At 72.5% G+C, this 57,024-nt stretch carries 51 protein-coding genes (1 of these 51 only partly in view); 16 read left to right on the top strand and 35 right to left on the bottom strand.

Features of this window, described 5'->3' with window-relative positions; all coding sequences use genetic code 11:
• The 6 genes from ACFWAR_RS21555 to galU form a co-directional block, all read right to left on the bottom strand.
• Positions 1-191: the beginning of a hypothetical protein gene (locus tag ACFWAR_RS21555; protein WP_385779441.1), read on the bottom strand. It extends 871 nt beyond the left edge of the window; the window shows 191 of its 1,062 coding nt (coding positions 1-191); its start codon is at positions 189-191; the stop codon falls past the left edge of the window.
• Positions 192-387: 196 nt separating this feature from the next.
• On the bottom strand, positions 388-999 hold the full coding sequence (locus tag ACFWAR_RS21550) for a GNAT family N-acetyltransferase (RefSeq protein ID WP_385779439.1): 612 nt from the start codon (positions 997-999) through the stop codon (positions 388-390).
• A 17-nt stretch (positions 1,000-1,016) separates the two neighbouring features.
• Complete coding sequence (locus ACFWAR_RS21545) at positions 1,017-1,505, bottom strand: molybdenum cofactor biosynthesis protein B (RefSeq protein WP_385779489.1); 489 nt, start codon at positions 1,503-1,505, stop codon at positions 1,017-1,019.
• Between the two features lie 95 nt (positions 1,506-1,600).
• A complete protein-coding gene (moaC, locus tag ACFWAR_RS21540; RefSeq protein WP_385779437.1) occupies positions 1,601-2,080 on the bottom strand; it encodes a cyclic pyranopterin monophosphate synthase MoaC in 480 nt (159 codons plus the stop codon).
• 73 nt (positions 2,081-2,153) lie between these two features.
• Positions 2,154-3,527: a gephyrin-like molybdotransferase Glp gene (glp, locus tag ACFWAR_RS21535; RefSeq protein ID WP_385779435.1), complete on the bottom strand. Its 1,374-nt coding sequence runs from the start codon at positions 3,525-3,527 to the stop codon at positions 2,154-2,156.
• A 4-nt stretch (positions 3,528-3,531) separates the two neighbouring features.
• The gene (galU, locus tag ACFWAR_RS21530) at positions 3,532-4,434 is read right to left on the bottom strand and encodes a UTP--glucose-1-phosphate uridylyltransferase GalU (RefSeq protein ID WP_354380489.1); all 903 of its coding nucleotides are present in this window, start codon (positions 4,432-4,434) and stop codon (positions 3,532-3,534) included.
• A gap of 95 nt (positions 4,435-4,529) precedes the next feature.
• Here galU and ACFWAR_RS21525 point away from each other — a divergent pair, with 95 nt between their 5' ends.
• On the top strand, positions 4,530-5,135 hold the full coding sequence (locus ACFWAR_RS21525) for a 5-formyltetrahydrofolate cyclo-ligase (protein WP_385779432.1): 606 nt from the start codon (positions 4,530-4,532) through the stop codon (positions 5,133-5,135).
• A gap of 7 nt (positions 5,136-5,142) precedes the next feature.
• Here the strand turns inward: ACFWAR_RS21525 and ACFWAR_RS21520 are convergent, their stop codons facing one another.
• Positions 5,143-8,001 carry a penicillin acylase family protein gene (locus tag ACFWAR_RS21520; RefSeq protein ID WP_385779430.1) on the bottom strand — a complete coding sequence of 953 codons (2,859 nt, stop codon included), beginning with the start codon at positions 7,999-8,001 and terminating at the stop codon, positions 5,143-5,145.
• Between the two features lie 190 nt (positions 8,002-8,191).
• Between ACFWAR_RS21520 and ACFWAR_RS21515 the strand changes: the two genes are divergently transcribed.
• The 6 genes from ACFWAR_RS21515 to mscL all read left to right on the top strand — a co-directional run bounded on the left by ACFWAR_RS21515 (position 8,192) and on the right by mscL (position 14,208).
• Positions 8,192-9,748: a potassium/proton antiporter gene (locus tag ACFWAR_RS21515; RefSeq protein ID WP_385779487.1), complete on the top strand. Its 1,557-nt coding sequence runs from the start codon at positions 8,192-8,194 to the stop codon at positions 9,746-9,748.
• A 351-nt stretch (positions 9,749-10,099) separates the two neighbouring features.
• Entirely contained in the window at positions 10,100-11,452 is a 1,353-nt protein-coding gene (locus ACFWAR_RS21510) for an MFS transporter (protein ID WP_385779428.1), read from the top strand.
• Positions 11,453-11,519: 67 nt separating this feature from the next.
• Positions 11,520-11,852 (top strand): FmdB family zinc ribbon protein, encoded by a 333-nt coding sequence (locus ACFWAR_RS21505; protein WP_385779426.1) that lies wholly within the window; start codon positions 11,520-11,522, stop codon positions 11,850-11,852.
• A 123-nt stretch (positions 11,853-11,975) separates the two neighbouring features.
• A complete protein-coding gene (locus ACFWAR_RS21500; RefSeq protein ID WP_385779424.1) occupies positions 11,976-12,809 on the top strand; it encodes an S-methyl-5'-thioadenosine phosphorylase in 834 nt (277 codons plus the stop codon).
• Positions 12,810-13,113: 304 nt separating this feature from the next.
• The gene (locus ACFWAR_RS21495) at positions 13,114-13,623 is read left to right on the top strand and encodes a hypothetical protein (protein WP_385779422.1); all 510 of its coding nucleotides are present in this window, start codon (positions 13,114-13,116) and stop codon (positions 13,621-13,623) included.
• 93 nt (positions 13,624-13,716) lie between these two features.
• Positions 13,717-14,208: a large conductance mechanosensitive channel protein MscL gene (mscL, locus tag ACFWAR_RS21490; RefSeq protein WP_385779420.1), complete on the top strand. Its 492-nt coding sequence runs from the start codon at positions 13,717-13,719 to the stop codon at positions 14,206-14,208.
• 1 nt (position 14,209) lies between these two features.
• Here the strand turns inward: mscL and ACFWAR_RS21485 are convergent, their stop codons facing one another.
• From ACFWAR_RS21485 to nirB, 12 genes are all read right to left on the bottom strand, one after another.
• Positions 14,210-14,410 carry a hypothetical protein gene (locus tag ACFWAR_RS21485; RefSeq protein ID WP_385779418.1) on the bottom strand — a complete coding sequence of 67 codons (201 nt, stop codon included), beginning with the start codon at positions 14,408-14,410 and terminating at the stop codon, positions 14,210-14,212.
• A 31-nt stretch (positions 14,411-14,441) separates the two neighbouring features.
• A complete protein-coding gene (locus ACFWAR_RS21480; RefSeq protein WP_385779416.1) occupies positions 14,442-15,869 on the bottom strand; it encodes a NarK family nitrate/nitrite MFS transporter in 1,428 nt (475 codons plus the stop codon).
• 2 nt (positions 15,870-15,871) lie between these two features.
• Entirely contained in the window at positions 15,872-16,240 is a 369-nt protein-coding gene (locus ACFWAR_RS21475) for a hypothetical protein (RefSeq protein ID WP_385779414.1), read from the bottom strand.
• Entirely contained in the window at positions 16,237-16,902 is a 666-nt protein-coding gene (locus ACFWAR_RS21470) for a Rieske (2Fe-2S) protein (protein ID WP_385779412.1), read from the bottom strand. The genes ACFWAR_RS21475 and ACFWAR_RS21470 overlap by 4 nt, the downstream gene beginning before the upstream one ends.
• Positions 16,899-17,498: a 4Fe-4S dicluster domain-containing protein gene (locus ACFWAR_RS21465; protein WP_385779410.1), complete on the bottom strand. Its 600-nt coding sequence runs from the start codon at positions 17,496-17,498 to the stop codon at positions 16,899-16,901. The genes ACFWAR_RS21470 and ACFWAR_RS21465 overlap by 4 nt, the downstream gene beginning before the upstream one ends.
• 7 nt (positions 17,499-17,505) lie before the next feature.
• Positions 17,506-19,806, bottom strand: a complete 2,301-nt coding sequence (locus ACFWAR_RS21460; RefSeq protein WP_385779408.1) for a molybdopterin oxidoreductase family protein — start codon at positions 19,804-19,806, stop codon at positions 17,506-17,508.
• On the bottom strand, positions 19,803-20,918 hold the full coding sequence (locus ACFWAR_RS21455) for an MFS transporter (RefSeq protein WP_385779406.1): 1,116 nt from the start codon (positions 20,916-20,918) through the stop codon (positions 19,803-19,805). The genes ACFWAR_RS21460 and ACFWAR_RS21455 overlap by 4 nt, the downstream gene beginning before the upstream one ends.
• Before the next feature lie 111 nt (positions 20,919-21,029).
• The gene (gene pflA, locus ACFWAR_RS21450; RefSeq protein WP_385779404.1) at positions 21,030-21,872 is read right to left on the bottom strand and encodes a pyruvate formate-lyase-activating protein; all 843 of its coding nucleotides are present in this window, start codon (positions 21,870-21,872) and stop codon (positions 21,030-21,032) included.
• A gap of 176 nt (positions 21,873-22,048) precedes the next feature.
• The gene (gene pflB, locus ACFWAR_RS21445; RefSeq protein WP_385779402.1) at positions 22,049-24,319 is read right to left on the bottom strand and encodes a formate C-acetyltransferase; all 2,271 of its coding nucleotides are present in this window, start codon (positions 24,317-24,319) and stop codon (positions 22,049-22,051) included.
• Between the two features lie 207 nt (positions 24,320-24,526).
• A complete protein-coding gene (locus ACFWAR_RS21440) occupies positions 24,527-25,831 on the bottom strand; it encodes an anaerobic C4-dicarboxylate transporter family protein (RefSeq protein ID WP_385779485.1) in 1,305 nt (434 codons plus the stop codon).
• A 245-nt stretch (positions 25,832-26,076) separates the two neighbouring features.
• Positions 26,077-27,501 carry a NarK family nitrate/nitrite MFS transporter gene (locus ACFWAR_RS21435; protein ID WP_385779400.1) on the bottom strand — a complete coding sequence of 475 codons (1,425 nt, stop codon included), beginning with the start codon at positions 27,499-27,501 and terminating at the stop codon, positions 26,077-26,079.
• Between the two features lie 215 nt (positions 27,502-27,716).
• Positions 27,717-30,542 carry a nitrite reductase large subunit NirB gene (gene nirB / locus ACFWAR_RS21430; RefSeq protein ID WP_385779398.1) on the bottom strand — a complete coding sequence of 942 codons (2,826 nt, stop codon included), beginning with the start codon at positions 30,540-30,542 and terminating at the stop codon, positions 27,717-27,719.
• Between the two features lie 269 nt (positions 30,543-30,811).
• Between nirB and ACFWAR_RS21425 the strand changes: the two genes are divergently transcribed.
• The 3 genes from ACFWAR_RS21425 (at position 30,812) to ACFWAR_RS21415 (ending at position 34,065) form a co-directional block, all read left to right on the top strand.
• Positions 30,812-31,534 carry a sirohydrochlorin chelatase gene (locus tag ACFWAR_RS21425; RefSeq protein ID WP_385779396.1) on the top strand — a complete coding sequence of 241 codons (723 nt, stop codon included), beginning with the start codon at positions 30,812-30,814 and terminating at the stop codon, positions 31,532-31,534.
• Between the two features lie 28 nt (positions 31,535-31,562).
• Positions 31,563-32,717: a low temperature requirement protein A gene (locus tag ACFWAR_RS21420; protein ID WP_385779394.1), complete on the top strand. Its 1,155-nt coding sequence runs from the start codon at positions 31,563-31,565 to the stop codon at positions 32,715-32,717.
• 85 nt (positions 32,718-32,802) lie between these two features.
• Entirely contained in the window at positions 32,803-34,065 is a 1,263-nt protein-coding gene (locus tag ACFWAR_RS21415; protein ID WP_385779392.1) for a cytochrome P450, read from the top strand.
• 85 nt (positions 34,066-34,150) lie between these two features.
• Here ACFWAR_RS21415 and ACFWAR_RS21410 read toward each other — a convergent pair whose 3' ends face one another.
• Positions 34,151-34,657: a DUF5949 family protein gene (locus ACFWAR_RS21410; protein ID WP_354380468.1), complete on the bottom strand. Its 507-nt coding sequence runs from the start codon at positions 34,655-34,657 to the stop codon at positions 34,151-34,153.
• Positions 34,658-34,714: 57 nt separating this feature from the next.
• Positions 34,715-35,329, bottom strand: a complete 615-nt coding sequence (locus ACFWAR_RS21405; RefSeq protein WP_385779390.1) for a hypothetical protein — start codon at positions 35,327-35,329, stop codon at positions 34,715-34,717.
• Positions 35,330-35,483: 154 nt separating this feature from the next.
• Between ACFWAR_RS21405 and ACFWAR_RS21400 the strand changes: the two genes are divergently transcribed.
• On the top strand, positions 35,484-35,933 hold the full coding sequence (locus ACFWAR_RS21400) for a DUF6299 family protein (RefSeq protein ID WP_385779388.1): 450 nt from the start codon (positions 35,484-35,486) through the stop codon (positions 35,931-35,933).
• 47 nt (positions 35,934-35,980) lie between these two features.
• On the opposite strand, the gene ACFWAR_RS21395 is transcribed toward ACFWAR_RS21400, so the two are convergent.
• The 5 genes from ACFWAR_RS21395 to ACFWAR_RS21375 form a co-directional block, all read right to left on the bottom strand.
• Positions 35,981-36,154 (bottom strand): hypothetical protein, encoded by a 174-nt coding sequence (locus ACFWAR_RS21395; RefSeq protein WP_354380465.1) that lies wholly within the window; start codon positions 36,152-36,154, stop codon positions 35,981-35,983.
• Between the two features lie 53 nt (positions 36,155-36,207).
• Positions 36,208-38,274, bottom strand: a complete 2,067-nt coding sequence (locus ACFWAR_RS21390) for a SpoIIE family protein phosphatase (RefSeq protein WP_385779386.1) — start codon at positions 38,272-38,274, stop codon at positions 36,208-36,210.
• Positions 38,275-38,286: 12 nt separating this feature from the next.
• Positions 38,287-38,517: a hypothetical protein gene (locus ACFWAR_RS21385; protein ID WP_385779384.1), complete on the bottom strand. Its 231-nt coding sequence runs from the start codon at positions 38,515-38,517 to the stop codon at positions 38,287-38,289.
• Between the two features lie 12 nt (positions 38,518-38,529).
• A complete protein-coding gene (locus ACFWAR_RS21380) occupies positions 38,530-39,807 on the bottom strand; it encodes an NAD(P)-binding domain-containing protein (RefSeq protein WP_385779483.1) in 1,278 nt (425 codons plus the stop codon).
• Positions 39,808-39,944: 137 nt separating this feature from the next.
• On the bottom strand, positions 39,945-41,372 hold the full coding sequence (locus ACFWAR_RS21375; protein ID WP_385779382.1) for an ATP-grasp domain-containing protein: 1,428 nt from the start codon (positions 41,370-41,372) through the stop codon (positions 39,945-39,947).
• Between the two features lie 294 nt (positions 41,373-41,666).
• On the opposite strand from ACFWAR_RS21375, the gene ACFWAR_RS21370 reads away from it, so the two are divergent.
• A complete protein-coding gene (locus tag ACFWAR_RS21370; protein WP_385779380.1) occupies positions 41,667-43,334 on the top strand; it encodes a glycosyl hydrolase in 1,668 nt (555 codons plus the stop codon).
• A gap of 32 nt (positions 43,335-43,366) precedes the next feature.
• Here ACFWAR_RS21370 and ACFWAR_RS21365 read toward each other — a convergent pair whose 3' ends face one another.
• The 9 genes from ACFWAR_RS21365 to ACFWAR_RS21325 form a co-directional block, all read right to left on the bottom strand.
• Positions 43,367-44,509, bottom strand: coding sequence for a GNAT family N-acetyltransferase (locus ACFWAR_RS21365; protein ID WP_385779378.1), 1,143 nt, complete (start codon positions 44,507-44,509; stop codon positions 43,367-43,369).
• Entirely contained in the window at positions 44,506-45,261 is a 756-nt protein-coding gene (locus ACFWAR_RS21360; RefSeq protein WP_385779376.1) for a lipopolysaccharide biosynthesis protein, read from the bottom strand. The genes ACFWAR_RS21365 and ACFWAR_RS21360 overlap by 4 nt, the downstream gene beginning before the upstream one ends.
• 8 nt (positions 45,262-45,269) lie before the next feature.
• A complete protein-coding gene (locus ACFWAR_RS21355; protein WP_385779374.1) occupies positions 45,270-46,511 on the bottom strand; it encodes a glycosyltransferase in 1,242 nt (413 codons plus the stop codon).
• Positions 46,508-47,290, bottom strand: coding sequence for a polysaccharide deacetylase family protein (locus ACFWAR_RS21350; protein WP_385779372.1), 783 nt, complete (start codon positions 47,288-47,290; stop codon positions 46,508-46,510). The genes ACFWAR_RS21355 and ACFWAR_RS21350 overlap by 4 nt, the downstream gene beginning before the upstream one ends.
• Positions 47,280-49,235, bottom strand: a complete 1,956-nt coding sequence (murJ, locus tag ACFWAR_RS21345; protein WP_385779370.1) for a murein biosynthesis integral membrane protein MurJ — start codon at positions 49,233-49,235, stop codon at positions 47,280-47,282. Before murJ ends, ACFWAR_RS21350 begins: the two co-directional genes overlap by 11 nt.
• Positions 49,236-49,348: 113 nt before the next feature.
• A complete protein-coding gene (locus ACFWAR_RS21340) occupies positions 49,349-50,707 on the bottom strand; it encodes an O-antigen ligase family protein (RefSeq protein ID WP_385779368.1) in 1,359 nt (452 codons plus the stop codon).
• 2 nt (positions 50,708-50,709) lie between these two features.
• The gene (locus ACFWAR_RS21335) at positions 50,710-52,218 is read right to left on the bottom strand and encodes an exopolysaccharide biosynthesis polyprenyl glycosylphosphotransferase (protein WP_385779366.1); all 1,509 of its coding nucleotides are present in this window, start codon (positions 52,216-52,218) and stop codon (positions 50,710-50,712) included.
• Positions 52,215-53,402 (bottom strand): glycosyltransferase family 4 protein, encoded by a 1,188-nt coding sequence (locus ACFWAR_RS21330; RefSeq protein WP_385779364.1) that lies wholly within the window; start codon positions 53,400-53,402, stop codon positions 52,215-52,217. The genes ACFWAR_RS21335 and ACFWAR_RS21330 overlap by 4 nt, the downstream gene beginning before the upstream one ends.
• Before the next feature lie 46 nt (positions 53,403-53,448).
• Positions 53,449-54,564, bottom strand: a complete 1,116-nt coding sequence (locus ACFWAR_RS21325; protein WP_385779362.1) for a DUF3344 domain-containing protein — start codon at positions 54,562-54,564, stop codon at positions 53,449-53,451.
• A 175-nt stretch (positions 54,565-54,739) separates the two neighbouring features.
• Here ACFWAR_RS21325 and ACFWAR_RS21320 point away from each other — a divergent pair, with 175 nt between their 5' ends.
• The 4 genes from ACFWAR_RS21320 to ACFWAR_RS21305 all read left to right on the top strand — a co-directional run.
• Entirely contained in the window at positions 54,740-54,994 is a 255-nt protein-coding gene (locus tag ACFWAR_RS21320) for a chaplin (protein ID WP_385779360.1), read from the top strand.
• 118 nt (positions 54,995-55,112) lie between these two features.
• Positions 55,113-55,523, top strand: coding sequence for a rodlin (locus tag ACFWAR_RS21315; protein WP_385779358.1), 411 nt, complete (start codon positions 55,113-55,115; stop codon positions 55,521-55,523).
• A gap of 250 nt (positions 55,524-55,773) precedes the next feature.
• On the top strand, positions 55,774-56,007 hold the full coding sequence (locus ACFWAR_RS21310; RefSeq protein ID WP_385779356.1) for a chaplin: 234 nt from the start codon (positions 55,774-55,776) through the stop codon (positions 56,005-56,007).
• Between the two features lie 121 nt (positions 56,008-56,128).
• Positions 56,129-57,024, top strand: an 896-nt coding sequence (locus ACFWAR_RS21305; protein WP_385779354.1) for a chaplin, incomplete at its 3' end; no start/stop codon positions are given.

The following is a 57,024-nucleotide window of genomic DNA, read 5'->3' as shown; positions in this document are numbered from 1 at the left end:
CCGCGCTCACGCAGCCCCTTGGCGTAACGGCGCTCCATTCCGGCCCGGCCGGAAAGCAGCCGGATGGCGGTGGAGAAGCGTTCCGTCGGACGGGCTTCGTTCAGCTCGTCCTGCCTCCGGAGCCACATGGGCACCAAGTAGGCGGCCCAGGCCCCCACGATGACTGCGTAGATGAGGCCGCTGCTGCTCACACCCCACACCGTAGAGGGGTACGACCGGAGGCATCCGCCAATTGGGCCGGTGTGTCGCACGATCCGGCTGATATCACGGACTTTTTTTGTGATTCTTCGGATCAGGTTATGGAAACTCCGGCAATTATTCGAACCTTTATTCGAACAATCGGGTCTTGGTTGCCAATGGCGACCATATGGCCGTCCGGCGCGGGCGCTATTTCTGCGGCGGAGCGTGCCCGTGGCGTTCGCGGTGCCAGCGGTTCAGCAATCCGTCCCGCGCCTCCTCCGCCGTCAGCGCGAAGACGAGGTGGTCCCGCCACGCGCCGTCGATGTGCAGGTAGCGCGGCCGCATGCCCTCCTCGCGGAAGCCCAGCTTCTCCACGACCCGCCGGCTCGGCCCGTTCTCGGGCCGGATGCACACCTCGATGCGGTGCAGCCCGACCTGGCGGAAGCAGTGGTCCACCGCCAGCGCCACCGCGGTCGGCATCACGCCCCGCCCGGCCACGTCGCGGTCCACCCAGTAGCCGACGTGGCCCGCGCACATGGAGCCCCAGGTGATGCCGGCGACCGTCAGCTGCCCGACGAGGCGGCCCTGGTACTCGATGACGAAGGGCAGCATCCGGCCCCCGTTCGCCTCGGCCCGCAGGTGGCGGACCATCTGGCGGTACGTCGGCCGCTGCACGGCCGGACCCCAGGGCGCGGCCGGCGGGATGGTCGCCTCCCACGGCCGCAGCCAATCGCGGTTGCGCCGGTTCACCTCGCGCCAGGCACGCTGGTCACGGACTTTTATCGGCCGGAGCGTGACATCGCCGTCCGCCAGCACCACCGGCCAGGTGGGTCCGTTCAGCTCGGGCTCCCGGGTCTGGGATGGTCGCCGCCCCGGATCTGGTCGACGGCGTGGAGCAGGATGCGGTCCAGGACGCTCAGGCCGTCCCGTACGCCGCCGGTCGAACCCGGCAGGTTGACGATCAGCGTGTGCCCGGCGACGCCCGCCAGGCCCCGGGACAGGGCCGCGGTCGGCACCTTCGCCAGGCCCTCGGCGCGGATCGACTGCGGGATGCCGGGGATCTCGTAGTCCAGGACCCGCGCGGTGGCGTCCGGGGTCCGGTCGGTGGGCGAGATCCCGGTCCCGCCGGTGGTGAGGATGACGTCGTACCCGGCGGCCACGCCCTCGCGCAGGGCCTCTTCGACGGGGTCGCCGTCGGGCACCACGCGCGGGCCGTCCACCGCGAAGCCGAGCCGGGCGAGGGCGTCCGCGAGCAGCGGGCCGCCCTTGTCGGCGTACACGCCCCGCGAAGCGCGGTTGGAGGCGGTGACGACCAGGGCGCGCAGCGGCGCCCGTTCACCCTCCGGCGCGCCGGGAACGTCCGCGTCCGGACCGGGGCCGCCGTGCGCGTGGCTGTGGACCTCGCCGCCGCGCGGGGGGTTCACGCGCGGTTCCAGTCGCCGGACTTGCCGCCGGTCTTCTCCTCCACCCGGACGTCGGTGATGACCGCGCCCTTGTCGACGGCCTTGACCATGTCGATCACGGTGAGCCCGGCGACCGCGACGGCCGTCAGCGCCTCCATCTCGACGCCCGTGCGGTCGGCGGTCTTGACGGTGGCCAGGATCTCCACGGCGTCGTCCGTCACCGACAGGTCGACCTTGACGCCCGAGACGGCGAGGGGGTGGCACAGCGGGATCAGGTCCGGGGTGCGCTTGGCACCCATGATCCCGGCGATCCGCGCGGTGGCGAGGGCGTCGCCCTTGGGCACGCCCTCGCCCCGCAGCAGTTCGATCACCCGGGGCGAGACGAGCACCCGGCCGCTCGCGCGGGCCGTCCGCGTCGTGACGTCCTTCTCCGACACGTCGACCATCCGGGCCGCGCCGGCCTCGTCGATGTGCGTCAGCCTGCTCTGCGTGCTCATAAGTGCGTGCTGCTCCCGTCCGGGCCCCGCAAGGGCCTGTGTGGTGCAACACGCTACCCGCACCGGGCGGGGTTCAGCCGAGCAGGACCACTTCCAGCTCGCTGCCGGGCTCCACCGAGGTGACGTCCTCCGGCACCACCATCAGCGAGTCCGCGTGCGCGAGCGCGGCGATCAGGTGCGAGCCCGATCCGCCGACCGGGCTCACCGTCCCGCGCTCCGGGTCGTGCTTGCCGCGCAGGAACTGGCGGCGTCCGGCCGGCGAGCGCAGCGCCTTGTCGGCTTCGAGCACCGCGCGGACCACCGGGCGGTGCAGGTCCCCCGCGGGCAGGCCCATCAGGGCCCGGATGGCCGGGCGGACGAAGAGTTCGAAGGAGACGTACGAGGACACCGGGTTGCCCGGCAGCGCGAGCAGCGGGGTCGCGTCGGGGCCGACCGTGCCGAAGCCCTGCGGCTTGCCGGGCTGCATGGCCAGCTTGCGGAAGTCAACCCGGGTGGCGTCGACGTCGCCCTCACCGGACGCTCCGTCGGCGTCCGTCGCCACGGACGTCAGGGCTTCCTTCACCACGTCGTACGCGCCGACGCTGACGCCGCCCGTCGTGACGATCAGGTCCGCCCGGATGAGCTGGTCCTCGATGGTCGAGCGCAGGGTGTCGGCGTCGTCGGCGACCGCGCCGACCCGGTAGGCGATGGCTCCGGCGTCACGGGCCGCGGCGGCCAGCGCGAAGCTGTTGGAGTCGTAGATCCGGCCCTCGGTCAGCGGTTCGCCGGGCTGGACCAGCTCGCTGCCGGTGGACATGACGACGACCCGGGCGCGCGGGCGCACCCGGACGGTGCCGCGGCCGATGGCGGCCAGCAGCGCGATCTGCGGCGGGCCGAGCACGGTCCCGGCGCGCAGCGCCAGGTCACCCGCCTGTACGTCGCTGCCGCGCGCGCGGACATGGGCGCGGGCCTCGGCGGCCCGGTACACCCGGACCTCGCCGCGTGCGCCCTCGGGGGCCTCGCTGGCCGGGGTCATCCCCGCGGCCGCGCCGCCACCCGTACCGCCGTCGGTCCACTCGACCGGTACGACGGCCTCCGCGCCCGGGGGCAGCGGGGCGCCGGTCATGATGCGGGCGGCCTCGCCGGGGCCAACGGTGGGCAGCTTCCCACTGCCCGCCGCGACGTCCCCGATGACCGTCAGCACCGCGGGGAACTCCTCGCCCGCGCCCTGGACGTCGGCCACCCGGACGGCGTACCCGTCCATGGAGCTGTTGTCGAAGGGCGGGAGGGCGACGGGCACGGTGACGTCCTCGACCAGGACACAGCCCTGGGCGTCCAGCAACTGGAGCTCGATCGGCTCCAGCGGCCGGATCGCGGCGAGTACGTCCGCGAGGTGCTCGTCGACCGACCACAGACGCTGCTGGTCGGCGTCCGTCGATCGAGGATCCTGCGGTGCTGAACTGGTCAAGGTGCTACATCTCCTCCGTGACGTAACTGTGAAGCCAGGTGCGGAACTCCGGGCCCAGGTCCTCGCGCTCGCACGCGAGGCGGACGATGGCCCGCAGGTAGTCCCCGCGGTCCCCGGTGTCGTAGCGGCGGCCCCGGAAGACCACGCCGTGCACCGGGCCGCCGATGGACTCGTCGGCGGCCAGCTTCTGCAGGGCGTCGGTGAGCTGGATCTCCCCACCGCGGCCCGGCTCGGTCTCCCGCAGTATGTCGAAGATCGCGGGGCTGAGGACGTACCGGCCGATGATCGCGTAGTTGCTGGGCGCTTCGTCCGCGTCCGGCTTCTCGACGAGACCGGTGATCTTGACGATGTCGTCGTCGCCGGTCTTCTCCACGGCGGCGCAGCCGTAGAGGTGGATGGACCGGGGGTCCACCTCCATCAGCGCGATGACGGTGCCGCCGGTGCGCTGCTGGAGGTCGACCATCTGCTGCAGGAGCGGGTCGCGCGGGTCGATCAGGTCGTCGCCGAGGAGGACGGCGAAGGGCTCGTCGCCCACGTGCGGGGCGGCGCACAGCACGGCGTGACCGAGTCCGCGCGGGTCGCCCTGCCGGACGTAGTGCATGGTGGCCAGGTCACTGGACTCCTGGACCTTCTTCAGCCGGTCGTCGTCGCCCTTGGCGATCAGGGCCGACTCCAGCTCGTAGTTGCGGTCGAAGTGGTCCTCCAGGGGCCGCTTGTTACGCCCAGTGATCATGAGGACGTCGTCGAGACCGGCCGCGACTGCCTCTTCGACCACGTACTGGATGGCCGGCTTGTCCACAACCGGGAGCATTTCCTTCGGGGTGGCCTTCGTCGCCGGGAGGAAGCGAGTGCCGAGGCCCGCGGCCGGGATGACGGCCTTCTTGATCACGGGGTGCAACTGAGTCATGGGCAGAACGATAGTCGGTGGCTCTGAACGCCTTGCGAACACCCGGGTGAATTGTTCCGCATTTGTCCTGAAATAGAAGGGTCTGAGAACCAGCTGTGGTACAGAACCGTTCCAATAAAGCGGAGTTGCGGCGCTCACTTCTCGCCGCCCGCCGCGCCCTGCCCGACGAGACCCTGCGCAGGTCGGCCCGCGCACTGGCCGAGCGGGCGCTCGACCTGCCCGAGCTGGCCGACGCCGGCTCCGTGGCCGCGTACGTCTCCATCGGCTCCGAACCCGGCACCCGGGACCTGCTCGACGCGCTGCGCGGACGCGGGGTCCGCGTCCTGCTGCCCGTCCTGCTCCCGGACAACGACCTCGACTGGGCCGCGTACGAAGGTCCCGCGAGCCTGGCCGCGGCCGCCCGCGCCGGGAAGATGACCCTACTGGAACCGGTCGGCCCGCGGCTGGGTCCCGACGCGGTCACCGGCGCGGACGCGGTGCTGCTGCCCGGGCTCGCGGTGGACGGGCGCGGGATGCGGCTGGGGCGCGGCGGAGGCTCGTACGACCGGGTGCTCGCCCGGCTGGAGCGCGCGCGGGCCCATCCGGCGCTGGTCGTGCTCCTCTACGACGAAGAGGTGGTCGCGCGGGTCCCGGAGGAACCGCACGACCACCCCGTGCACGCCGTGGTCACCCCGTCGGGGGTGCGCCGCCTGCGCCCCTAGAGGGGCGTCACGGCTTGAGCGTCAGCGTCTCGACCGTCGCCTTGGCGACCGCCTCCTTGCCGAAGGCCCAGTCCAGCAGCTCGCCCTTGGCCCACATGTCCGTCTGGTCGGTGTAGTGGTCGGCGTAGGCGTGGCCCGAGGCGCCGGTGAGGTTGATCCACTTCGACTTGTCGAGGTCGTTGAGGTTCACGACCATGCGCATCGAGGGGACCCAGGTCACGTCGTAGCCGCTGGAGGCGTTCCAGCCGGTGGCGTTGACGGTGGCCTCGCCGCCGCCCAGGTTCCAGGGACCGCGGTTGAGCAGCCACTTCATGAAGCCGGGGCCCTCGGTGCCGATCGTCTGGTTCTTCAGCGTCAGCTGGTGCAGCCGGCCCCAGCTCCAGCTGGACTGGTCCTTGCCGAGCTTGGCCGTCAGCTCCCAGCGGGCGTCCTTCATGGCCCGCGCGAAGAGCTCGTCGCGGGTGGTGGTCGCCTTGTCCGAGTACAGGGCGGGCGACTGCCACCAGGCGGACTTCTCGTCCTTGACCAGCTTGCGGACGACCTCGAACCAACGGTCGCCGCCGTCGGGCTGCGCCGAGTCCGAGTCGCGCTCGCCGCACTCGCGGACCACCGTGGCGAGGTCGTCCGCCGGGCCCGTGCCGTTGCCCTTGACGTTCATGCAGCTGCCCTTGACCCGCAGCTCCTTCGGCATCTTGTCGCCGAAGGACAGCTTGAGGATGTTGCGCCAGACCGCGTTGAAGTAGGCGGCCGCCGCCGAGTCGGGCTCCTGCGTGTAGTTCCAGCCCTCCAGCAGCTTCTGGGCGGACCGCACGTCCGGGTCCGAGACGGGGATCTTGGTCAGCAGGGGCGCGAGCAGCGTGGCGATCTCGCTGCTGTTGTCCGTCTGCATGGTGCGCATGTCGTCGGTGGAGATCTTGCCGCTGTCCTTGATCTTCGCCTCGATGAGGTCGTTGATCCGCTGGCTGCGGGCGCCGTAGCCCCAGTCCGTGGTCAGCGTGTACGGGTACTTGCCCGCGCCGGTGCCGCTCTCGACGACCGCCTGGTTGGCGGTGACGACGTAGCCGCGCTGCGGGTTGTACTCGGAGGGCAGCTCGTTCTGGGGGATGAAGCCCTTCCAGGCGTACTTCGAGTCCCAGCCCGGCGCCGGCATCCGGCCGTCGCCCGTGGTGCGCAGCGGGATCTTGCCCGGGGCCTGGTAGCCGATGTTGCCGGTCGCGCCCTTGTTGTCGGCGTAGATCAGGTTCTGCGACGGGACCTCGAAGTCGGCGGCGGCGGCCCGGAAGCTCGGCCAGTCCTTCGCGCGGTTCAGCTTGAAGACGGCGTCCATCGACTTGCCCGCGTCCAGGGCGGTCCAGCGCAGGGCGACGGCGTAGCCGTTGCCGCGGTCGGGGGCCGTGCCGCCGACCGGGGCGCGGGCGCCGACCGTGCCCAGCTCGTCGCTGCGGTCGGAGACGAGCGGACCGTTGTTCGTGGTGCGCACGGTGATCTTCTTCGAGGTGCCGCCCGCGATCTTGATGACCTCTTCGCGGGTGGTGAAGGGGAGCACCTTGCCGTCGTAGACGTAGCCCTCGGGCTTGACCTGCTCCAGGTAGAGGTCGGTCACGTCGGCGCCGAGGTTCGTCATGCCCCAGGCGATGTCGGCGTTGTGGCCGATGACCACGCCGGGCATGCCGGAGAAGGAGAACCCGGCCACGTCGTACTGGCAGGACGCCGAGGCCGTCCGGCAGTGCAGGCCCATCTGGTACCAGACCGAGGGGAGCTGCGGGGCCAGGTGCGGGTCGTTCGCGAGCAGCGGCTTGCCGGTGGTCGTGTACTTGCCCCCGATGACCCAGGAGTTCGATCCGATGCCGCTGCCGTTGGGACCGAGCAGGGCGGGGATCTGGTCCAGCGTCGAGGCCAGCGAGGTGAGCTGGGTGCGCAGGCCCGCGCTGGCGCCCTGGACGGTGGTGTTGTCCACCGCGCTGGTGTTGTTGGCGGAGGTGGAGGGGCCCGAGTTGTTCGACCCGGTGCTGTTGGAGCCCGTGCTGTTCGAGCCGGAGCTGTTGGAGCCCGTGCTGTTCGACCCGGAGCTGTTCGACCCGGTGCTGTTCGAGCCCGGGGCGCCCTGGGTGACGAACTTGCCGCCCTCGATCTTGCCGCCGTCGACGATCGACTTGTTCCGGTCGAAGGGGTACGGCGGGTACAGCTCGTCGATCTGGGCCTGCGTGAGCTTGCCGGTCATCAGCGAGCGGTCGATCTCTTCCTGCATGTTGCCGCGCAGGTCCCAGGCCATCGCCTTGAGCCAGGCCACGGAGTCGACCGGGGTCCACTGCTCGGGCTTGTAGTCGTCGCTGAGCTTGAGGGCGGCGTGCTCGACGGAGAGGTCCTTGCCGGACTTGCCCTTGAGGTACTCGTTGACCCCGTCGGCGTAGGCCTGGAGGTACTTCTTCGTCTCGGGTGAGAGCTTGGTGTCGTACTCGCTCTGCGCGACCTGCCGCCAGCCCAGCGTGCGCAGGAAGGCGTCGGTCTCGACCTGGCCGGCCCCGAACATCTCGGAGAGACGGCCGGAGGTCATGTGGCGGCGTACGTCCATCTCCCAGAACCGGTCCTGCGCGTGCACGAAGCCCTGCGCACGGAAGAGGTCCTGGTCGGTGTCGGCGTAGAGCTGCGGGATGCCCTTGGCATCGCGCTTCACCTCTACGGGCGCGGTGAGTCCGGCGAGCTTGAGGGTGCCGGTCGTCTGCGGGTAGGAAGCGCGCAGCGTGTCCGCGCTCCAGTACGCCCCGTAGCCAAGGCCCGCGACGAGCGCCAGCACCAGCGTGAGCACGATCAGACGGGCGCGTCGTCCCTTCTTCTTGACGGAAGGGGCGGATTCTTTGGCGGGCATCGCTGTCCTTCGCGGGGCAGGGTGGTCCTGGAGTGCTGGAGCAACCATAGGCGCAGGGCGCCCGGGAGTGATCCGCGAGGGGTCCCGGCGGCTGGCAGCAGGGGCGATGGCCGTTTCACAATGTGAGTAGAGCGTCAAGAAATCGTCAAATATTAGGTAAGGTAACGAAGTACTTGCCGCCGGAGCAACGATCCGGCAGGCGCTCCGAGGGAAGGATCGCCCGCTGACTGTCCACCAGCTCAATGAGCTTCTGCTGGTCTGCTCGCTCGTGCTGCTCATAGCCGTCGCAGCGGTGCGCATCTCCTCGCGCAGCGGGCTCCCCAGTCTGCTCATCTACCTCGGCATAGGCATCGCGATAGGCCAGGACGGCATCGGCAACGTCGTCTTCGACAATGCGGAGCTGACGCAGGTCATCGGCTACGCGGCCCTCGTGGTGATCCTCGCCGAGGGCGGTCTGGGCACGAAGTGGAAAGAGATCAAACCGGCCCTGCCCGCCGCGATCGTGCTCTCCCTGGTCGGCGTCGCCGTCAGCGTGGGCGTCACGGCCGCCGGAGCGCACTACCTGGTGGGGCTGGAGTGGCGCCAGGCGCTGCTGATCGGAGCCGTCGTCTCCTCGACGGACGCCGCCGCCGTCTTCTCCGTCCTGCGCAAGGTGCCCCTGCCCGCACGGATCACCGGCGTCCTGGAAGCCGAGTCCGGCTTCAACGACGCCCCCGTGGTGATCCTCGTCGTGGCCTTCGCCACGGTCGGCCCGGTGGACGACTGGTACGTACTGCTCGGGAAGATCGCCCTCGAACTCGCCATCGGCGTCGCGATCGGCCTGACCGTGGGCTTCCTCGGGGCCTACGGCCTGCGGCACGTGGCGCTCCCCGCCTCCGGCCTCTACCCGATCGCCGTGATGGCCATCGCCGTGACGGCGTACGCGGCCGGGGCGATGGCCCACGGATCCGGCTTCCTGGCGGTCTACCTGGCGGCCATGGTGCTGGGGAACGCGAAGCTCCCGCACTGGCCCGCGACCCGCGGGTTCGCCGACGGACTCGGCTGGATCGCCCAGATCGGCATGTTCGTGCTGCTGGGCCTGCTCGTCACCCCGCACGACCTGGTCAACGACTTCTGGCCGGCCGTGATCATCGGCCTGGTGTTGACGATGGTGGCGCGCCCGCTGGAGGTCTTCCTGAGCCTGCTGCCCTTCCGGCTGCCGTGGCAGGAGCAGGCCCTGATGTCCTGGGCCGGGCTGCGCGGCGCCGTCCCCATCATCTTGGCCACCATCCCCATGGTGTCCGGGATCGAGGGCAGCGACCGGGTCTTCAACATCGTCTTCGTGCTCGTCGTCGTCTACACCCTGGTGCAGGGGCCGACGCTCCCCTGGCTGGCCCGCAAGCTCAAGCTCGGCGACCAGGGGCCGGGGGCGGCCGACCTCGGGATCGAATCGGCGCCGCTGGAGCGGCTGCGCGGACACCTGCTGTCCTTCGGCATACCCGAGGGCTCGCGGATGAACGGGGTCGAGGTCAGCGAGCTGCGGCTGCCCGCCGGGGCCGCCGTCACGCTGGTGGTGCGGGACGAGAAGAGCTTCGTACCGCTGCCCGCGACCGTGCTGCGGCGCGGGGACGAGCTGCTGGTGGTCGCGACGGATCCGGTGCGCGACGCCACGGAGGCCCGACTGCGGGCGGTGGCCCGGGGCGGCAAGCTGGCGGGCTGGCTCGGGACGGGCGGGTCCACCGCGGTCACCCACCGGGGTCCGAAATAGGACAGGTTCGATGCCGAGTGGCTGGTTCTGCCCTGTTTTCGGGGGGAGCGGAAGGCGAAGTTCCCGTTAATCGCAGGTGAAGAGATGCGATGTCGCCGCAATCACAGGGCGCGGTGGGCGGTGTGCCTGTACCATGAAGGCACACCATATCGAACCAACTCTGTCTGACGCAGAGCTGGCGCGACCGCTCGGCGGCCGTGGCACCCTCCCGCAGTGGGGCGCCCAGGTATCACTCGGTTCGGCGCAAGAGGACAGCTCTCGGGGCTCCCACATGTACGGGTGCGACTCGCTCACAAGGCGCCGCACCGTCCGCAGTCGGGGAGTTCTACCAGGCAGCGGAAAGGCAAGGCCGTGACATCCGCGGTCACGACCGAGAAGTCCCGCCCCGGCTACGGCCAGCTCCTGCGCACGCCCGGTGCCCTCAGCTTCCTGATCCCCGGCTTCGCCGCGCGACAGCCCTTCGCGATGCTCACCATCGGCATCGTCCTGCTCGTCCAGCACACCACCGGCTCCTTCGGTGACGCGGGCGTCGTCGCCACCGTCACCGGCATCTCGATGGCGCTGTTCGCCCCGCAGATCGGCAAGCTCGCCGACCGCCGCGGCCAGAGCGCCGTCCTGATCCCCACCGTCTTCGTGCACGCCGCGTCCGTCGTCGGTCTGACCTCGCTGGCCCTGCTGGACGCGCCGCTGTGGGCCCTCGCGCTCGCGGCGGTCCCGGCCGGCGCCTCGGTCCCGCAGGTCGGCCCGATGGTCCGGGCCCGCTGGGCCGCCAAGCTCGAAGGCTCGCCGCTGCTGTCGACGGCCGCCGCCTGGGAGTCCGTCACCGACGAGCTGACCTTCGTCGTCGGCCCGGTGCTCGCGACCTTCCTGTGCACCACCGTCCACCCGTCGGCCGGTCTGCTCACCGAGGCGGGCCTGACCCTCATCGGCGGTCTGCTCTTCGCCGCGCAGCGCGGCACCCAGCCCAAGCCGGTGCCCCGCCTCGCGGGTGGCGAGAAGCACGCCTCGGCGCTGTCCTTCCCGGGGCTCCGCGTCCTGATCGTCGCCTTCGTCGGCATCGGCGCCGTCTTCGGCGGCATGCTGATCTCGCTCGCCGCCTTCTCCGAGGAGATCGGCAACCCGGGCGCGAACGGCCTGCTCTACGGCATCTTCGCGGGCGGCAACATGATCGCGGGCATCGCCTGCGGCACGATCGCCTGGAAGATCGGCCCGCGCCGGCGCCTGATCCTCGGCTACGTCGGCCTCACCGCCGCCGCGTCGGTGCTGTGGACCGTGAACTCGGTCTTCCTGCTCGGCGCGCTCGGCCTGGTCGTCGGCCTGTGCATCGCCCCGGCCCTGATCACCGGCTACACCATGATCGAGCAGCTGGTCCCGGCCGCCTCGCGGACCGAGGCCTTCACGGCGCTGACCGGTGCGGTCGCCTTCGGGCAGGCCGCCGCGGTGACCGTCGCGGGCCGTCTGACCGACGCCCACGGGTCCTCGTACGGCTTCCTGGTCCCGGCGGCGGCCACCGCGCTGGCGCTGCTGACCCTGCTGGCGCTGCGCTCCAAGCTGGCGCCGAAGGCTCCGAGCCGGGTCATCAGCTCGTCGCAGCAGCCGTCACAGAAGCCTTCGCAGCAGCCGTCCGGCACGTCGAAGCCGGGGGCTACCGTGCGGGTGAACGAGCGTGTCGTGGGTCACCGCGTACCGGTGACGGTGGACTGATCGGCCGGAATACGTCACCATGGAACGTCGTTAGCACTCATTGAGTGAGAGTGCCAGGAGGAAATTCGTGCCGACCTACCAGTACCAGTGCACCGAGTGCGGTGAGGGCCTTGAGGCCGTGCAGAAGTTCACCGATGACGCACTGACCGTGTGCCCGAGCTGTGACGGACGCCTGAAGAAGGTGTTCTCCGCGGTCGGCATCGTCTTCAAGGGCTCCGGTTTCTACCGGAACGACAGCCGCGGCTCCTCGTCGAGCAGCACGCCGGCCTCCAAGCCCGCGTCCTCGACGACCGCGTCCGCTCCGGCGGCTTCGGCTTCGTCCTCCTCCTCGACGTCGTCGTCCTCGACCTCGTCGTCGTCGAGTGGCTCCTCCAGCAGCGGCAGCACCTCCGCCGCCTGACGTTCCGCTTCACGAAGGGCCCCGCCACCGGTCACCACCGGCGGCGGGGCCCTTCGCGCGTTCGCACGCCCGTTCCCCGGATCCCCCGTGAGGGTTCTCGTGGCAGCCTTTAGGGTGGGGATCATGGCGAACGCAGAGATCGGTGTCATCGGCGGCTCGGGCTTCTACTCCTTCCTGGAGGACGTGACCGAGATCGAGGTGGACACCCCGTACGGCAAGCCCAGCGACTCCCTCTTCCTCGGCGAGCTGGCCGGCCGCCAGGTGGCGTTCCTGCCCCGCCACGGCCGCGGCCACAAGGTCCCGCCACACAAGATCAACTACCGCGCCAACCTCTGGGCCCTGCGCTCGGTGGGCGTCCGCCAGGTGCTCGGCCCCTGCGCGGTGGGCGGCCTGCGCCCGGAGTACGGCCCGGGCACCCTGCTCGTCCCCGACCAGCTGGTCGACCGCACGAAGTCCCGCGCCCAGACCTTCTTCGACGGCGAGCCGCTGCCCGACGGGTCCGTCCCGAACGTCGTGCACACCACCTTCGCCGACCCCTACTGCCCCGTGGGCCGCGCGGCCGCCCTGGCCGCGGCGCGGGGACGGGACTGGGAGCCGGTGGACGGCGGCACCATGGTCGTCATCGAGGGCCCGCGCTTCTCGACCCGCGCCGAATCCCGCTGGCACGCGGCGGCGGGCTGGTCGGTGGTCGGCATGACGGGCCACCCCGAGGCCGTCCTCGCCCGCGAGCTGGGCCTCTGCTACGCCTCGATGGCCCTGGTCACCGACCTGGACGCGGGCGCGGAGACCGGCGAAGGGGTGTCCCACACCGAGGTCCTGCGGGTCTTCGGCGAGAACGTCGGCCGACTGCGCGAGGTCCTCTTCGACGCGGTGGCCGCCCTCCCGGCGACGGAGTCGCGCGACTGCCTGTGCACACACGCGCACGACGGCTGGGACCTGGGCATCGAACTGCCGTAGCGGGTGCGCTCGCGGCGGGTGGGCTCGCGGCCGGTGGGCTTCCGCGGTGGGCGGGATCGCTCGTGTGGGTGACCGGGTTGTCCACAACCTGGGGGCCGTCCACAGGGCGGAGCGGGATCCGGCGGACGGGCGGATCGTGAGGGGGTCCGGGCAGATCGCCCGGGCTCACCTGACGAAGGGCGTGACGGCCATGTCCGCTTCTCCTTACCCGCGTTCCACCCCCTCCCCCTCCTCCTCTCCGCCTTCCCCCGGTGCCGGTGTCGGCACCGGAGGCCGTGGCGGTTCCGCCACCGCCTGCGGCCCCGTGCACGCCGTGCCGGCCTTCGCCCCGCTCCGGGTGGGCCGGAGCGGGGACCGGCTGCGCAGGGCGGTGCGGCGCAGGCGGCGGGTGGTGGGCGCGGGCCTCGCGGTGGCGGCGGCCGCGCTGGCCGCCGGGGCCGGGGCCGGGGCCAGTGCCTCGCGGGCCGCGCCTCCACCACAGCCCCCGGTGGCCTCCGCCGCCGGGCGGGCCGTTCCCGTGCCCCTGGTGTCGGCGCCGGTGCGGATCGCGGACGCGGCGACGGTCGGGCTCCTGCGGGTCGGGGACCGGGTGGACGTGGTGGCCGCGGAGCGGGACGGGCCGCCGCGGGTGCTGGCGGAGTCGGCCAGGGTTGCCGAAGTGCCGCCCGGGGAGAAGGGTGTTGGGGACGCCGGGGCGCTGGTGGTCCTGTCCGTGCCCCGGGACACCGCGCGGGCCCTCGTGGGCGCGGGCACGGTGGCGCGATTGGCCGTGACCCGATGCCGACTCGTACACACACCCGATCAAGTCGCCTGATGGTGTGCGCCGATTGGACACGCCGGGCCCGGACTGCCGTAGTTTTCGGAACCGTTGGCTCCGAGTGCAGTACGAGCGAAATGAGATGCAGTGGTGAGCGAGAAGAACACCGGCCTCCTGGCAGGCTTCAAAGCCTTCCTGATGCGCGGCAACGTGGTCGACCTCGCGGTGGCCGTGGTCATCGGTGCGGCGTTCACGAACATCGTGAACTCGGTGGTCAAGGGCATCATCAGCCCGCTGGTCGGCGCGATCGGCACGAAGGACCTGGACAAGTACTCGTCCTGCCTGAAGAGCCCCTGCGAGACGAACGCGACGGGCGAGGTCGTCTCCGGCATCCCGATCATGTGGGGCTCGGTGCTGAATGCGACGCTCAGCTTCCTGATCACCGCGGCCGTCGTCTACTTCCTGATGGTGCTGCCGATGGCGAAGTACCTCGCCAAGCAGGAGCAGCGGCGCAAGGCCAAGGAAGGCGTCCAGGAGACCATGGAGATCAGCGAGCTGGAGGTCCTCAAGGAGATCCGCGACGCGCTCGTCTCCCAGCGGGGCGGGGGCGCGACCGGCCAGGGCCGGGACGGCTCGGCCTGACTCAGACGTGGTGCGGCGGCTTCTCGTCGAGGAAGCGGGCCAGGTCGGCCGCGCTGTCCGCGGCGGGGGGCCGGTCCCCCCAGCCCCGGTCCGTGTCGTCCGAGGACTGCCGGTCCAGCGGGTCGTCGAAGTCCAGCTTCGGCTTCGGCCGGGACCCGGCGGGCTGGGGCGACTGCGGGCCGGAGGCGGGGGCGGTACTCATGCCTCAAGGGTACGGCCGCCCCCGCGGCGGCTCAGCTGGGCGCCTCGGCACCCTTGCGGGCGTAGAACCACCAGCAGACGACCAGGCAGGTCGCATAGAACCCGATGAAGATCCACAGGGCGGTCGTCACCTGGAGGTTCGCGAACATCGCCGGGATGAAGAAGAAGCCGTAGGCGGCGATCGCGGAGGAGAAACCGGTGACCGCGCCCGCCTCCATCTCGGACTGCTTGAGGGCCGCGGCCTGCGCCTCGGGACCCTTCCCCTCGGCCTCCTTCGCGTGCTGGTCCCGGAAGATGACCGGGATCTGCCGGAAGGTCGATCCGTTGCCCAGGCCGGAGAAGAAGAAGGCCACCAGGAAGCCGATGAAGAAGGTCCAGAAGCTTCCCTGGTCGCCACCGGAGGGCAGCGCGAAGATCACCACGACCAGCGCGGCCGCCATGCCGACGAAGGAGAGCATGGTGACCCTGGCCCCGCCCATCTTGTCCGAGAGCCAACCGCCGGCCCAGCGCATGATCGCGCCGACGAAGGGTCCGATCCAGGCATAGGTGGTGGCCTGGTAGCCCTGGGTCTCGAAGTTGTTCTTGATGAGCAGCGGCAGGCCCGCGGCGAAGCCGATGAAGGACCCGAAGGTGCCGACGTAGAGCCAGGTCATCAGCCAGTTGTGCTTGCGCTTGAAGATGATCTTCTGCTGGCTGAAGGGGGCCGCGGCCACCTTCAGGTCGTTCATCAGGAACCACGCGAGCAGCGCCATGATGACCAGCAGCGGCACCCAGAGGAACGCGCCGTTCTGGAGCCAGATGTCGGTGTTCTTCTTGGCGTCGTGCTGCGGACCACCGGCGGGTGCGCCGAGCACGGCCGCGGTGACCACCAGCGGTGCGACCAGCTGGACCACGCTGACGCCGAGGTTGCCGAGGCCGCCGTTCAGCCCGTTGGCACTGCCCTTCTCCCGTTTGGGGAAGAAGAAGCCGATGTTGGCCATCGAGGACGCGAAGTTGGCGCCGCCGATGCCGCAGACCGCGGCGATCAGGGCCAGCTCCCAGTACGGGGTGCCCGTGTCCTGGAGCGCGAAGCCCAGCCAGAGCATCGGGGCGACCAGCACCAGGGTGCTGATCGCGGTGAACTTCCGCTCGCCGAAGATCGGCCCGATGAAGGTGTACAGGATCCGGAAGGTGCCGCCGGTGATGCCGGGGATGGCGGTCAGCCAGAAGAGCTGGGACTTGGAGAAGCCGAAGCCGACGTCGTTGAGTTTCACGACGGTGACCGACCAGACCTGCCAGACCACGAAGCCGAGCATCAGCGCGGGGACGGAGACCCACAGGTTGCGCTGGGCCACCTTGCGGCCGGTGGACTGCCAGAAGCCGTCGTCCTCGGGACGCCAGTCGGCGATGGTCGAGCCGGGCTTGTAGCTCTCGGCCCGGTGCGAACGGGACGCCGGTGTGACGGGGGTGGGTATGGACATGGTCATCGGTCCTTCGGGTCGAGGATCCACAGACCCAGCACGACCAGGAAGGAGAGGAACAGGAATCCCGCCCCCCACCAGGCCGTGTGGGTGTTTCCCTTCATCCACTCGTTGACGGTGACTGTCAGCGCCCAGAGCTGGCCGATCACCACGGTGAGGGCCAGGACGAGACGGGCGTTGAGCTTGGAGGAGCGCTCCGGTTCCTGCTCGGTCCCGGCTCCCGGGCCGGGGCCCGTGTGCCGGATGCGGGGGTCGCCGTAGCCGCTGGTGGCGCGGATCTGGGGGTAGCGGTCCCGGACCGGACGGTTGAGTCGGGGCTGGGCGCTGCCCGGCCGGTAGTCGGGCGGGGGTGGCAGCTGGGGGTCGCTCATGTCCGCCTGCTCTCGGTGGCGCGGTCGCCGCCCGGGCAGCCCAGCCGGGCGGCCATCTCGGGGCGGGCGTCGGCGAACTGCCGGCACAGGGCGTCCTTGGCCGGCTCTCCGGACCGGGCGGTGGCCACGGCCCAGACGCTCCCGTCGACCTCCTCGCTCAGGAAGACCTTGGGGAGCGGGCGGGGCGGCGGGCCCGCGGTGACCTCACCGGTGCGGGCGTCGAAGACGCCTTCGTGGCAGGGGCAGTAGAGCTCGCCGTCGGCGCCGCGGTCCTCGCGCCACAGCACGGCGCAGGCCAGGTGGGTGCAGACGGCGGAGTAGCCGACGAGGCTGCCGTCCTTGAGGCGTACGGCCACGGCCCGGTCGTCGTCGCCGGGGAACCGGAAGGCCACGGCCTCCCCCGGTGGGAGCAGGTCGGCGACCTTCTTGGGCTTGGGCAGCGTCTCGTTGTCGCCGTGCCGGTGCAGGATGCCCGCGGCGACGCCCACCCCGCCGATGGCCAGGCCGCCGGAGACGGTGGCGACGATGCGCAGGTAGTCGCGCCGGGTGGTCAGCGAGTCGGCGCTGATCCGGTCGCGCAACTGCTCGGCGGCGGCGTCCACCCCCGCGTCGGGGCCGCGGTCGCCGCCCGGAGCGGGAGCGGGCTGTTCGGTGACGCTCATCGGACATCCACTCCGTTGATCTCGACGACGGGGAGCCCGCCCGGGACGGGCCACTGCACCTTGTCGGCGGGCACGACCATCGCCACGCCGGTCTGGACGACCACGTCGCCGAAGGCGAAGGAATCGGCGACCTGGACGCCGGGGCGCTCGGCCTGGAGTTCCTCCAGGGTTCCGTAGAACAGGGCGCCGGTGGGGCAGACCGTGGCGCACATGGGGGCCAGGCCGTAGGCGGTGCGGTCGTAGCAGAGGTTGCACTTCATCTGGAGCTTCGCCTGGAGGTCGATCTTCGGGACCCCGAAGGGACAGGCGTTGACGCAGTTGCTGCAGCCGATGCAGCGGGTGGTGTCGGCCTGTTGCACCACACCGTCGGCGGTCACCAGGATCGCGTCGGCGGGACAGACCTCGGCGCAGGGCGCGACCGGGTCCTCGCAGTGCATGCACACCGTGGGAAGGGAGGCGACGGACATGCCGGGGTCGGTGTAGTCCAGGTGGATCATCGATTTGCCGCGGTGCGAATCGCATTCGCGGCAGGCGGAGACGCAGGCCTGGCAACCGATGCAGCGTCCGGGGTCGATGAAGATCGTTCTGCCCATCATGGCGCGATCAGCTCCTCTCCGCCGTGCCGCGGCCCTGGGGGGACGTGGGGGGCAGGGGGTCGGTGCGGGACACCTGGGTCTCCGGGTAGGCCTCGCGACCGGGGGCCGTGGGCGGTGCGGGGACCTCGTCGACCCGCTCGGCCGACTCGATCCGGGCGGCGCAGACCTTGTACTCGGGGATCTTGGAGCGGGGGTCCAGGGCGTCGATGGTCAGCGCGTTCGCCGCCGTCGGGACGGGCCAGTGGTAGGGGATGAAGACGGTGTCCGGCCGGATCGCCTCGGTGACCAGGGCCGGGAAGACCTCGCTGCCCCGGCGGGTGACCACCCGTACCGGATCGCCGTTGCGGAAGCCGTGCGAGGGGTGGACCTCCACCCACGGGCGCGGGGTCTGCTCGACCAGGGCGCCCAGCCGGCGGGTCTGGTTGCCGGAGAGGAAGTGCGCGACGGTGCGGCCGGTGGTGAGGGAGAGCGGGTACTCCTCGGTGTAGGCGTCCATCGGCGGATGCCATTCGACGACCTGCATGTGCACCTTCCCGTCCGCGTGGAAGGTCTTACCGCCCTCGAACAGCCGGGGGGTGCCCGGGTGGTCGGTGGTGGGGCAGGGCCAGGCGATGCCGCCGGTCTCCTCCAGCCGCTCGTAGGTGATGCCGTAGTAGTCGTTGACCGTGCCGGCGGAGGCGATCCGCAGCTCTTCGAACACCTCGCGGGAGCCGGGGAAGTCGAACTTGTCGCCGACGCCGAGGCGGCGGGCCAGTTCGCACATCACCCAGGTGTCCGTGCGGACCCCGGCGGGCGGCTCCTGGGCCTTGTTGTGCTTGACGACCCGGGCCTCGGTGTTGGCCATGACGCCCTCGTCCTCGGCCCAGACGGTGACCGGGAAGACGACGTGCGCGTTGTCCGCGGTCTCGGAGAGGAAGAAGTCGAACTGCGCGTGGAATTCGAGGGTGTCGTAGCCCTCCTTGACCGTCGCGTAGTTCGGGAGCGAGACGAAGGGGTTGTTGCAGATGCCGATCAGACCGCGGATCTCGCGCCGCTGCATCTGCCAGACCATCTCCATCATGGAGGTGCCGGCGCGCGGGAGTTCCGACTCCTCGATGCCCCAGATCGCGCAGATCTGGCGGCGGTGCTCCTCGTTCATGATGGAGCGGCCGCCGGGCAGCAGGTCGGACTTCTGGCCGTGTTCGCGGCCGCCCTGGCCGTTGCCCTGGCCGGTGATCGTGCCGTAGCCGGCGCCCGGCTTGCCGAGGTTCCCGGTGGCCGTGCAGAGGTTGATGATCGACAGGCAGTTCTCGACGCCCTGGGAGTGGTGCTCGACGCCGCGCGCGTGCATGGCCATCGCACTGCCGGCCCCGGCGAACATCCGGGCGACCTGGCCGACCTGGGAGGCGGGGATCCCGCAGATCTCGGCGGCGCGCTCGGGCGGGTACTGCGCGGCGGTGGCCTTGACCTCCGCCCAGCCGGTGGTGTGCTCGGCCAGGAAGGCCTCGTCGGTCAGGCCCTCCGCGACCACCACGCCCAGGACCGCGTTGAAGAAGGCCGAGTCGGTGCCGGGCTTGAGCGCGACGTGGACGTCGGCGGTGCGCGCGATCGCCGTCTCGCGCGGGTCGACCACGATGAGCGAGGCCCCGCGGTCCCGGGCGCCCCACACGTACTGGGTCATCACGGGGAAGCACTCCCCCACGTTCGACCCGGCGATCAGCAGGCAGTCGGTGAGCAGGATGTCGGAGAAGGGGTTGCCCGCCCGGTCGATGCCGAAGGCGAGCTTGTTGGCTCCGGCGGCGCTGACCATGCACAGCCGCCCGTTGTAGTCGACGTGCCGGGTCTTGAGCGCGACCCGGCCGAACTTGCCGACCAGGTAGGTCTTCTCCGAGTACAGGCTGGCGCCGCCGAGCAGCCCGAAGGCGTCGTTGCCGTGGGCGCCCTGGATGCGCCGGATCTCGGCGACGGTGTGGTCCAGCGCCTCGTCCCAGGACACCTCCTTGAAGGGTTCGTCCCTGGAGCGGCGCATGAGCGGCGCGGTCAGCCGGTCGGGGTGGTTGACCTGCTGGTAGGCGTTGATGCCCTTGGGGCACAGGCGCATCCGGTTGATGTCGTGGTTGCGCGGTTCGACGCCGAAGACCTTGCCGCCCTTGTCGACGCGCAGGTACATCCCGCACTGCACGCCGCAGAAGCAGCAGTGGGTGGGGACGAGGGTTTCGCCGTTCTGGTCCGCGTGCCACTGGTCCGCCGGGATGCCGCCCGCGTCGCGGAAGTTGCGGGTGCCGGGCGGGGCGAGGGAAGGGTCGAGCGGGATGCGCCGCGTGCTCACTTGAAGCCCTTCTTCACGTGGTTGAGGTACGCGCCGCCGCGCAGCACCCGCTTGCAGCGGGGGCAGTATTCGGCCCAGGCGTCGAAGTTCAGGTTCAGGTCCTTCATCGTGCCGCGCAGGTTCTCGACGTACGGGGCGGTGTCCACGGGCTCCCCGCAGCGCTTGCAGGCGAAGATCTGCTCGTCCTGGCGGGCGGTGTACTTGAAGAGCTGCATCCCGACGGCGGCGGGCCGCTGCACGATGTGGAAGAACTTCCCGAAGGGGATGTAGATGAGCGTGAAGACCACCGAGACCATGTGCAGGATCGCCAGGAACTCGTAGCCGCCGCCGTGCAGGAAGATCGAGGAGAAGGTGAGCAGCAGCCCGGTCACGGAGATGACGATCAGCATGATCAGCGGGAGCAGGTCGTAGGCGAAGCGCTGCCCGGTGATGGCTCCGCGGTCCTTCATCCGGCGCCACAGGAAGTAGGAGGCCCCGGGGATGACGAGGACGGCGGCGATGTCCAGGCCGTGGAACATCAGCCAGCCCACCACGCTCAGCGCGTCGTAGCCGAGGATCTTGAAGCCCCAGATCCGCATCTCGTAGCCGGGGCCCGTGGCGTTGCCGGAGGTGAAGGTGAACCAGCCCCAGGTCAGCGGGAAGGTGATCGCCGCGGCGAGGATGCAGCCCCAGAAGATCATCTGGTGGGCGGCCCAGCGGGCGTGCGAGCGGGCGCCGAGGAACTTCTGGAAGCCCAGGTAGGTGGCGATCATCTTCGGCAGGGCGGTGGGGGCCTTGCGGAAGTTGGCGGCCGAGAAGAGGCTGCCGAAGCCCTTCTTGAAGAGGCGGCGCGCGCCGGGGGCGGAGACCCACACGGTGTAGCGGTAGGCGACGCCGAAGGCCAGGAAGACGGTGGCGACGGCGTACGGCAGCAGTGCGGAGTCGAAGTCCCGCAGCAGCCGGCTGCCGAGCACGATCGCCACGATCAGCAGCAGGGAGACCGCCGCGCCCGCCAGCGTGGCCCGGGCGGTGACGGACCGCCCGACCGCGGGCCGCGGCCCCGGCCGCGCCTGCGGCGGGGGCGCCTCGTCGGGGGGTGGCGCTTCGGCGAGTACTTCTGAAGGCTCGGGCACAGGACCACGTTAGGTCGTATGTCCTGATTCAGCCCGCTATGAGCCCTCTCACGTTGAGCCATTCGAGGGACGGGGGTTCACGAGGGAGGGGCGTCCACGGGGGACGTGCCGTCAGACGGCCAGCAGCCCCCGCGCCGCGAAGACCGCCTTGGCCCGCGCGACCTGCTCGGCGCTGGGCGAGGGCGTGTCGTGCAGGGAGAACTCCATGTCCAGCGCCTCCCACTTGCTCTCTCCCAGCTTGTGGAAGGGCAGGACGTCGACCCGCGAGACGTTGCCGAGGCCCGCGGCGAAGTCCGCGACGCCCTCGATGTTCTCCTGGGCGTCGGTCAGCCCCGGCACCAGCACGAACCGCAGGTGCACCTCGTTGCCGAGGTCGGCCAGGCGCCGGGCGAAGTCGAGGGTGGGCTCCAGCGGGCGGCCGGTCACCTTCTTGTAGGTCTCCCGGTCCCAGGACTTGATGTCCAGCAGGACCAGGTCCACGTCGCGCAGCAGCGCGTCGGTGGCGCGCGCCCCCAGGAACCCGGAGGTGTCCAGGGCGGTGTGCAGCCCGAGGTCGTGCTTCATCCGGTGCAGCAGCTCGCCCGCGAAGACGGGCTGGAGCAGCGGCTCGCCGCCGGAGATGGTGGCGCCGCCGCCGGAGGCGGTGATGAAGCGGGTGTACTTGCGCGCCTCGGCGATCACGTCGTCGGCCGAGGTCCGCTTGCCGCTGCGCATCCGCATGGTGTCGGGGTTGTGGCAGTAGAGGCAGGCCAGCGGGCACCCCGCGAGGAAGGTGACGAAGCGGGTACCGGGACCGTCCACGCCCGTCGACAGGTCCCAGGAGTGCACGGAACCCTCGCTCGGCCGCTGGGTCGCGGCGGCGGCGGGGGTCTGCCCCGCGCTGACGGGGGCGGCGCCGAAGGGGACGGCGTTGGCGGCGCCGACGGGGATGTTCGTACCGAGCAGGACGGTCATGGCAGGTGCTCCAGATTCGAGGGGCTGATCTGGTGTGGGGCGGTCGACCCCCGTGCGGGGCGGTCGACGGTTGGATTCGCGCGGTCCGGGGCCGGTGCGGGGGAGCCCGGCCCCGGGCCGCGCGGTCTGTGGGCGCCCGGCCGGATCCCGTGGGGACCCGGCCGGGCGGGGCGGCCCTAGAGCGAGCCGTGGAAGGTGCGGTTCAGCACGTCCATCTGCTGGGCGCGGGTCAGCCGGACGAAGTTCACCGCGTACCCGCTGACCCGGATGGTCAGCTGCGGGTAGTTCTCCGGGTGCTCCATGGCGTCCATGAGCGTGTCGCGGTTGAGGACGTTCACGTTCATGTGGAAGCCGTCGCTGGCCATGTAGCCGTCGAGCACGCCCGCCAGGTTCTTGATCCGCTCCTCGGGGGTGCGGCCCAGGCCGTCGGGGGTGACCGTGTTGGTCAGCGAGATGCCGTCCTCGGCGTCCTCGTAGGGCAGCTTCGCGACCGACAGCGCGGAGGTGACGTAGCCGTGGGTGTCGCGGCCGTTCATCGGGTTGGCGCCCGGGGAGAACGGCTCGCCCGCCCGGCGTCCGTCCGGCGTGTTGCCGGTCTTCTTGCCGTAGACGACGTTCGAGGTGATGGTCAGCACGGACTGGGTGTGCTCGGCGTCCCGGTAGGTCGGGTGCTTGCGCACCTTCTTCATGAACTCCTCGACCAGCCACACCGCGATGGCGTCGACCCGGTCGTCGTTGTTGCCGAAGGCCGGGTAGTCGCCCTCGATGGTGTAGTCGGTGGCCAGGCCCGTCTCGTCGCGCACCGGGGTGACCTTGGCGTACTTGATCGCGGCCAGCGAGTCGGCGGCGACCGAGAGGCCGGCGATGCCGCAGGCCATCGTGCGGCGCACGTCACGGTCGTGCAGCGCCATCTCGATGCGCTCGTAGGCGTACCGGTCGTGCATGTAGTGGATGACGTTCAGCGCGTGGACGTAGGTCGCGGCCAGCCATTCCATCTGCTCGTCGAACTTGACCATGACCTGGTCGTAGTCGAGCACCTCGGCGTCGAGCGCGCCGGTCGAGGGGCCGACCTGGGCGCCGGACTTCTCGTCCCGGCCGCCGTTGATCGCGTAGAGCAGGGTCTTGGCGAGGTTCACGCGGGCGCCGAAGAACTGCATCTGCTTGCCGACCGGCATGGCCGAGACGCAGCACGCGATGGCGGTGTCGTCGCCGAAGCGCGGGCGCATCAGCTCGTCCGACTCGTACTGGACCGACGAGGTGTCGATCGAGACGCGGGCGCAGTACTCCTTGAAGCCCTGCGGCAGCTGCGGCGACCAGAAGACCGTCATGTTCGGCTCGGGGGCCGGACCGAGGTTGTAGAGGGTCTGGAGGTAGCGGAAGGAGCTCCGGGTGACCAGCGGACGGCCGTCCTCGCCCATGCCCGCGATCGACTCGGTGACCCAGGTGGGGTCGCCGCTGAACAGCTCGTCGTACTCGGGGGTCCGCAGGAAGCGCACGATGCGGAGCTTGATGATGAAGTCGTCGACCAGCTCCTGGGCCTGCTCCTCCGTCAGGAGGCCGGCCTCGATGTCGCGCTGGAGGTAGACGTCGATGAAGGTGGAGGTGCGGCCGAGCGACATGGCCGCGCCGTTCTGCTCCTTCACGGCGGCGAGGTAGGCGAAGTACAGCCACTGGATGGCCTCGCGGCCGCTGGTCGCCGGGCCGGAGATGTCGTGGCCGTAGGAGGCCGCCATCGCCTTCAGTTCGGCGAGCGAGCGGATCTGCTCGGAGAGTTCCTCGCGGAGCCGGATCGTCTCCTCCAGCGAGCGGTTGCCCGCGGGGAGGGCGTTCAGCTCCTCCTTCTCCTCCTTCTTCACCGCGATGAGACGGTCGACGCCGTAGAGGGCCACGCGGCGGTAGTCGCCGATGATGCGGCCGCGACCGTAGGCGTCGGGCAGACCGGTGACGATGCCGGCCTTGCGGGCGGCCCGGATGTCGGGGGTGTAGGCGTCGAAGACACCGGCGTTGTGGGTCTTGCGGTACTCCGTGAAGACCTTCTCCAGCTCCGCGGAGACCGGGTAGCCGTAGGTCTCCAGGGCGCCGGCGACCATGCGCCAGCCGCCGTTCGGCATGATCGCGCGCTTGAGCGGGGCGTCCGTCTGGAGGCCGACGATCAGGTCCTTGTCGCGGTCGATGTAGCCGGGCGCGTGGGCGGTGATCGTCGAGGGGATGTCGTGGGCGACGTCGTAGACGCCCTTCTCGCGCTCCTCGGGGAACTTGTCCGTGATCGCCTTCCACACGGCGGTGGTGCGCTCGGTCGGGCCGGCGAGGAAGGAATCGTCACCCTCGTACGGCGTGTAGTTCTGCTGGATGAAGTCGCGGACGTCGATGGCGTCGCGCCACAGGCCGCCCTTGAAGCCGTTCCAGGCTTCGCCGTTCTTCGTGGTTTCCGCAGGGGTGGCAGTCATCGCCCGCACCTTCCGAGTCGCCTCATTGCTTGTCTCCATTCCACGCCTTTTGATCGATCATTTGGCGCAGCGTTGGTCCTGAGCTGGGGCCCGAAAGTCCCTTCATCCCCGGCCTCAAGGGTCCCCCACCCCCGCTGAACTGGCATTTTGAGCAGGTCAAAGGTCCTTCGTGCGCTTGTGAAAGCTTTCACAAGAATCTCGGAGCAGTCAGACAATCTGAACCAGAGCGAAGCCTGTGGATACCGCGACGCACGTCGTGATCAGCCCCGGCAGCATGAAGGAGTGGTTCACCACGAAGCGGCCGACCCGGGTGGTGCCGGTCCGGTCGAAATTGATCGCCGCGATGAAGGTGCCGTAGGTGGGGAGGAGGAAATAGCCGTTCACGGCCGGCCACATCGCTATGAGGAGGGGGGCCGGGATACCGAGGGCGATGCCCAGCGGCATCAGCGCCTTGGTGGTCGTGGCCTGACTGAAGAGCAGAGCGGAGAGGAGCAGCAGCATGATGGCGAAGAACCAGGGGTGGTCCTGCGCGACCCCGCCGAGCGCACCGGTGATCCGGGCCTCGTTGGCACCGATGAAGGACAGCCCCAGCCAGGACAGGCCGAAGACGCCGATGACGGCGACGAGCCCGGACCGGGCCACCTCCGTGCCGGGTATCCGCAGCGCGTCGACCCGGCACAGCAGCAGGATCAGTGCGGCCACGGCCATCATCAGGATCTCGATGGTGGCGGGCATCGACAGCGGCCCCTTGGCCGTGTCCGGGCGCAGCCCCGGGAAGAGACCGCTGATGACGACCGCGACGGCCCCACCCATGAAGAGGTACGCCGACCAGCGCGCCCGGGGCCGCAGGACCGGCGCGGCGGCGGCCGCGGCGGGAGGCTCGATCTCCCCGGCGGCCAGTCGGCGCAGGTACTCGGGGTCCTCCCCCAGCTCCTTGCCGATCCGCGACTGCACGGTGGCCGCGACGATGACGCCGATCAGGGTGGCCGGGACGGCGACGGCCATGATCCGCGGCAGGTTCCAGCCGTCGCCGTCGAACATCACGATCATGGCGGCCATGGCGGCGGACACGGGGGACGCGGTGATACCGAAGGTGGCGGCGATGGAGGAGACGGCGATGGGCCGCTCCGGGCGGACCCCGCCCTCGCGGGCGACGTCGTGGATCACGGGGAGGAGGGGGTAGAAGACGTGGGCCGTTCCGGCGCCCAGCGTGAAGGCCCATGAGACGAGGGGGGCCACGAAGACCACCCGGCTGGGCTTGCGCCGGATCGCCTTCTCCGCGAGCCCGACGAGGTAGTCGATGCCACCGGCCGCCTCCATCGCCGCGGCCGCCATGATCACCGCGAGGATGATCAGCATGACGTCGACGATGCCCGAGGTGTCGGCGGGCGTGACCCCGAAGAAGGTCGCGAGCACGAAGACCCCGACGGCGCCCCAGAGCCCCATGGCCACCCCGCCCTTGCGGGACCCGAGGGCGATGGCCGCCACCATGACGGCGAGCTGCGCGAACATGCCGAGCACGGAGGTGACCTTCCGATCGAGGGGCCCCGGGAGGGGGTCTTTCGGGGACGGACGATGATCCGAAGGAGACGGGCGGACGGGCGGACGGACGGACCGAACCGAACCGACCGGCCAGCCGACCGGCCGACCAACCGACCGGGCCAGCGGAGCGGGCCCCCTCCTGCGGATCGCGCGGGTCGGGCGCGATACGGAGGAGACGGCCCGGTCCGGGGCTTGGCCGAGGGGCTGGCGGGGGCCTAGCTGGGGGCCTCGGCGCCCTTGCGGGCGTAGAAGTACCAGGCCACGACCACGCAGCTCGCGTAGAAGGCCACGAAGCCCCACATCGCGCTGGTCACCGCGAAGTTCGCGAACATCGCCGGGATGAAGAAGAAGCCGTAGGCGGCGATCGCGGCGGTGAAGCCGGTGACCGCGCCGGACTCGATCTCCGCCTGCTTGAGCGCGGCCGCGTACTGCGGGGTGCCCTCGGTCAGACCCTTCAGGTGCTGGCCGCGGAAGATGACCGGGATCTGGCGGAAGGTCGAGCCGTTGCCGATGCCCGAGAAGAAGAACGCCGACAGGAAGCAGAAGAAGAAGCCGTAGAAGGAGCCGGTGTCCGAGCCCGCGGGGAGGAAGGTGATCACACCGATGATCGAGGCACCCATGCCCACGAAGGACAGGATCGTGACCCGCGCGCCGCCCAGCTTGTCGGCGATCCAGCCGCCGGCCCAGCGGGCGAGGGCGCCCAGGGCGGGGCCCATCCAGGCGTAGGTGGCGACCGAGTACTCCGGGAAGGTGGTCTTGATCAGCAGCGGCAGGGCCGCCGCGAAGCCGATGAAGGAGCCGAAGGTGCCGACGTACAGCCAGGTCATCACCCAGTTGTGCTTGCGCTTGAAGATGACCTTCTGCTTGCTGAAGGGGGTGGAGGCGACCTTCAGGTCGTTCTGGCCGAACCAGGCCACGGCCGCGAGGACCACCAGCACCGGCACCCAGACGAAGGCCGCGTTCTGGAGGTAGATCTCCGAGCCGTTCGCCTTCTTCTGGCCCGCGCCGATCGCCAGCACCGAGGTGGTGATCAGGATCGGGGTGAGCAGCTGCACCACGGACACGCCCAGGTTGCCCAGGCCGCCGTTGATGCCGGTCGCGTTGCCCTTCTCCTGCTTCGGGTAGAAGAAGCCGATGTTGGCCAGCGAGGAGGAGAAGTTGGCGCCGCCGATACCGCAGAGCGCGGCGATCGCGACCATCGTGGTGTACGAGGTCGACGTGTCCTGGACCGCGAAGCCCAGCCAGATCAGCGGCACGATCAGGACGATCGTGGAGAGCGTGGTGAAGCGGCGCTGGCCGATCATCGGGCCGAGGAAGGTGTAGAAGATGCGGGCGGTGCCGCCCGTGATGCCGGGGACGGCCGTCAGCCAGAAGAGCTGCGACTGGCTGAAGCCGAAGCCGACGTCCTTGAGGTTGGTGGCCGTGATGCTCCAGACCTGCCAGACGACGAAGGCGACCAGGAGCGCCGGGACCGCGATCCACAGGTTGCGCGTGGCGACCTTCTTGCCCGTGGACTGCCAGAAGGACGGATCCTCCGGAGTCCATTCGGTGATGGTGCGGCCGGGCCGGTACTGCGCCGGGTCGGGCGCGAGGGCGCGACAGGTCGTTGCCGGGGGCGCATCCTGGGTGGCGGAACTCATGGCAGTGTCCTGAACGTTGTGAACTGGTGCTGAGGGTCCTGACGTATCCAGGATCCGCTCGCCGACCCGCCGCGCGTCAGGGGAGAACGTCGCGTGGGCGACAGGACAAGGTCCCGCCGCCCACAGTGCGTTGGTCGCGCCCGCGACGTGCCGTACGGCCACCGGCGCGGCCCTATACCTGCCCTACGCCCGCGCCCGCTCGCAGCCGTGCCGCGTCACGGCTGCGGTCGCAGGACCGGCAGGACCGGCAGGGCGACGTCCGGGTCGTCCAGGCAGATCCCGGTCCGCAGGTCGAAGACCTGCTTGTGCATCGGCGAGGTCACCACCGGGACGCCGTCCCGGGTGCCCATGATGCCGTTGGCGATCACGTCGGCCCCGGAGAAGGGGTCCCGGTCGCCGACCGCGTACACCGTGCCCGCGCGGTCCTTGAAGACGGCCGCCCGGCTGCCGTCGGGCAGCACCACCGCGCGCCCGCGCCCCGGCTCCAGGGCCCCGGCCCCGCCGAAGTCCACGCCGTCGGACACCGCGTCCACACCGTCGGTGGTGACGGCGCCGCGCGCCGGGGCGCCGAAGCGCTCCAGCGCCGCCGGGTCCTCCAGGACCGCCTGCCACTCGTCCTGGTAGGCGGACACGTGCCGCTCCATCTGCGCCTCCAGCTCCGCGCAGATCCCGAGCTCGTCCTCGATCAGCACCGACCTGAGGTGGTCCAGGCCCGCGCCGCTGCCGCCGAGCCGCTCGACCCACGCGGCGGTGCGCTCCAGGCGTTCGCCGGTGCGGACGTAGTACATGAGGAAGCGGTCGATCAGGGCGAAGAGTTCGCCGGTCGCCAGGTCCGCGGCCAGCAGGTCGGCGTGGCGCGGGACGGCGCCGCCGTTGCCGCCGACGTACAGGTTCCAGCCCTTGCTGGTGGCGATGATCCCGACGTCCTTGCCGCGGGCCTCGGCGCACTCGCGCACGCAGCCCGAGACCCCGCCCTTGAACTTGTGCGGTGTGCGCAGTCCCCGGTAGCGCAGCTCCAGGTCGATGGCGAGCTGGATGGAGTCGCCCTGCCCGAAGCGGCAGAAGCGGGCGCCGACGCAGGACTTGACCGCGCGCAGGGACTTTCCGTAGGCCTGGCCCGATTCGAAGCCGGCTCCGCCGAGGCGGCGCCAGATGTCGGGCAGCTGCTCGGCGCGGGCGCCGAAGAGGCCGATCCGCTGGGCCCCGGTGATCTTCGTGTAGAGACCGTAGTCCCGGGCGACCTCGCCGATGGCGATCACCTGGTCGGCGGTGATCTCGCCGCCGGCGACCCGCGGCACGACCGAATAGGTGCCGTCCTTCTGCAGGTTGGCGAGGAAGAGGTCGTTGGAGTCCTGGAGCGCGGCCTGCTCGCCCTCCAGGATGTGCCCGAGACCGAGGTCGGGGGCGAGGGTGCCGAGCACGTTGGCGACGACCGGCTTGCAGACCGCGCAGCCCTCGCCACCGGTGCCGTGGGTCTCCAGCAGCTCGCTGAAGCTGCGGATGTGCTCGGTGGCGACCTTCTCGTAGATCTCGGCGCGGGTGAGCGTGAAGTGCTCGCACAGTCCGCGGGCCTTCTCGATCCCGGCCGCGGCCATCTCGGCGTCGAGCACGGCCTGCAGGGTGCCGAGGCAGCCGCCGCAACCGGTGCCCGCCTTGGTGCACTTCTTGATGCCGCCGAGGTCGGTCAGCGACTCCTCGGCCACGGCGGTGCGGACCTGGCCCTTGGTGACGTTGTGGCAGCTGCACACCACCGCGTCGTCGGGCAGGGCGTCGGCGCCGGGCAGCTCGATGCCGTCCGTGGAGGGCAGGATGAAGGCCTCGGCGGGGCCGGGCAGCATCCGCCCGGCGTGCGGCTTGAGCGAGCCGTAGGCGCCCGCGTCGCCGACCAGGATCCCGCCGAGCAGCGCGCCGTCGGGGCCGAGCAGGAGCTTCTTGTAGACGCCTTCGCGGGCGTCGGAGAAGACCACGGAGACGGCGCCGTCGCGGCCCTCGGGGGCGAAGGGATCGCCGAAGGAGGCCACGTCGGCGCCCATCAGCTTGAGCTTGGTGGAGGTGTCGGCTCCGGTGAAGGTGAGTTCACCGGCCCCGGCGAGCGCCTCGGCGACGGTCTCGGCCATCTGGTAGCCGGGGGCGACGAGCCCGTAGACCTTGCCGTCGACGCTCTGCGCGCACTCGCCGACGGCGTAGACGTAGGGGTCGCTGGTGCGGCAGTGGGCGTCGACGACGACGCCGCCGCGGTCGCCGACGGCGAGTCCGCACTCGCGGGCCAGGCGGTCGCGGGGGCGCACTCCGGCGGAGAAGACGACGACGTCCGCGCCGATCTCCTCGCCGTTGGTCAGCCGCAGGGCCTGGGCGCGGCCGTCGGGGTGCATCTGTACGCCGCCTGCGCCGACGCCGGTGTGCACGGCGACGCCCATCGACTCGATGGTGGCGCGCAGCGCCGCGGCGCCGCCGTCGTCGACCTGGAGGGGCATCAGGCGGGGCGCGAACTCGACGACGTGCGTGGTCAGGCCGAGGGTGCGCAGGGCGCCGGCCGCTTCGAGGCCGAGGAGTCCGCCGCCGATGACGACGCCCGTGGTGACGGCGGGGTCGGCCGCGTAGGCGGTGAGGGCCTCGACGTCGTCGAGGGTGCGGTAGGTGAAGCAGCCGTCGGCGTCGGCGCCGTCGATGGGCGGCACGAAGGGGTAGGACCCGGTGGCGAGCACGAGGGCGTCGTAGCCGATGACGTCGCCCGAGGCGCTGGTGACCGTGCGGGCGGCGGTGTCGACGTGTACGGCGGGGTCGCCGAGGCGCAGGTCGATGCCGTGCTGTTCGAGGAAGCCGGGTGCGGCGAGGGCCAGCTCTTCGCCGGTGGATCCGGTGAAGGCGGCCGAGAGGTGCACGCGGTCGTAGGCCGGTCGGGCTTCTTCGGCGAGGACGACGACGTGCCAGCCGCCGGCGCCGGTGCGGCCGGGTCCGGCCAGTGCGTCGCGCTCGGCGAGGGCCTCCAGCAGGCGGTGTCCCACCATGCCGTGGCCGATGACGACCAGCGTCTGCGCCATGGTCCCACTCCGTCCGTTCCCGGGGCCGCGCGCGTGTCGCGCGTCGGCCGCCACCACTTTCGACTCTTTTGACGGTAGGTCCGCGCGGTGGTCCCGGACGGCCGTAAAGGGCCCGGGCAGGGGGGTAGCCGGTCCTGTTCCGCACAGGACCTGTGACCTGCGGCGAAGGCCTTTGGGGGGCCTGTGGCGGGGGCACCCGGGGCCTAGCGTGGGGGCAGGGGGGCAGGCGCCGGCTCAGGGATCGGCGCGCAGTCGTGGAGGTGGCCGTCATGCTCGTTCTCGCCGTGCACGGCAGTGCCGTCCCGGCCGCGGCCGCGACGATCTCGCGGTTGACCGCGACGGTGGAGGCGCTGAGCGGGGTCCGCGCGGTCGTGGGCCATCTCGACGTGCAGCGCCCCTCGCTCGCGGAGGTGGTGCGCGCGCATCCGGGGGCCGTGGTGGTCCCGCTGCTGCTGGGCGACGGCTACCACCGCCGGATCGACGTCCCGGCGGTCCTGGACGGTACCGGGTGCGTGCTCACGCCCGGGCTGAGCGCGGAGCGCGGCGTCGCGCTGGCGTTGTACGGGCGCCTGCGCGAGGCGGAGCGGCGCCGCGGCCCGTACGCGCGGGCCGACGCGGTCGTCGTGGCGGGGGCGGGTTCCTCGCGGCCGGGCGGGAACGACGGCACCCGGCTCTGCGCGGCGCGGCTGGCCGCGCTGCTGGAGGCGGACGGCGGGCCCGATCCCGTCCCGGTGGTACCGGCGTACCTGACGTCGGCGGGGCCGACGGTGGCCGAGGCGCTGGCCTCGCTGCGCGGTGCGGGCTTCACGCGGGTGGCGGTCGGGGCGCACCTGTTGGCTCCGGGCCGCTTCACGCACGCGTTGGCGGGGGTCGGGGCGTGGACGGTGTCGGAGCCGCTGGCCGATCATCCGCTGCTGGCCCGGTCGGTGGTCGACCGCTACGAGTCCGCCCGGGGTACCCGGGTGCTGCGGGCCGCGCGCCTCGCTTGTTAGGGGGCGCGGCACTGGTGTGCTGGGCGGTATGACATACGTACCGATGATCGCGAGGAGCCCCGACGAGGGCCACCGGGCCGCGACCCCGCTGGAACTGTTCTTCGACCTGTGCTTCGTCGTCGCCGTGGCGCAGGCGGGGGCGCGGTTGGTGCACGCGCTGGCGGAGGGGCACGTGGGGGCCGGGATCAGCGGCTACCTGTTCGTGTTCTTCGGGGTGTTCTGGGCGTGGGTCAACTTCTCGTGGTTCGCCTCCGCCTACGACACGGACGACGTGCCGTACCGGATCGCGGTGCTGGTGCAGATCGCGGGCGTGCTGATCTACGCGGCGGGGGTGCCGCGGGCGTTCGACGCGAACGACTGGACGATCGCGGTCGTCGGCTACCTGGTGATGCGGGTGGCGCTGACCGCGCAGTGGTTGCGGGCGGCGGCCGGAGAGCGGGGGGCGGCCCGGCGCACGGCGGTGAAGTACGCGGTGGGCCTGCTCGTCTGCCAGGTGGGCTGGGTGGTGCTGCTGCTGGCCCCGGACGGGATGCGGCGCTGGCTGTTCCTGGTGATGGTGGTGGCGGAGCTGTCGGTGCCCCTGATCGCGGAGCGGCAGCACCAGACGCCGTGGCACGCGCACCACATCGTGGAGCGGTACGGGCTGTTCACGTTGATCGTGCTCGGCGAGACGATCTCGGCGAGCACGATCGCGGTGCAGTCGGCGCTGGACGAGCACGAGGCGCTGGGCGAGCTGCTGCCGATCGCGGCGGGCGGGCTGCTGCTGGTGTTCGCGGCCTGGTGGATCTACTTCGCGGTACCGGCCCACGAGCGGGTGACGGGCAACCGGTCGGCGCTGCCCTGGGGGTACGGGCACTTCGTGATCCTCGGGTCGGCGGCGGCGATCGGCGCGGGCATCGAGGTGGCGGTCGAGCAGGCGGTGGGCAAGGCGCACGTATCGACGTCGGCGGCGAACCTGGCGGTCTGCGTGCCCGCGGCGATCTTCCTCGCGGCGGTCTGGCTCCTGCACTCGCGGCACTTCAAGCGGGGCGCTGCGCAACAGCTCCTGCTGCCGGTCACGGCCCTGTTGGTGCTGGGCTGCGCGTGGACGGGTGGGCACGCGGTGCTGTGGGCGGGGCTGGTGGCCGCGCTGGCGGTCGCGGCGGGCGTGACCTTGCAGCACCGGGCGCGTTCAGCAGCGTGAGTGCGGGAGCCGTGGGGAGCGGCGGGGGGCCGCAAGGGTCCAGGGCGCCCTGGACACCCTGACCATTGGGAAGAAGGTGCGGGCCATGACGGTTCCGGCACAGCGGCACGCGGCCGACATCGATCTCGCCGATCCGGCGTTCTGGCAGCTTCCCCCCGAGGCGCGGCTCGCGGCCTTCGCCCGGCTGCGGGCGCTCGACGGCCCGCGCCGGTTCGTCGAGCGCCCGGCGTCCTGGCGGGGGCCGGAGCGCGCGCACTGGGCGCTGGTGCGGCACGCCGACGTGCAGGAGGCGAGCCGGCTGCCGAAGGTGTTCGCGAGCGCTCCGGGGGTGACGACGCCGGAGCCGGCCGGCTGGGTGCGGGCGCTGTTCGGGGACTCGATGGTCAATCTGGACGGGGCGGACCACGCGCAGCTGCGCAAGATCGTGCAGCGCGCCTTCACCCCACGGCTGCTGGCGGCCGCGGAGGCGGACGTCCACGCGGTGGCGGCGCGGATCGTGGACGACGTACTGGCCGAGCGGCCCGAGGAGTTCGTCTCGGCGGTGTCCTCGCGGCTGCCGCTGGACGTCATCTGCAACATGATGGGGATCCCCGCCGAGTACCGGGCGGAGATCGCGGACCGGGTCAACCACGCGTCGGAGAACATCGGAGTGGAGCGCGGGCTGGCGGCGCGGCTGCGGATGCCGGGGCGGGGGCTGCGGGCGCTGGCGCGGATGCAGCGGATGGTGGCGGGGATCGCCGAGGAACGCCGCAAGAACCCGACCGAGGACCTGATCTCGGCGCTGGTCTGCGCGAACGTGGACGGCCAGGCGCTGGGCGTGCGGCAGTTGGGCGCGTTCTTCTCGCTGCTGATGGTGGCCGGGGTGGAGACCACGCGCAACGCGATCACGCACGGGCTGGCGCTGCTCACGGAACATCCGGAGCAGCGGGAGCTGTTGCTCGGGGACTTCGAGGCGCACGCCGACGGCGCGGTGGACGAGATGGTCCGGCATTCGACGCCGATCATCCAGTTCCGTCGGACGGTGGTCGCGGAACACCGCCTGGGCGGGCACCTGTTCGTGCCGGGCGACAAGGTGGTGCTGTACTACGCGTCGGCCAACCGGGACGAGGCGGTCTTCCCGGATCCGGACGCCTTCGACATCACCCGCTCGCCCAATCCGCACCTGGGGTTCGGGGGCGGCGGCCCGCACTTCTGCCTGGGGGCGCACCTGGCGCGGGTGGAGATGAAGGCCCTGTTCCGGGAGCTGCTGACCCGGCCGGTCGGGCTGCGGGCGGTCGGGCTGCCGGAGCTGGTGGGGTCGAACTTCGACAACCGGGTCCGGGCCCTGCGGTTCGCGTTCGACGTCTGACCCGCAGCCGCGCGGACCGGCGCGGACCGGCCACCGGGCAGGCTGGGAGCCCGGCGGCCGGCGGTCGGCGCCCCGCGAGCGGTGGTTACTTCTTGAGCCGCTGCACGCGCAGCACGGCGTGCGCGCTGCTGGTCAGGACCTCTTCGTCGCCGACGAACTCCTTCAGGGTGTCGGCGTCGACGGGCACCCCGGGCTTGGCCTGGGGCCAGGGGCGGGTGGCGAACAGGAAGTAGACCTGCTCGCTGTCGGCGGCGGCGGCCACCCACTCCGGCGGCGCGGTGCAGCGGGCGTTGAGGCCGATGTCCTCGCCCTCCACGGTGAGCGCGACCTGGTCGCCCTCGACCAGGATCTTCACCGGGAACTTGTGGGGGTGGACGGTGCCGTCCAGCACCTCGTCGCCGATCCGCAGCCCCAGGTGGTCCAGCAGCCCGCGGGCGGACGCCTCGCCGGCCTCGTGGCCGTGCGGGCAGTCGCCCAAGGTGTAGGCGATGAGGTACGGGATGTCGTGCCCGTCCTCGGGATCGCCGATCCACGCGAGCACCGAAAGGGTGCCGAGGTGGGACCGGTCGATTTCGGTGTGAGTCGAAGTCATGGGCGGCACCTTAGTGCTCTTTCACCCCGCCCTTTCCCGGCCCTTCACCCGGGTGGGTCAGACCGTCCAGAATCCCTCTCCGGAATTCGCCTGCGTGTTCGTGTCCTGGTACTGGAGGCGCACGATCCGCGCGTTTTCCGGAATTTCGAACACCACCCACCCCTCGGCCCGTCCCCCGACGGAGAGGGATTCGAAGACGAGGGGTTTACCGGTGGTCAGCTCGCCCGTCTTGACGGCGGGATAGCGCTGCCCCGCGCTGTCGTACGCCCACATGCGCCCGAGCGCCCCGTACGTCGCACCGCCCACGTTGACGAAGGACATCCCGGCGCCCACCCAGCGCTTGCCCGCCGCGGGGGCGAAGGTCGCGTCCACGCTGACCGCGGGATCGACGTAGGCGGTGAGGACGGCCTGCAGGTGGCGGCCCACCTGCTGGCCGCGCACCCGTACGGGGTCACCCACCCGGGCGTCCTTGACGGCGGCCCCGGCCGGCGCCCCCGGCGCCGGCGCGGCGGCGTCCTCGTCGGCGCCGCCCGGGGCGCCGTCGTCGACCGGGACGGCAGGGGCGGCGGCGGGCGCGAGGGCGGCCCCCTCGTGGGCGCTCTGGCAGGCGGTGGAACCGAACAGCAGGAGCGGGAGGAGGGCGAGGGCGAGAACAGGGGCGGACTGGCGCATGCGGGATCCCTTCGGGGACGTATTGCGGCCAGTCTCACGCGCCCGAGCGGGCAATTGCACACACCGACACGATTCGGCGGAGCGAGATACCGCCGGGTGACCTGCACAATTCGTTCCGGCGGAATCCCCCGCCCGCATCCACCTGGAGGAAACGATGGGCCTGCCCGTATCCCGAATCGCCGTGGCGGCGCTGTCCGCACTGGCCGCCACCGCCGCCTGCGCCGTGCCCGCGAACGCCGATTCGCGCGCCAATGCGATTTTCGTGAAGGACCACGCACGGGTCTCCCACGACGGCCGCGTCACCCTTTCCGGGGCCTACCGTTGTGAACCCGGGTCACCCGAGGGAGTGCAGATCCAGACCGCCGTGCGCCAGGACGGCAACCGGCTCGGCATGAACGCGGGCGACGCGGTCTGCGACGGCGCGGTCCACGAGTGGGCCGTCAGCGGCGCGATCGGCGTCGACCCCGGATTCCACACCGGCGACGCCGAGGCCGAGGCCACGCTGACCGTCGCCCGCCTGCACGGCGCCTACCTGGTGCCGCGCGCGATCTCCCAGAACACCCTGGCCGAGCACCGCGGACACGTCACCCTCGACCGCAACTGACCACCCGCCGACCTCGCCCCGCGGGCCGATCCGCCCGGTAGCCGCCGCTACCGGCAGTCCGGCGCCGCGCCGGTCATCGACATGAAGGCCACCGACCGGCACGCGGGCGCCGCGTGCGCGCGGCCCGCCGTCCAGTCCAGGAGCCTCGGCACGCCCGCCGCGATCACCGCGAGCACCAGCGTCGCCAGCAGTACGAGCCCCCACGGCCGCATCCTTTCCATGACCGGATCATCACCCCGGTCGCGGTCCGCCACAACTCGACGTGACCGGATGTTCACCCCGGGTCACCAGGGGCGTCGAACTCGCACCACACGGCCTTGCCGTCGCCCCGGGACTCCACGCCCCAGTGCGTGGCCAGCGCGTCGACGAGCAGCAGCCCGCGCCCCGTGGTCGCCGCCTCCCCCGGCGTCCGCCTGCGCGGCCAGACGCTGGAGCGGTCCTTGACCCACAGCCGGATCCGCCGGACCGGCTCCGGCAGCACCTCCATCGTCAGCACCGCGCCCCCGTCGGTGTGCAGCAGGGCGTTGACCAGCAGCTCCCCCGCCGCGAGCTCCACGTCGTCGGCGAGTGCGGGCACCCCCCAGTCGCGCAGCGCCTGCCGCAGCGCGTAACGGGCCTCGGAGAGCCCCTCCGGGTCCGCCTGGTGGACGTACTGGTGGATCCGCGGCGCCCGGTGCGTCCCCGGGTCCGGAGCCCGGCGCAGCACCAGCAGGGCCACGTCGTCGCCCGAGCCCCAGCGCTCCCACAGCCGGTCCAGGAGGTGGTCGGCGAGCGCCCCCGATTCCTGGGGGCCGGTGCGCACCGCGTGCGCCAGCGCGTCCATCCCGGTGGTGATCGTCGCGCCGGGTTCCTCCACCAGGCCGTCGGTGCACAGCACGAGGGTCTCGCCGGGGACCAGGTCGAGGCGGGTCTCGGGGAAGTCCTCCTGCTCGAAGACGGAGGCCAGGCCCAGCGGCAGGCCGCCGCGCAGGTTCGGCCAACCGGTCCGCCCGTCGGTGTGCCGGATCAGCGGACCCAGATGCCCGGCGCGCACCGCCCGTACCCCGCCGGTCTCCAGGTCGACCTGGGCGTAGGTGCAGGTCGCGAAGCGTTCGGTGTCCAGCTCGGCCAGGAAGCGCGAGGCCCGCGCGAGGACCGTGGAGGGCGGGTGCCCCTCCCCCGCGTACGCCCGCAGGGCGATCCGCAGCTGGCCCATGATGGCCGCGGCGTGCGTGTCGTGGCCCTGGACGTCGCCGACGACGATGCCGACCCGGTCCCGGGGCAGCGCGATCACGTCGTACCAGTCCCCGCCGACCTCGCGGCCGCTCCAGGCGGAGTGGTAGCGGACCGCGATCTCGCCGCCGCTGATCTCGGGGATCCGCCGGGGCAGCATGGCGGCCTGGAGGCCGGTGGCGAACTCGCGCTCCTGGTCGAAGAGCAGCGCGCGCTGGAGCGACTGGGCGACGATGCCCGCCAGGCCCAGGGACAGGTTCTGCTCCTCGGGGCTGAACTCGGCGCGCCGCCGGTAGAAGAGCACGAGTCCGCCGATCGCCTTGGCCTGTGCGATCAGCGGGAGGTAGGCGGCGGCCTTGAACTGGATCCGGCCGAGGTAGGGCGCGAAGAGCGGGAACTCGGCCCCCAGCTCGTCCAGGTCCGTCACGAAGCGCGCCTTGCGGGTGAGGACCGTCTGCGAGAGCGGCAGCGATCCGTCCAACCGGGTGAACTTGCGCTCGCTGAGGATCTCCAGCGACTCCCCGCTCAGCGCGATGATCTTCATGGCGCCGTTCTCGACCAGCCCGAGCGCCAGGCCGTCCGCGCCGAGCCGCTCCAGCGCGCCCGCGCCGGTCAGGGTGGCGGTGACGTCGTCGACCGTCACGGCCCGCGACAGCGCCTCCGTGGTGCGCTGGACGATCGTGGCCTGTTTGGCCCGCGCCGACTCCAGCCGCCGCAGCAGCGTGGCGTGGGCCAGCTCGGCGGTCGCGTCCCGGACGATCCCGACGATCCGCCGGGGGCGTCCGTCGGGGTCGCGCAGCACCCGGCCCTGCGTGTGGGTCCACTGGTCGCGGCCGTCGCGCCGCTGCACCGTGAAGTACGAGCCGTACGTCTCCCCGCCGCCGTCCAGGGCCGCCAGGACCGCGTCCGCCAGGCGGGCGCTGTCATCGGCCGGGATCCGCACGCCCAGGCCCTCCGGAGTGTTGTCGAACTCCTCCGGCTCCAGGTCGAAGACGCCCATCCCGGCCGGGTCCAGCGCGAGGGTCCCGGCTCCCAGGTCCCACTCGAAGCTGCCCATGCCGTTCAGCGCGAGCCGGTCCGAGGCGCTGATCGCGCCCGGTTCCGGTGCGTCGTGCTCCGCCGCTGCCACGCGTCACACCACCTATCGGCCGGGCCAGCACGGCTGGGAGATCAGCCTCTCCCACTCTTCGTCAGGATGCCCCGGAAGGGTGCGCCCGGCCTCCCGCCAGCGCTTGACGAGGGAGAGGTAGATCGTCGGCTGGTCGGGGTGCGGGGCCTGCGGGGGCCCGCCGCGACGGGGCCCCGCGGACTGCTCCGCGCGGCTCGCGGGAATGCGCACCCAGCCCCGGCCCTGTGCTCTCTCCGGGCTCATCGCGGACCCCTCTCACACCGGATAGGTCTTCTGGCGCCCGGCGCCCTGGCCCCGCAGGGCTCCTCCGCCGCCACCGGATCGCGGCGGCCGGCCCTGGGCGCGCAGGCGCTTGTGGACTCCTGCCACCAGTCTCCCCGCCGTGAAGCCCGCGCCGTGCACGAATCGCATGGAAGGGCCGAACGAGGGAGCCGTGAGCAGCCCCGCGAAGAAGAGGCCCGGCCACGAGGACTCGAAGTGGGGGCCGAGCGCGGGCGTGCCCGCCTCCCCGACAGTGTCCACCGCCGTGCGCAGCCCCGCGTCCAGCAGCCCCAGCCGCCCCAGGCCCGGGCGGAAGCCGGTCGCGGCGATCACGTGGGCGACGTCCAGCACCACCGACTCGCCGGCGGCGGTGGTCAGCCCGAGCCGGGTGCGGGACCCGACCGGCACCGCCCGGTGCAGGGCGTGCCCCATCAGGGCGGGCACCCGACGCTCGAAGCGGTCCCGCAGCCACCAGGCCCCGGCCGGGCCCAGCTCGGTGGCCGCGATCCGCTCCCGGACGCCCGCGGGCAGCCGGCGCACCGCCCAGGGCAGCTCCGACCAGGCCCAGCTGCGCCAGCCCGTGCCCAGGCCGCTGTGCGGGTCGCGCAGGGCCCGCGGCAGCGGGCGCTCCAGCGGCTGCGGGAGGGTGTTCCAGCTCAGCCGGGCGCGGCGGGCGACCAGGCAGGGCCGGGCGCCGGCCTCGGCGAGCAGGGCCGCGGTCTCCAGCGCCGCCTGGCCCGCGCCGAGCACCGCGACCTCCTGACCGGCGAACCGGGTCAGGTCGCGGTGGTCGCTGCTGTGCGAGTAGTGGGTCGGGGGCAGCTCGCGCAGCGCGACCGGGTGGTTCACGAAGGGCATGACGCCCACCGCGAGGGCGACGGTCCGGGCCAGCAGCGGCTCGCCCTGCGCCGTGGTGATCCGGAACCCGCTGCCCTGCGGGGTGACGTCGGTGACCGTCACCTCCTCGACGGGCGGCGCCGCCTGCCGGGCGAACCAGAGCCCGTACTCGCTGAACGTCCGGATCGGCAGCGGAGTGCCGTGCTCCGCCGTCGTGCCGCGGGTGGCGCAGTAGTCGGCCAGGGTGTAGCGCCCGTCCGGGGCGGACAGGTTCGAGGACCAGGGCTCCGACTTGAGGTACATGCCGTCCGGCATGTGGTCCCGCCAGGAGGCCATCGGGCGGCCGAGCACCCGTACGTCGAGCCCGGCCGCGGCCGCGTGGGCGGCGACCGACAGCCCGTACGGTCCCGCGCCGACCACCACGAGATCCTCCATGCGCGTCACGGCTGTCCCTCCAGTCTCTTACCGGTGTCATGCGTCGTGTGGGCGGCCGGCCCCGGGGTCCGGGGCCGGGTGCGAGGGGGCGGGGCGACGACGGGGCGCGGGCCCCGGGTCGTCACCGGATCACCTGGTCACCGCGTCACCAACCCGTCGGGCTCGGCCGTTTCGGCCGTCTCCGCCGTTCCGGTCTGCTCCGCGGCGCCCGGGGGCGCGCCCGGGCCCTGCGCGTCGGGCGGGGCGGCGAGTTCGGGCCCGCCGCGCTGGCGGGGTGCGCGGGCCACGGCGCGCGCCGTGCGGCGCCCGCGCGCGGGGACACCGCTCAGCGTGTTCCACGCCCCGCGCGCCCCCTTCCCGGCGCCGCGCCCCAGGAAGGCCGCGACCATCGCGAGGAAGGGCAGCACGTCGTCGGCCGCGAACCAGGCCAGCTCGACGCGCCCGCGCTCGGCGACCGGCACGGCCCGCACCGGCCCGGGCCGGGCGACCCCACCGGCAACACCGGCAGCACCGGCAACACCAGACCCACCGGACCGGCCCGCCCCCGGCGCGGCCTCCTGCGCCGGGATCGTCGCGGCGGCGGCCGCGGCGGCCGGAGCCGGCGGCACGGTCGGCGTCGGCGCGGCCGACCCCCGCTGCGGCAGCGGCCCCCGCAGCCCCGCCAGCAGCGCGTAGTTCTCCGCGACGAAGACCCGCCCCGGACCGCCCACCGGCTCCGGTACCCGTTGCCCCGTCAGATCCAGGTAGAGCGCCTGTACGACGTCCAGCCCGGCCCCGTCGGTGAAGAGCCGGAACTGCGCGCCGGGCCGGGGGTTGAAGTCGACCAGCCGGAAGCACCCCCGCTCGTCCCGCCGGAAGTCCAGGTCGAGGATCCCCTGGTAGCCGAGCCGCCGCGCGAGCCGCAGCCCCGCCTCCTCCACCGCCGGGTCGGGCAACCAACGGCCCATCGCCGTCAGCCCCGTACGCACCGGCCACGACAGCTCCTTGCGCCCGGAGCCGACGAGCAGCGGGTGCCCGTCCCGGGTGAAGCAGCCGTGGAAGAACCAGTCCGTGTCGGGCCCGGCGGGCAGGAACCGCTGGAGCAGCAGCGGGCTGCCGGCCTCCGCGGAGCGCTCGTACAGCCCGCGCGCCTCGGCGGCGGTGTGCACCAGCGTGGTGCTGCGCAGGCCGTCGCCCGCGGGCAGCAGCCAGGGGCGGCTCCACTTGGCGACCACCGGCAGTCCGAGCCGCCAGGCGGCCTCGGCCGCCTCGGCCCCGCTCGCCGGGATCACCGTCTCCGGGTGCGGGATCTCCCAGCGCGCGCAGAGCCGCGAGAGCTCCGCCTTGTCGGCCACCCGGGCGGGCAGGCCGTCGGGCTGATGGGGGATCCGGAAACGCCCTTCGAGCATCGGTGCGATCCGGGACACCGCGATGGCGCTCAGGTCGTCCATGGCGATGAGCACCGCGGGACGGCCGATCCGCTCCGCGACACCGGTCAGACACTCCAGCAGTTCCTCGGGGCGTTCGGGGTCGAGCCCGCCGGACGGACCGGGGTGCGCCGCGCGCAAGTAGCGCGAGCGACCCATGGGACCTCCCCCGGTCTCGACGACGGCATGGACCTCCACGCCCCTGCGCCCAAGGGATCTGACGGCGCCGAGGGTTCCGTGGTGGAACGGATTCCGATCGAGTCTGAGCAGAACAGCGGGCACATGGCTGGCGAACGCGTGCATGGAAACGGTGTCTTTCACCTAGTCGGACCAAGCGGAGAGAGTGCGCAGCTGCGAATGGCCTACGCTGCGGCCACCGGACAGGCCATTCGTCAGATGTGATGCCTAACGTCTTTGGTAAGCACACCGATTCGGGGAAGCTCGGGAGACGCCATGTCCAGACCACACCGCAGATTGGTGAGCACCTGCGTCGGTACGGTCACGGCCGGACTGCTCGCCACCGGCGCCGCGCTCGCGGCACCTGAGAAGGACGACGGCAGGACCGGCACCGACATCGCGATGGGCGCCTATCTCGACTACGGCCCGTCGGGCGTGGCGCGGATCCCGTTCCTGTCGCACTGGCTGGGCGGCAAGGAGATCCGGGTCGGGCACACCTACCTGCCCGGCGACCGCTGGTCCAACATCGAGGGCACCGACTTCCTGGAGGACTGGGCCACCTGGCGCCGGGCCGACAAGGACCGGATGTTCGTCCTCAACGTGCCCATGCAGGAGCGCAACGAGGGCCGGATCCCCGACTACCAGGTGGCGCGGCTGATCCGCGCGGGCGCGGACGGCGACTTCGACGGGCACTTCAAGAAGCTCGCCGAGCGGCTCGTGTCCCTCGGCGTGCCGGACACGGTGGTCGTGCTCGGCTGGGAGATGAACGGCACCACCTACACCCACCGCTGCGGGCCCGACCCGGAGCGCTGGAAGGCGTACTGGAAGCGCATCGTGACCGCGATGCGCTCGGTGCCCGGCCAGGAGTTCCGGTTCGACTTCGCGCCGAACCGCGGCACGGACGCCATCGGCTGGACCAAGTGCTACCCCGGTGACGACGTCGTCGACATCATCGGGATGGACTCCTACGACCAGGGGCCCGGCACCACCTTCGACGACCAGGTGAGCCAGCCGTACGGGCTCCAGCAGCACGTCGACTTCGCGAAGGCACACGGCAAGCGGATCTCCTACCCGGAGTGGGGGCTCTTCCGGCGCGGGGACAATCCGGAGTACGTGCGGCGCATGCTGGCGTGGATCGAGCAGCAGAAGCCGATCTACCACACCATCACGGACTACTGCCCGCACGGCGTGTGGCAGTGCAAGCAGAACCCGCGCTCCTCGCGGGTGTTCCGCGACGCGCTGACCACCAGGCCGAACCCGCTGCCGACGCCCGTGATCCCGACGCCGGTCATCCCGACGCCCGTGATCCCGACGCCGGTGATCCCGACCCCGGTCGTGCCCACGCCGGCCGTCCCGACCCCGCAGCTGCCCACGCCCCAGGTTCCGAGCCCGGCCGTGCCCTCGCCCGAGGTCCCGAGCCCGGTCGCGCCCAGCCCCGAAGCGCCGGTCGTTCCCTCGCCCGTCGTCCCGTCGCCCGTCGTTCCCTCGCCCGAGGCGCCCAGCCCCTTCCCGGAGCCGTCGCCCCTGGTCCCCTCGCCGGTCGCACCCAGCCCCGAAGCCCCGAGCCCGATCGCGCCCAGCCCGGTCGCACCCAGCCCGGAAGCCCCGAGCCCGGTCGCGCCCAGCCCGGTCGCACCCAGCCCCGAGGCTCCGAGCCCGGTCGCGCCCAGCCCCGTCGCACCCAGCCCCGAGGCCCCGGTCGTGGTCCCGCTGCCGCAGTCGCCGTCCCCGTCCCCGTCCCCGGTCGTGCCGCTGCCCGAGGTGCCCTCGCCCGCTCCGGTGCCCACGCCGGTCACACCCCCGGTGGCCCCCAAGCCGCCGGTCGCCCCGAAGGAATGGTGCGTCCCGCTCAACTTCGGCGAGTGGCTGTCCAAGCTCGTCGGCAAGCAGTCGGTCTGCGTCAAGATCGACCTGGGCGAGGACAGCAACTGGTGGCCGTTCTAGCCGCGGCCGCGGCCACGGCAACGGGACCGGCGTCACCGGACGCGTAGTTCGTTCAGCCGCGCCCGCCAGTCCCGGGCCGCCGGCAGGGACTCGCGCAGCGCCTCCACCGCCCGCTCGCGCCCCGTCAGCTGCGACTCGTGCAGTCGCAGCAGGGGCGCGAGCGCGGCCGTGGCCAGCAGGAACCGCTGGTTGACCACGACTTCGGGACGCCAGTGGTTCTTGTACGGTTCGGACCCGCGCAGGAAGCTGACCACCGGCCGGCCCTCCGCGAGCGCCCGCCCCGCCTCGTGGCGCAGCAGCAGGGTCGCCACGTCCACCTTCTTGTCCCGCAGACCCGGGTCGGCCCCGTACAGGTAGCCCCCGCTCAGCCCCGCCGACAGCAGCGTGACGTTCGCGGCCACCACCTTGCCCTCCAGCCGGAACTCGGTCAGCCTGCCCTCTCCGCCGCGCACCATCCGCCGGGTGGCCCGGGTCAGGTGCTCGGCGAAGCGGGGCCTGAGGTGTTCGGGGGTGACCCCGCGGCCGCGCCACTGCTTCTCGTGCAGCCGCAGCAAGGTGCGCACCGCGCGCGGCACCTCCTCCTCGGTGACCTCGCGCTCCTCGATGCCCGCCGCGTCGGTCTTGCGGAGCTTGGCGCGCACCCGCTGGGCGCCCGCCTTCGGCATCCGCTTGACCAGCTCGTCGAAGGGCAGGACGGGCAGCTCCATGCAGGTGGAGTCGGCCAGCCGGGTACGGGCGCCGGGCCAGTGCCCGTAGAGCCGCTCGGCCGCGGCGCCGGGCCGCACCTCGCGCAGGTCGACCACCGCGCCGCGGGCGGCCCGGTGCAGGCCGCGCGCGAGCGCGGGGACGACCTCGTCGGCGCACCGGGCGTCGGCCAGCACGTCGAAGTAGTCGGTGATGCCCCCGCCGAGCGGCACGAGCAGCGGCAGCGGCCGGTGGACGAGCATCAGCGCGGCCGCGCCGACGAGTTCGTCCCCGCTGCGGACCAGGAGGACGCGCAACCGCCCCTCCCGGCCGTAGGACAGCCACCAGGAGTGCAGCCAGGCATGGCTCTGGAAGGGGGTGGCGGTGGGGCAGCTGCGCACGAGCCGGTTCCACGGCTCCTCCAGCGCGGCGAACTGCCGGGGGTCGCGGCACAGCGTCACCGACAGGGCCCCGGTGGAGCCCGCGCTCAACGCACCGGCTCCTTCTCCTTCGCGGAGGCGGTGGCGTCGGCGGCCTCGCCCTGGGCGGGCAGCGAGGTCACGTAGCCGGACTCGGCGGGTCCGGCGACGGCCGCCGCGGCCTCGTCGGTACGACGCCTGCGGCCGGGCCTGGCCAGCAGCCACAGCCCGCCGATCAGCCCGCCCGCGCACAGCCCGACGGCTCCGCTGAGCGGGGCGGACGGCGAGGCGGGGTCGCTGGGGGCGACGGCCTGGTTGAAGAGGAGCAGCTGCACGCCGGTGTTCTTCGCGGCCTGGTTGCTGCTCAGGGACAGCGCGTCGGCCACCGCGTTGGCGATGTCGGCGGCTCCGGAGGCGGTCCGCGAGGTGCCGGTGATCGCGATCATCGGGGACTCGGGGGAGGTCTCGGCGCGGACCTGCGCGCGCAGCTGCGCGACGCCGAGGCCCGCGCGCGGCTGGGCGTAGGCGAGGGTGGAGCTGCTGGTGGCGATGCGGGCGTAGGCCTGGGCGAAGCCGAGGGCGGTCGCCGGTTCGGTGGTGTCGTTCGGGACGGCGACGACGTAGCTGGTGGCGGCGTACTCGGGGGCCTTCAGCACCCCGTACGCCCCGCCCGCGGCCAGGCCCAGCACGGCGCATGCGGGCAGCGGCCACCAGACGGGCAGCGGCCGCAGCCGTCCTGCCACGCGGTGCCCCCGCCGCCCGCGGGGCGCCGGGTCCTTCTCCGGCGTGCGGTCGGACTTCTTGTGGTCGGGGGTCTCGGCCATGTGCGTGCTCACTTCCTCGTGGAGGGGAGTTCGGTTCCCGGTGCCCGCGGTGTGCGGTTCCGGTGGTTCGTGTCGACCGGGTCGCCGGCCCGCGCGACCGGCCCGGCGGGGGCCGGCAGCCGGGCGGGGCCGAGGGCCCGCGCGTAGACGTGCAGGAGCTGTTCGGCGCTGCGCGCGATGTCGTAGCGGCGGACCACCGGCGGCGGCGGCAGCCGCCGGGCACCGGCCTCCATGTGGCCGCGCAGGGCCGCGAGCAGTTCCTCCTGCCCGGGGCCGATCCGGCGCGCGCCGGGGGCCTGCGTCGCGGGCAGGTCGTCGATCGCCGGGCAGGTGACGTGCAGCACGGGCAGCCCGGCGGCCAGCGCCTCGACCACCGCCAGCCCGAAGGCCTCCTCCCGCGAGGGCGAGACGAAGACGTCCATGGCCGCGAGCAGCGCCGGGATCCCGGGGGTGCGCCCGTCGCCGCTGTCGCCGAGCGGGTCGCGCTCGCCGAGCAGGTGGATCCGGTGCTGGGCGCCGAGTTCGGCGGCGAGCAGCCGCAGCGCGGGCCGTTCGGGCCCGTCCCCGGCGAGCAGCAGGTGCGCGCCGGGGAGCGCCGCCACCGCGCGCACCAGGACGTCGAAGCGCTTGCCCGGTACGAGCCGACCGACCCCGCCGACCACGAACGCCCGCTCCGGCAGGCCGGTCCGGCCGCGGGTGGCGCGGCGCACCGATTCGTCGAAGCGGAAGCGGACCGCCTCGATCCCGTTCGGTACGACGTGCACGCGGGCCGCGGGGACCCCCCAGCCCTCCAGCCGCGCCGCCACCGTGTCCGAGACGGCGACCGTCGCCGCGCCGAGCTTCTCGCTCGCCAGGTACAGGGCCCGTACCCCGCCCGAGAGCGGGCGGCCCTCGATCTCACCGGCGCCCAGGGAGTGTTCGGTGGCCACCGTCGCGGCGACCCCGGCGATCTTGGCGGCGAGCCGCCCGTACACGCAGGCCCGGTAGAGGTGGGTGTGCACCAGGTCGTACTCGCCGCGCCGGATGAACTTCACCAGGCGCGGCAGGGCCCCCAGGTCGCGGTTGCCGCGCATGCCGAGGTTGACCACGCGGACCCCGTCCGCCCGCAGCCCCTCCGCGACGGGCCCGGGGTTGGTGAGGGTCAGTACGTCGCACCGCATCGGCAGGTGCCGCAGCAGCAGCCGCAGTTGCTGTTCGGCGCCGCCGACGCCGAGCCCGGTGATGATGTGGAGCGCCTTGAGCGTCTTCACCGTCGCACCGCCCGGCGCACTTCGGCGACCTGGTGGCGCAGCCGCTTGATCCGCAGTCGGGCCGCGCCGTCCGCCTGGCTGACGTGGGTGCGGGGCAGGGCGTGCGGGCCGGCGAGCGCCCCGGGGTCGATGGCGCACGCGTAGCCGTAGCCGGCCGCCCGGGTCGCCTCGACGACCCGGGCGTCGAGGGATCCGTACGGGTAGCAGAATCCTTCGGGCAGGGTGCCGGTCAGCTCCCGCAGCAGTTCGCGGCTGCCGCGCAGCTCCTGCTGGAGGACGTCGTCGGGTACGTCGGTCAGGTGCTGGTGGAGCAGCCCGTGCGAGCCGATCTCCTGGCCCGCCTCGGCGACCGCGCGGATCCCCTCGGCGCTCAGCAGCGGCTTGCGCGGGCCCAGCGGGTCCCACACGTTGTCCACGCCGAGCCGCCCGGGCAGCACGAACAGGGTGGCGGTGCAGCCGTGCCGCTGGAGCAGCGGCAGGGCCCGCGTGAGGAAGTCGGTGTAGCCGTCGTCGAAGCTCAGGCCGACCAGTCCGGCGGCCCGGCCGTGCGCGCGGGCCCGCAGCAGCTCGCCGACGGAGACCCCGCGCAGGCCGCGCGAGCGCAGCCAGGCGAGCTGGGCCGCCAGCGCGCCGGGGGTGACGGTGATGCCGTAGGGGTCCTCGGCGGGGTCGGTGAACTCCGCCACCGAGTGGTACATGAGGACCCACGGCGAGCCGTGGGCTGCCTTGCGGGCGGGGGCCGCCGCGGCGGTGGGCGCCGTGTCGGTGTCAGCGGACATGACGGAACCTCTGGGTGATCAGGGCGGGCAGGGCGGTGATTTCGAGCGCCCGTATGGCCATGCCGGAGGCTCCGAACATGGCCGGGACCAGCAGCGCGCCGAGCGCGGCGCTGAGCAGGGGGTCCGGGATGAGCGGACCCGCGATCCAGCCGGTGCCGCAGGCCGCGGCGGCCGCGACGGCGAGCCGGCCGATGCTGGTGGCGACCCGGCGGACCTGGATCGCGACGATCCGCGAGCCGAGGCCGGTGAGGAGCAGGGCCGCGGTGGTGGAGATGCCCGCGGCGTTGGCGGCGGCGATCCCGTAGGTCCCCCACCAGCCGACCGCGAAGGCCCCGGCGACGATGTTGACGAGGAGTCCGGCGCCCATCGCGAGCGCCGGGAACCAGGTGGGCCGGGCGGTCGAGAAGAAGGGCCGGCTCAGCGCCCCGACGAGGCAGTGGCCGAGGAGTCCGAGGCCGTAGACCCGCATGACGGAGGCGGTGGCGAGGGTGTCCTGGTGGGTGAAGGCGCCGCGTTCGAAGAGGACCTGGATGATCTGGGGCGCGTAGCCGATGACGAGCGCGGTGCCCATCAGGACGGCGAGGGAGGCGAGCGCGAGGTCCTGCTCGACGCGGCGGCGGGCCTTCTCGCGCTCGCCTCCGGCCATGGCCTGGGCGACCACCGGGAAGGTGACCGTGCAGATCATCAGCGAGAGCACCATCGGCATCTGCGCGACCTTCTGCGCGTAGTTCAGGTGCGAGATGGCGCCGGGCGGCAGGGAGGCGGCCAGGAACCGCTCGACGAGGACCTGGGACTGGCGGAACACCGCGAAGAAGATGACCGGGGCGATCACGCCGAAGGCGATCAGGGTGGGCCGGTCGCGGCCCTGTTGGCGGCGGCTGGCGCCCTTGGCGCGGGGCGGTCCGAAGCCGACGTGGCGGATGAAGGCGGGCAGTTGGACGAGGACCATGAGGCACCCGCCGACGGCGACGCCCGCGGCGGCCGCCCGCACCCCCCACACCGCGTGCAGGGCCAGCATCCCGCCGATGATCCCGACGTTGTAGGCGACGTAGATCGCGGCCGGGGGCACGAAGGAGCGGTGGGCGCGCAGCGCGGCGCTGAAGTAGCCCGCGATGCCGAAGGAGAGCACGGTGAGCGCGGTCAGCCGGGTGCACTGGATGGCGAGTTCGGGATCCGGCAGCCCGGGGGCGAGCACGGCGACGACGAGCGGCGCGGCGACGACGAGCACGCAGGCCACGGCGGCCAGCAGGACGGCGAGCCGCGGCAGGGTCGCCCCGACCAGCAGCCTCACGGGGTCCTGGGCGCGGGCCTGCTTGCGGGTCAGCCCGGACCGGCTGGCCGCGCGCCGGGCCAGGGCGTGGCTGAAGGCGGGCACCATGAGCAGGGCCATGGCGTCCTCGATCAGCAGGGTCGAGGCCATCTCCGGGACGGTCCAGGAGATCAGGAAGGCGTCGCTGTCGTGCCCGGCGCCGAAGAGGTGCGCGATGGTCTGGTCCCGGAACAGCCCGAAGGCGGCCCCGGCGGCGGTGAGTCCGGCGGTGACGGCCGCGGCCTTGGCGAGGAAGCGCCCGAGCGGGGCGTCCGCGCCGGGATCGCCGTCGTCCGGCCCGCCCGGTCGCGCGGCGGGTCCGGCGGGCCGGCCCGCCGGGCGGTGCGCGTCCGGTGCGACGGGGCCGTCCGCCGGCGGCTCGGCCTCGCGTACGGCCGTACGGCGCGCCGCGGGCCGGGCCGGGGCGCCCGCGCGGACGAGACCGGCGGGGGCCAGGGCGGCGGGGGCCAGAGCGGTGGGGGCCAGAGCGGCGGGGACGTGGGCGACCGGTGCGAGACCGGGCTGCGGGGGCCGCAGGCCCGTGTTGGGGCCGGTGCCGAGGATGTGCCCGCGGCCCGGACCGGGGCCCGGCTCGGGGGCGCGGACCGGGGCGGGGGCCCCGGGAGGGAGCGCCACCGGCGCCTGCTCCTCCCCCGGGGCGCGGGTTCCGGCGGGAACGTGGGCGGGGCCCGCCCCGGCCACAGGGGCGGGAGCGGGCCTCCGGGCGCCCGTCGCGGGCGTCGTATCGGTCACGCGGCGGCCGCGCGGTCCACGGCGCCGTCAGCGGTCGGGGACGGGAGCGCCCACCACGCGGCCAGGCCGATGATCACTCCGGTGAGGACGGTGGAGGGGCCGCCGATGTCGGCGTACAGGAAGTCGGTCAGCTGCCAGACGAAGAGTCCGACCGCGACCAGCCCGCAGTCCCTGATCCGGCGGGCGGCCGGGTCCGGGGCCAGCACCCGCCGCACCCCGGCGACCAGCAGCGCCGCCCAGCCGCCCGCGAGCGCGGTCAGCCCGATCAGCCCCTGCTCGCTGAGGACCAGCAGGTACATGTTGTGCGGGGAGAGCAGCGGCTGGCGGATGAAGGCCTGACCGGCGCCGGCCGTGTCGCTCCCCGAGGACAGCCCCAGCGAGGAGTGGCTGTCGCGGTTGGCGGGGAAGCCCTTGAGGCCGACCCCGGCGGCCGGGCGCTCGCGCCACATGGACTCGGCGGCGGCCCACATCGTGTAGCGGTCGGTCACCGACTGGTCGGGGGCGCTGGAGACCTGGGTGATGGAGCTGAGCCGCTCGGAGATCATCTCGGAGCCGAAGCCGAGACCGCCGACCAGCACCACCGCGGCCGCGCCGAGCGCCACGATCACCTTCAACGCCCGCCGCACCCCGGCCATCAGCATCACGACGAGCCCGGCGCCGACAGTCGCGATCCACGCGCCGCGGCTGAAGGAGAGCCCGAGCGGGACGAGCAGGGCCAGCGCCGAGACGGTGGCCGCGCGCCGGACCCGGTGCGCGAGCGTGGGGGTCAGCGCGGCGGCGGTGGCGATGATCAGCCCGTACGCCACCACGGTGGCCATGCCCATGACGTCGCCGGGGCCGAAGGTGCCCACCGCCCGGATATCGGCGCCCTGGTAGGAGGCCCCGGTGTGGGTGGCGAACTGGACGACGCCCACCGCGCCCTGGACCAGCGCCAGCGCGACGAAGCAGCCCCCGGCGAGCCGGAACTCCCGCGCGTCGCGCAACAACAGCACCACGGCGGCCGGGACCAGCACGAACACCTGGAGGTAGCGCACGAAGCCGGGCAGCGCCGCGTAGGGATCGGCGGCGGTCACGGTGGCGACGGCCAGCCCGGCGGCGGGCATCCCGAGCAGGAAGGCGCCGAGCGCGCTCAGCCGACGCGTCTGCCCGCGCAGGGCCTGCACCGCGCAGCAGAACACCAGCAGCAGGGAGGCCGCGTCGGCCGGGGTGACCTTGCCGGAGGCGGTCGCGTCCCCCGCGGGCAGCGGGGCGCACAGCAGCAGGACGGTCGCGGCGAGCGGCAGCAGCGGCCAGTGCCGGCGCAGGGCGCCGGGGAGATCGAGGCGGATCGGGGGTGAGGCGTGGGCGGTGCTCATGCTCAGCTGCCTCCCAGCCGGAAGCGGAAGAAGGAGGCCGCGGTGCGGGCCAGGATCCACAGGTCCTGCCAGAGCGACCAGGTGTCGATGTAGTGGTTGTCGAAGCGGGCCCGGTCCTCGATGGAGGTGTCCCCGCGCAGTCCGTTGATCTGGGCCAGGCCGGTGATGCCGACGGGCATCCGGTGGCGGGCCTCGTAACCGGGGTGGACGCTGGCGAACTTGGCGACGAAGAAGGGCCGTTCCGGGCGCGGCCCGACCAGGCTCATGTCACCGCGCAGCACGTTCCACAGCTGGGGCAGCTCGTCGAGCGAGGACTTGCGCAGGAAGGAGCCGACGGGCCCCATCCGGTTGTCGTTGGCGACGGTCCAGCGGGTGGCGGACTCGTGTTCGTCCGCCGGGCGCAGGGTGCGGAACTTCAGCAGCGTGAAGGGGCGCCCGTACAGGCCCACGCGCTCCTGACGGAAGATCACCCCCGGTCCGTCGCTGAGCCGTACGGCCAGCGCGCACGCGCCCATGACGGGCGCCGCGGCGCAGAGCGCGAGCGCGGCGAGGGTGGAGTCGATGATCCGCTTGCCGAAGCGCTCCAGGGTGCGGGCCGGACGCGGCAGCATCGGCTGCACGGCGTAGCCCCACAGGTGGTCCGCGGGCTGCGCCACCCGCATGCCGGTGACCTTGGCGGTACCGGCCGGGTCGGCGAGCCACAGGCGGCAGCCGTGGTCGTGGAAGAGCCGCACCAGCGAGGCGGTGCGCTCGTCGGCCTCCGGCGGCCGGGTGAAGACCGCGTGGCGCACGGAGTTCTGGATGACCGCGCGCCGGATGTCCTCGTGCGTGGCCAGCAGCGGCAGACCGGATCCGGTGAGGTCGTCGGCGCCACCGGCGGTGTCGGCGAGCCCCACCGGGCGCAGCCCGTACTCGGGGCGCCCCTGGAGGGCCGCGGCCACCGCGCCCGCCCCGGCGCCGGGGCCGACGACCAGGGCCGAGCGGGGGGCGCGTACGGCCGTGCGCCGGCGGATCTGGTTGACCAGCCCGCGCCCCGCGCAGGCGAGGAGGAAGTGCAGGCAGACGCAGGCGAGCAGGAGGTTCCAGCCGAGGGCCCGGTGCGGCGCCACGGCGGCCGCGACGGCGGCCACCCCGCACCACAGCACCGCCGCCCGGCTGGCCAGCGTGGGCAGTTCGAGCAGCGCCGAGGGGGCCAGCCGGGGCCGGTAGAGCCCGGCCTGGGCGTGCAGCGCGGCCGTGAGGAGGGCGATCGGGGCGGCCGCCTGCCCCGGCAGGCCCAGCCCGGGCAGGGCGGTCGTGGTGAGCACGGCGGCCAGCGCGTCGACCGTCAGCAGCGGGCCGATCCCGTCGCGGCGGCGGACCCGCTGCGGCCGCAGGACAGGCCGGGCCTGTTCGGCCTTGGGGCCGCGGGGCGGGTGGATGGCGGCCGTGGAGCGCCGGACCGCGGTGGTGCCCGCGGGCCCCGTACCGCTCTGCCCGGTGGGCCGGGCGTGTGCGCTGTCCATCGTCATCGGCTGATGCGCTCCTGGTTCAAGGGCCGGGGCCTGCCCAGCAGTTCGTGGTACAGGCCGGTGACCGCGTCCGTGGTCCGCCGCACGTCGAACTCGGTCCGCGCGTGCTGCTGCGCCCGCTCGCCCAACTCGGCGAGCAGCCGCGGTTCTGCCAGCAACCGGGCGAGCGCCTTCGCCAGCGCCGTCGGGTCCTCCGGCGGCACCAGGCACGAGCCGCCCTGGCCTGGCGGCAGGCTCTCCCGGGCGCCGCTCACGTCGGAGACCAGGACCGGGCGACCACAGGCCATGGCTTCGAGCGGGGCGAGCGCCATCCCTTCCCACCGCGACGGAAGTACAACGAGATCGGCGGCCCGAAGCCACGGTCGGATGTCGGCGGCGGCTCCGGCGAAGTGCACACCGGGGGGTGCGGTGCGGCGCAGCCGTTCGGCGTCGGGGCCGTCGCCGACCAGGACCAGGCGCGCCCCGGCGACCGTGCCGAGCAGCTCGGGCCAGGCGCGCAGCAGCACGTCCTGGCCCTTCTGTTGGCAGATCCTGCCGACGCAGACGGCGAGCGGCCCCCCGTCCGCGAAGCCGGCGGGCAGCGGGAGCAGCGCACGGGCCTCCTTCTTGTCCCGGTCCTGGGAGGCGCGGTCGGCGCCGCCCCGGCCGCCGGGGCGGAAGTGGTCGAGGTCCACGCCGTTGCGGATCACGGACCAGCGCGCGGTGATGCCCGCCGACTCGCCCGCGCGCCGTTCGGCCTCGCTGACGCAGAGCACGCGGTCGGTCCACCGGGCACCGAAGCGCTCCCAGCGCAGGGCGAGCGCTCCGGTGGCTCCGCCGGCCGCGTCGAAGGACCAGGCGTGCGGCTGGAAGACGGTGGGCAGCGCGCCGCGCACGGCGAGCCGCCCGGCCAGTCCCGCCTTGGCGCTGTGGGCGTGCAGCAGGTCGGGGCGGACCCGGCGGACCAGCCGGGCCGCACCGGCGACCTCGGCGGCGAGCCCGGGGCCGGGGGATCGCCCGGCCCGCCAGGCGAGCACCTCGGCCCCGGCTTCCCGGGCGCCGTCGGCGAGCTGTCCGCCGCCGGGGCAGCCGACGACGACGCGCAGGCCCGCGGCGGTCTGGGCGCGGACGAGGTCGATGACCACCCGCGCGACACCGCCCTCCACGGGCTGGACGAGATGGAAGACGGTCACATGTTCTGACACATGCTCCGGCAGTTTTTCTGACGGCACGTGGAGCGGTCTCCTGCGATCAGCGGCGCGCGTCTGTCTGAACGAAGAGCACACCGAGGAAATGACCCTGGTTTTCGCCCGTGAACCTGAAGGTCAGATTGCGGGCACCACCGGACAGGGCGGGACTCAGGTCGAACACGTCCGCGTCATATCCGAGATTATTCATATTTTCCGGCTGTCGTACTGACGCGGAATGCCCGAAATCGGTGATGGTCGAATTCATCACGTCGTTGAACGGGTTTTCTCCGTCGCTCAGGTTCAACCGCCGACCGCTGTCCGCGGTCACTGTGAGCGAGTCCCCGAGGACCCCGCGGTCCCCGTCGTAGCCCACCACCCCGACCCGGCCCGACGCCCCGACGGGCGCGTCCAGACCGGACACCTCCACCGTCTCGGCGGCCTGCGCACCGGCCCCGGCCCGCAGCTCCTCGAAGCCGTCCCACACCGCGACCCGACGCAGCGGCTCCTGCGGCTGCTCGTAGGCCGCGACCAGCGTCCAGCCGCCCCACGCGCCCACCGGGGAGTTCCCCATGGCGATGTTCAGCTGGGCCACCGTCCACATGCCGGCGCCGCCCTTGCGGATCATCGGGGTGACGTCGGCGGAGGCCTGGTAGGCGTCGCTGCCCGCGTCGGAACGGTGTCCGATCACGGTGTCCGCCAGCACTTCCTTGTACGCGCCGCCCGGTTCGGCGACGAGCACCCGACCGCTGTCCTCCGGCGGCTTCTGCTCCCCCACGCGCAGGTTCCCGCCCCAGTACAGGCGGGCGTACGCGATCTTCGCCCCCTTGGGGATCTTCAGCTCGGCGCGGGTGGAGTTGTAGGTGTCGGGGTCCTTGTCGACCTCGCTGTAGAACATCTCGAAGTCGCTGTTCACCCCGGCGGCGCCGCGCTTGACCTCCTCGCACGACTCGGCCTGCGGGGACTCCTCCTGGCGGCAGCTGATGCCGGCGTTGGAGGCCCGCGCGAGGCCGCCGTGCAGCTCGGCCTGATAACGCTGGGTGAAGGGGATACGGGCCTTTTCCCGTTGCGCCGGAGCCTTCGGGGGCGAGCCCGCGGCACCTGCCGCAGAAACGTTCACCGAAAGTGCGAGGCAGGACAGCAGGGCGAGCGAACCGAGGATTCTGCGGGAGGAACCCATGACCCTGTCTCCATTTTCGATCAAGGGGACAAAACAGGACTGAACTTTGTCAGAAATCAAGCTGGAAATCACGCCGGACTCGCGCGTACGGCCTTTTGGGCGATACCACGCACCCTCGCGGATGGCACGTCGTTATGGGGGTGCACCATTGTTCGAACCGAAAGGGATAACGGGGATGAAGAAGAGGCTGATGCGCGGCACCACGCTGGCGGTCGCGGGCGCTGCGATGCTGATGGGCGGCGCGGGCCTCGCCTCCGCGCACGGTGGCGACGGCGCTTCCGCCCACGGCGTGACCGAGGGCTCCCCGGGCGTGCTCAGCGGCAACCTGCTCCAGGTGCCGGTCGACGTTCCGGTGAACGTCTGCGGCAACACCGCGAACCTGGTCGCCCTGCTGAACCCGGCTTTCGGCACCACCTGTGTGAACGCCTGACCGTCAACCGTGCCGCCCGAAACGTCGGCATCCGAGTGAAGCCACGCAACCCCTACCGGGGCGGGGCCGTTGTTCCGGGTGCTCCTGTACCGGGCAATCTTGCAGAAAAGGGACGATTGTGATCAAGAAGATGATGGCCACCGCGGCTGTTGCCGCCTCCGTGGTGGGCATGGGTGCGGCCATGGCCCCGCAGGCGATGGCTATCGGGAACGACAACGGCGTCAACACCACCAACGGCAACAACTCGGCGCAGATCTACGGCAACCAGGCCACCTACGGCAACATGAGCCCGCAGATGGCCCTGGTCCAGGGCTCGCTCAACAAGCCCTGCATCGCCCTGCCGGCCAAGGCCAACGTGCAGTCGGTGCTGGCCCTGGTGAACGTCGGCGTCCAGGACATCCCGGTCCTGTCCAACCCGATGAACCAGCAGTGCACCGAGAACTCCACCCAGGCCAAGGGCGACGAGCCGCTCTCGCACATCCTGGACAACATCCCGGTCCTCTCGGGCAACGCCTCCAGCGGCAGCTGATCGCAGGACGCACGGTCGGGGCCGCCGCACCTTCGGGTCGCGGCGGCCCCGCCTTGTATCCGGCCGGCGGGAATGGCGTGACATATCCCGCGCATTTCCGCCGATCCGGAACACCATCGGCATCGGGGTGAATTCGATCCGACCCGGTGGACTGCACCGAGTTTCCCGGATCTCGCGGTTTCTTTTCCCTGGACCACTCGTTGTTATTCATGCAGTGGATACGCCTCTGCGGGAAAGGATCGAAATTCTCATGACGTACAAGAAGGCAATCGTGCTGGCCGCCGGCGTTCTGATGGCCGTTGGTGCCGCCGCCCCCGCCATGGCGGACGCGAACGCCGACGGCAAGGCCGTCGGTTCCCCCGGCGTCCTGTCCGGCAACGTGCTCCAGGTGCCGGTCCACGTCCCGGTCAACGTCTGCGGCAACACCGTCAACGTGATCGCGCTGCTCAACCCGGCCTTCGGCTCCACCTGCGTCAACGCCTGACGAAGCGCTTGAGCCCGCAAGGGCAGACCTCCTCGGGGTGGCCTCGGAGTGCACGGCGGTGCACTCCGAGGCCACCTTCGATTCAGCACCGGCGGCCCCGCCGGTAGACAGGGAAGGACCCATGCGACAGGTACTGAGCCGAAAGGTACTGGGCAAGGGAGTGCTCACGGCCGCGGCCGCGTCGAGCCTGCTGTCGATCGCGACGGGTGCGGCCTACGCACACACCGGCGCCGGCGCCGAGGCCGCGCACTCGCCGGGCGTGCTCGCCGGGAACAGCGTCTCGGTACCGATCACGTTCTCGCCGAACGTCTGCGGCAACAGCGTGGATGCCGGAGCCGGGCTGAACCCGGCCATGGGCGGCACCTGCGTGACCACCGACGGCGGCGGCCACGCCGACCACTCCGACCGTGCCGAGTACGAGCGCTACCTCAGCCCGGAGCACGCGGCGGCCTTCGAGCGCTACCTCGACGAGCGCGAGCACGGCGCCGTGCACGAGCCCCGGCGCGAGCCCGAGCGGCACGACGAGCGCGCGGGCAGCGGCCGGCACCGGATGCCGGACCAGCGCGGCCAGGAGCACGGGCAGGACCGCCACGAGGGCGCCCACCAGGGCGGCTACGGCGACGGACCCGACGAGGACTGCGACGAGCACCCCCGGGCCACCCCGCCCCCGGCGGCCCACCACGCACCCCCCGCGCCCCGCCCCGCGCACGCCAAGCCGAAGCCGGTCCCCGCCCCCCACGCGGCTCCCCCGGCCCACCACGCGGCGCCCGCGCCGAAGCCGAAGCCCGCTCCGGTCCACCACGCGGCCCCGGCGCCGAAGCCGAAGCCCGCCCCGGTGCACCACGAGGCCCCCGAGCCCCGGCCGCAGCAGCACGGCAGCCAGTTCGGCGAGCACCCGGCGGCCCCCGCCCCGGCTCCGGCTCCGGCCGCGGCCCCCGCCCCCCCCGCCCCCCCCCCGCCATCACCCCCAGCCCCGGCATGCCCCCCGAACTCGGCGACCTCCCCGGGGGCTGCGCC

Origin of the sequence: Streptomyces sp. NPDC059917 (assembly GCF_042730635.1) — a bacterium.
In the GTDB taxonomy this organism is placed as follows: Bacteria; Actinomycetota; Actinomycetes; order Streptomycetales; family Streptomycetaceae; genus Streptomyces.
The sequence above is the reverse complement of the archived record's forward strand: the minus strand, read 5'-3'. Positions and strand labels throughout refer to the sequence as shown.

Bases quoted from the DNA above. Each gene is read 5' to 3' on its own strand.
- nirB (WP_385779398.1), bottom strand. From the start codon at position 30,542: ATGGCGCAGACGCTGGTCGTCATCGGCCACGGCATGGTGGGACACCGC.
- ACFWAR_RS21335 (WP_385779366.1), bottom strand. From the start codon at position 52,218: ATGACGATGGACAGCGCACACGCCCGGCCCACCGGGCAGAGCGGTACG.
- ACFWAR_RS21375 (WP_385779382.1), bottom strand. From the start codon at position 41,372: ATGGGTCGCTCGCGCTACTTGCGCGCGGCGCACCCCGGTCCGTCCGGC.
- ACFWAR_RS21470 (WP_385779412.1), bottom strand. From the start codon at position 16,902: ATGAGCGTCACCGAACAGCCCGCTCCCGCTCCGGGCGGCGACCGCGGC.
- ACFWAR_RS21385 (WP_385779384.1), bottom strand. From the start codon at position 38,517: ATGAGCCCGGAGAGAGCACAGGGCCGGGGCTGGGTGCGCATTCCCGCG.
- ACFWAR_RS21485 (WP_385779418.1), bottom strand. From the start codon at position 14,410: ATGAGTACCGCCCCCGCCTCCGGCCCGCAGTCGCCCCAGCCCGCCGGG.
- ACFWAR_RS21480 (WP_385779416.1), bottom strand. From the start codon at position 15,869: ATGTCCATACCCACCCCCGTCACACCGGCGTCCCGTTCGCACCGGGCC.
- galU (WP_354380489.1), bottom strand. From the start codon at position 4,434: ATGACTCAGTTGCACCCCGTGATCAAGAAGGCCGTCATCCCGGCCGCG.
- ACFWAR_RS21350 (WP_385779372.1), bottom strand. From the start codon at position 47,290: ATGTCCGCTGACACCGACACGGCGCCCACCGCCGCGGCGGCCCCCGCC.
- ACFWAR_RS21320 (WP_385779360.1), top strand. From the start codon at position 54,740: ATGAAGAAGAGGCTGATGCGCGGCACCACGCTGGCGGTCGCGGGCGCT.
- ACFWAR_RS21425 (WP_385779396.1), top strand. From the start codon at position 30,812: ATGCTCGTTCTCGCCGTGCACGGCAGTGCCGTCCCGGCCGCGGCCGCG.
- ACFWAR_RS21465 (WP_385779410.1), bottom strand. From the start codon at position 17,498: ATGATGGGCAGAACGATCTTCATCGACCCCGGACGCTGCATCGGTTGC.
- ACFWAR_RS21380 (WP_385779483.1), bottom strand. From the start codon at position 39,807: ATGGAGGATCTCGTGGTGGTCGGCGCGGGACCGTACGGGCTGTCGGTC.
- ACFWAR_RS21310 (WP_385779356.1), top strand. From the start codon at position 55,774: ATGACGTACAAGAAGGCAATCGTGCTGGCCGCCGGCGTTCTGATGGCC.
- ACFWAR_RS21475 (WP_385779414.1), bottom strand. From the start codon at position 16,240: ATGAGCGACCCCCAGCTGCCACCCCCGCCCGACTACCGGCCGGGCAGC.
- moaC (WP_385779437.1), bottom strand. From the start codon at position 2,080: ATGAGCACGCAGAGCAGGCTGACGCACATCGACGAGGCCGGCGCGGCC.
- ACFWAR_RS21400 (WP_385779388.1), top strand. From the start codon at position 35,484: ATGGGCCTGCCCGTATCCCGAATCGCCGTGGCGGCGCTGTCCGCACTG.
- ACFWAR_RS21520 (WP_385779430.1), bottom strand. From the start codon at position 8,001: ATGCCCGCCAAAGAATCCGCCCCTTCCGTCAAGAAGAAGGGACGACGC.
- pflA (WP_385779404.1), bottom strand. From the start codon at position 21,872: ATGACCGTCCTGCTCGGTACGAACATCCCCGTCGGCGCCGCCAACGCC.
- ACFWAR_RS21435 (WP_385779400.1), bottom strand. From the start codon at position 27,501: ATGAGTTCCGCCACCCAGGATGCGCCCCCGGCAACGACCTGTCGCGCC.
- ACFWAR_RS21410 (WP_354380468.1), bottom strand. From the start codon at position 34,657: ATGACTTCGACTCACACCGAAATCGACCGGTCCCACCTCGGCACCCTT.
- ACFWAR_RS21500 (WP_385779424.1), top strand. From the start codon at position 11,976: ATGGCGAACGCAGAGATCGGTGTCATCGGCGGCTCGGGCTTCTACTCC.
- ACFWAR_RS21370 (WP_385779380.1), top strand. From the start codon at position 41,667: ATGTCCAGACCACACCGCAGATTGGTGAGCACCTGCGTCGGTACGGTC.
- ACFWAR_RS21405 (WP_385779390.1), bottom strand. From the start codon at position 35,329: ATGCGCCAGTCCGCCCCTGTTCTCGCCCTCGCCCTCCTCCCGCTCCTG.
- ACFWAR_RS21325 (WP_385779362.1), bottom strand. From the start codon at position 54,564: ATGGGTTCCTCCCGCAGAATCCTCGGTTCGCTCGCCCTGCTGTCCTGC.
- ACFWAR_RS21395 (WP_354380465.1), bottom strand. From the start codon at position 36,154: ATGGAAAGGATGCGGCCGTGGGGGCTCGTACTGCTGGCGACGCTGGTG.
- ACFWAR_RS21340 (WP_385779368.1), bottom strand. From the start codon at position 50,707: ATGAGCACCGCCCACGCCTCACCCCCGATCCGCCTCGATCTCCCCGGC.
- ACFWAR_RS21420 (WP_385779394.1), top strand. From the start codon at position 31,563: ATGACATACGTACCGATGATCGCGAGGAGCCCCGACGAGGGCCACCGG.
- ACFWAR_RS21440 (WP_385779485.1), bottom strand. From the start codon at position 25,831: ATGTTCGCGCAGCTCGCCGTCATGGTGGCGGCCATCGCCCTCGGGTCC.
- ACFWAR_RS21360 (WP_385779376.1), bottom strand. From the start codon at position 45,261: ATGGCCGAGACCCCCGACCACAAGAAGTCCGACCGCACGCCGGAGAAG.
- ACFWAR_RS21415 (WP_385779392.1), top strand. From the start codon at position 32,803: ATGACGGTTCCGGCACAGCGGCACGCGGCCGACATCGATCTCGCCGAT.
- pflB (WP_385779402.1), bottom strand. From the start codon at position 24,319: ATGACTGCCACCCCTGCGGAAACCACGAAGAACGGCGAAGCCTGGAAC.